Origin of the sequence: Trichocoleus sp. FACHB-90 (assembly GCF_014695505.1) — a bacterium.
GTDB classification, from domain to species: domain Bacteria; phylum Cyanobacteriota; class Cyanobacteriia; order Cyanobacteriales; family FACHB-T130; genus Funiculus; species Funiculus sociatus.
In genome coordinates this window covers 1-55,983 of record NZ_JACJOK010000090.1, presented here as the reverse complement: position 1 = coordinate 55,983, position 55,983 = coordinate 1, and the positions used below count along the sequence as shown (strand labels likewise).

General features: G+C 45.8%; 61 protein-coding genes and 2 pseudogenes (1 of these 63 only partly in view). 36 read left to right on the top strand and 27 right to left on the bottom strand.

Features of this window, described 5'->3' with window-relative positions; all coding sequences use genetic code 11:
- The 3 genes in view from H6F74_RS26855 to H6F74_RS26845 are tightly spaced (at most 12 nt apart) and all read left to right on the top strand, a layout consistent with a single transcriptional unit that may run on beyond the window.
- Positions 1–1,913, top strand: partial view of a DEAD/DEAH box helicase gene (locus tag H6F74_RS26855; protein WP_190445168.1) — the final stretch only. 3,967 nt of this gene lie to the left of the window's left edge; 1,913 of the gene's 5,880 nt are visible here — the last part of the coding sequence; the start codon falls outside the window, past its left edge; it ends in the stop codon at positions 1,911–1,913.
- Complete coding sequence (locus H6F74_RS26850) at positions 1,843–3,108, top strand: PD-(D/E)XK nuclease family protein (RefSeq protein WP_190445167.1); 1,266 nt, start codon at positions 1,843–1,845, stop codon at positions 3,106–3,108. The genes H6F74_RS26855 and H6F74_RS26850 overlap by 71 nt, the downstream gene beginning before the upstream one ends.
- A 12-nt stretch (positions 3,109–3,120) precedes the next feature.
- On the top strand, positions 3,121–4,146 hold the full coding sequence (locus H6F74_RS26845; protein ID WP_190445166.1) for a DNA cytosine methyltransferase: 1,026 nt from the start codon (positions 3,121–3,123) through the stop codon (positions 4,144–4,146).
- 285 nt (positions 4,147–4,431) lie between these two features.
- Here the strand turns inward: H6F74_RS26845 and H6F74_RS26840 are convergent, their stop codons facing one another.
- From H6F74_RS26840 to H6F74_RS26825, 4 genes are all read right to left on the bottom strand, one after another.
- Positions 4,432–4,587, bottom strand: coding sequence for a hypothetical protein (locus H6F74_RS26840; RefSeq protein ID WP_190445165.1), 156 nt, complete (start codon positions 4,585–4,587; stop codon positions 4,432–4,434).
- A gap of 52 nt (positions 4,588–4,639) precedes the next feature.
- Positions 4,640–4,801: a hypothetical protein gene (locus H6F74_RS26835; RefSeq protein WP_190445164.1), complete on the bottom strand. Its 162-nt coding sequence runs from the start codon at positions 4,799–4,801 to the stop codon at positions 4,640–4,642.
- A 277-nt stretch (positions 4,802–5,078) separates the two neighbouring features.
- Complete coding sequence (locus H6F74_RS26830; RefSeq protein ID WP_190445163.1) at positions 5,079–5,453, bottom strand: hypothetical protein; 375 nt, start codon at positions 5,451–5,453, stop codon at positions 5,079–5,081.
- Positions 5,437–5,841: a hypothetical protein gene (locus H6F74_RS26825; RefSeq protein WP_206756359.1), complete on the bottom strand. Its 405-nt coding sequence runs from the start codon at positions 5,839–5,841 to the stop codon at positions 5,437–5,439. The genes H6F74_RS26830 and H6F74_RS26825 overlap by 17 nt, the downstream gene beginning before the upstream one ends.
- A gap of 232 nt (positions 5,842–6,073) precedes the next feature.
- On the opposite strand from H6F74_RS26825, the gene H6F74_RS30275 reads away from it, so the two are divergent.
- The gene (locus H6F74_RS30275) at positions 6,074–6,259 is read left to right on the top strand and encodes a transposase family protein (RefSeq protein WP_242022532.1); all 186 of its coding nucleotides are present in this window, start codon (positions 6,074–6,076) and stop codon (positions 6,257–6,259) included.
- A gap of 10 nt (positions 6,260–6,269) precedes the next feature.
- On the top strand, positions 6,270–6,536 hold the full coding sequence (locus H6F74_RS30270) for a hypothetical protein (protein WP_242022529.1): 267 nt from the start codon (positions 6,270–6,272) through the stop codon (positions 6,534–6,536).
- A 4-nt stretch (positions 6,537–6,540) separates the two neighbouring features.
- On the opposite strand, the gene H6F74_RS26815 is transcribed toward H6F74_RS30270, so the two are convergent.
- The 3 genes from H6F74_RS26815 to H6F74_RS26805 all read right to left on the bottom strand — a co-directional run bounded on the left by H6F74_RS26815 (position 6,541) and on the right by H6F74_RS26805 (position 12,935).
- Positions 6,541–10,329 (bottom strand): plasmid replication protein, CyRepA1 family, encoded by a 3,789-nt coding sequence (locus tag H6F74_RS26815; RefSeq protein ID WP_190445161.1) that lies wholly within the window; start codon positions 10,327–10,329, stop codon positions 6,541–6,543.
- A 492-nt stretch (positions 10,330–10,821) separates the two neighbouring features.
- Positions 10,822–10,980, bottom strand: coding sequence for a hypothetical protein (locus tag H6F74_RS26810; RefSeq protein ID WP_190445160.1), 159 nt, complete (start codon positions 10,978–10,980; stop codon positions 10,822–10,824).
- A 359-nt stretch (positions 10,981–11,339) separates the two neighbouring features.
- On the bottom strand, positions 11,340–12,935 hold the full coding sequence (locus H6F74_RS26805; RefSeq protein WP_199301658.1) for a helix-turn-helix transcriptional regulator: 1,596 nt from the start codon (positions 12,933–12,935) through the stop codon (positions 11,340–11,342).
- 403 nt (positions 12,936–13,338) lie between these two features.
- Between H6F74_RS26805 and H6F74_RS26800 the strand changes: the two genes are divergently transcribed.
- The 5 genes from H6F74_RS26800 to H6F74_RS26780 all read left to right on the top strand — a co-directional run bounded on the left by H6F74_RS26800 (position 13,339) and on the right by H6F74_RS26780 (position 19,094).
- Positions 13,339–14,061 (top strand): ParA family protein, encoded by a 723-nt coding sequence (locus tag H6F74_RS26800; RefSeq protein WP_190445158.1) that lies wholly within the window; start codon positions 13,339–13,341, stop codon positions 14,059–14,061.
- A gap of 7 nt (positions 14,062–14,068) precedes the next feature.
- On the top strand, positions 14,069–14,506 hold the full coding sequence (locus H6F74_RS26795) for a hypothetical protein (RefSeq protein WP_190445157.1): 438 nt from the start codon (positions 14,069–14,071) through the stop codon (positions 14,504–14,506).
- A gap of 145 nt (positions 14,507–14,651) precedes the next feature.
- Positions 14,652–15,767 carry a hypothetical protein gene (locus H6F74_RS26790; RefSeq protein ID WP_190445156.1) on the top strand — a complete coding sequence of 372 codons (1,116 nt, stop codon included), beginning with the start codon at positions 14,652–14,654 and terminating at the stop codon, positions 15,765–15,767.
- Positions 15,768–16,369: 602 nt separating this feature from the next.
- Entirely contained in the window at positions 16,370–16,552 is a 183-nt protein-coding gene (locus tag H6F74_RS26785) for a hypothetical protein (RefSeq protein ID WP_190429851.1), read from the top strand.
- A 433-nt stretch (positions 16,553–16,985) separates the two neighbouring features.
- Positions 16,986–19,094 (top strand): site-specific integrase, encoded by a 2,109-nt coding sequence (locus H6F74_RS26780; RefSeq protein WP_190445155.1) that lies wholly within the window; start codon positions 16,986–16,988, stop codon positions 19,092–19,094.
- A 358-nt stretch (positions 19,095–19,452) separates the two neighbouring features.
- On the opposite strand, the pseudogene H6F74_RS26775 reads toward H6F74_RS26780, so the two are convergent.
- Positions 19,453–19,581: pseudogene (locus H6F74_RS26775) on the bottom strand (IS5/IS1182 family transposase); the annotation flags it as partial.
- A gap of 92 nt (positions 19,582–19,673) precedes the next feature.
- Here H6F74_RS26775 and H6F74_RS26770 point away from each other — a divergent pair.
- The 6 genes from H6F74_RS26770 to H6F74_RS26745 all read left to right on the top strand — a co-directional run bounded on the left by H6F74_RS26770 (position 19,674) and on the right by H6F74_RS26745 (position 22,467).
- Positions 19,674–19,823, top strand: coding sequence for a hypothetical protein (locus H6F74_RS26770; RefSeq protein ID WP_190445154.1), 150 nt, complete (start codon positions 19,674–19,676; stop codon positions 19,821–19,823).
- On the top strand, positions 19,820–20,062 hold the full coding sequence (locus H6F74_RS26765) for a hypothetical protein (protein WP_190445153.1): 243 nt from the start codon (positions 19,820–19,822) through the stop codon (positions 20,060–20,062). The genes H6F74_RS26770 and H6F74_RS26765 overlap by 4 nt, the downstream gene beginning before the upstream one ends.
- Positions 20,063–20,807: 745 nt before the next feature.
- Positions 20,808–20,951 (top strand): hypothetical protein, encoded by a 144-nt coding sequence (locus tag H6F74_RS26760; protein WP_190445152.1) that lies wholly within the window; start codon positions 20,808–20,810, stop codon positions 20,949–20,951.
- Between the two features lie 117 nt (positions 20,952–21,068).
- Positions 21,069–21,398, top strand: a complete 330-nt coding sequence (locus H6F74_RS26755; RefSeq protein ID WP_190445151.1) for a hypothetical protein — start codon at positions 21,069–21,071, stop codon at positions 21,396–21,398.
- A 34-nt stretch (positions 21,399–21,432) separates the two neighbouring features.
- Positions 21,433–22,056 carry a hypothetical protein gene (locus H6F74_RS26750; protein ID WP_190445150.1) on the top strand — a complete coding sequence of 208 codons (624 nt, stop codon included), beginning with the start codon at positions 21,433–21,435 and terminating at the stop codon, positions 22,054–22,056.
- A 213-nt stretch (positions 22,057–22,269) separates the two neighbouring features.
- The gene (locus tag H6F74_RS26745; protein ID WP_190445149.1) at positions 22,270–22,467 is read left to right on the top strand and encodes a hypothetical protein; all 198 of its coding nucleotides are present in this window, start codon (positions 22,270–22,272) and stop codon (positions 22,465–22,467) included.
- Positions 22,468–22,944: 477 nt separating this feature from the next.
- Here the strand turns inward: H6F74_RS26745 and H6F74_RS29725 are convergent, their stop codons facing one another.
- On the bottom strand, positions 22,945–23,106 hold the full coding sequence (locus H6F74_RS29725) for a hypothetical protein (protein ID WP_206756358.1): 162 nt from the start codon (positions 23,104–23,106) through the stop codon (positions 22,945–22,947).
- Positions 23,107–23,254: 148 nt separating this feature from the next.
- Here H6F74_RS29725 and H6F74_RS30760 point away from each other — a divergent pair, with 148 nt between their 5' ends.
- Entirely contained in the window at positions 23,255–23,389 is a 135-nt protein-coding gene (locus tag H6F74_RS30760) for a hypothetical protein (RefSeq protein WP_277875873.1), read from the top strand.
- A 113-nt stretch (positions 23,390–23,502) separates the two neighbouring features.
- Here H6F74_RS30760 and H6F74_RS26740 read toward each other — a convergent pair whose 3' ends face one another.
- Both H6F74_RS26740 and H6F74_RS26735 read right to left on the bottom strand, forming a co-directional pair.
- A complete protein-coding gene (locus tag H6F74_RS26740) occupies positions 23,503–27,099 on the bottom strand; it encodes an AAA-like domain-containing protein (RefSeq protein WP_190445148.1) in 3,597 nt (1,198 codons plus the stop codon).
- The gene (locus H6F74_RS26735) at positions 27,096–28,436 is read right to left on the bottom strand and encodes an AAA-like domain-containing protein (RefSeq protein WP_190445147.1); all 1,341 of its coding nucleotides are present in this window, start codon (positions 28,434–28,436) and stop codon (positions 27,096–27,098) included. The genes H6F74_RS26740 and H6F74_RS26735 overlap by 4 nt, the downstream gene beginning before the upstream one ends.
- A gap of 276 nt (positions 28,437–28,712) precedes the next feature.
- On the opposite strand from H6F74_RS26735, the gene H6F74_RS26730 reads away from it, so the two are divergent.
- From H6F74_RS26730 to H6F74_RS26720, 3 genes are all read left to right on the top strand, one after another.
- On the top strand, positions 28,713–29,468 hold the full coding sequence (locus H6F74_RS26730) for an N-acetylmuramoyl-L-alanine amidase (protein WP_190445146.1): 756 nt from the start codon (positions 28,713–28,715) through the stop codon (positions 29,466–29,468).
- A gap of 197 nt (positions 29,469–29,665) precedes the next feature.
- The gene (locus H6F74_RS26725; RefSeq protein WP_190445145.1) at positions 29,666–31,219 is read left to right on the top strand and encodes a glucosaminidase domain-containing protein; all 1,554 of its coding nucleotides are present in this window, start codon (positions 29,666–29,668) and stop codon (positions 31,217–31,219) included.
- A 146-nt stretch (positions 31,220–31,365) separates the two neighbouring features.
- Positions 31,366–31,779: a hypothetical protein gene (locus tag H6F74_RS26720; RefSeq protein WP_190445144.1), complete on the top strand. Its 414-nt coding sequence runs from the start codon at positions 31,366–31,368 to the stop codon at positions 31,777–31,779.
- 201 nt (positions 31,780–31,980) lie between these two features.
- Here H6F74_RS26720 and H6F74_RS26715 read toward each other — a convergent pair whose 3' ends face one another.
- Positions 31,981–32,799 (bottom strand): tyrosine-type recombinase/integrase, encoded by an 819-nt coding sequence (locus H6F74_RS26715; RefSeq protein ID WP_190445143.1) that lies wholly within the window; start codon positions 32,797–32,799, stop codon positions 31,981–31,983.
- Here H6F74_RS26715 and H6F74_RS26710 point away from each other — a divergent pair.
- On the top strand, positions 32,792–32,992 hold the full coding sequence (locus H6F74_RS26710; RefSeq protein ID WP_190445142.1) for a hypothetical protein: 201 nt from the start codon (positions 32,792–32,794) through the stop codon (positions 32,990–32,992). The genes H6F74_RS26715 and H6F74_RS26710 overlap by 8 nt on opposite strands.
- Here the strand turns inward: H6F74_RS26710 and H6F74_RS30265 are convergent.
- The 4 genes from H6F74_RS30265 to H6F74_RS26690 all read right to left on the bottom strand — a co-directional run bounded on the left by H6F74_RS30265 (position 32,989) and on the right by H6F74_RS26690 (position 36,553).
- Entirely contained in the window at positions 32,989–34,197 is a 1,209-nt protein-coding gene (locus H6F74_RS30265; RefSeq protein ID WP_190445141.1) for a J domain-containing protein, read from the bottom strand. The genes H6F74_RS26710 and H6F74_RS30265 overlap by 4 nt on opposite strands.
- A 146-nt stretch (positions 34,198–34,343) precedes the next feature.
- Entirely contained in the window at positions 34,344–34,928 is a 585-nt protein-coding gene (locus H6F74_RS26700) for a hypothetical protein (RefSeq protein WP_190445140.1), read from the bottom strand.
- 102 nt (positions 34,929–35,030) lie between these two features.
- Positions 35,031–35,987 (bottom strand): hypothetical protein, encoded by a 957-nt coding sequence (locus H6F74_RS26695; RefSeq protein WP_206756357.1) that lies wholly within the window; start codon positions 35,985–35,987, stop codon positions 35,031–35,033.
- Positions 35,988–36,100: 113 nt separating this feature from the next.
- Positions 36,101–36,553 (bottom strand): hypothetical protein, encoded by a 453-nt coding sequence (locus H6F74_RS26690; protein ID WP_190445138.1) that lies wholly within the window; start codon positions 36,551–36,553, stop codon positions 36,101–36,103.
- A gap of 197 nt (positions 36,554–36,750) precedes the next feature.
- On the opposite strand from H6F74_RS26690, the gene H6F74_RS26685 reads away from it, so the two are divergent.
- The 5 genes from H6F74_RS26685 (at position 36,751) to H6F74_RS26665 (ending at position 39,685) form a co-directional block, all read left to right on the top strand.
- Positions 36,751–37,038, top strand: a complete 288-nt coding sequence (locus tag H6F74_RS26685; RefSeq protein ID WP_190445137.1) for a hypothetical protein — start codon at positions 36,751–36,753, stop codon at positions 37,036–37,038.
- A gap of 8 nt (positions 37,039–37,046) precedes the next feature.
- Complete coding sequence (locus tag H6F74_RS26680; RefSeq protein ID WP_190445136.1) at positions 37,047–37,523, top strand: IS1 family transposase; 477 nt, start codon at positions 37,047–37,049, stop codon at positions 37,521–37,523.
- 287 nt (positions 37,524–37,810) lie between these two features.
- Entirely contained in the window at positions 37,811–38,554 is a 744-nt protein-coding gene (locus H6F74_RS26675; protein ID WP_190445135.1) for a TIGR04255 family protein, read from the top strand.
- Positions 38,554–39,117, top strand: coding sequence for a hypothetical protein (locus H6F74_RS26670; protein ID WP_190445134.1), 564 nt, complete (start codon positions 38,554–38,556; stop codon positions 39,115–39,117). The genes H6F74_RS26675 and H6F74_RS26670 overlap by 1 nt, the downstream gene beginning before the upstream one ends.
- A gap of 76 nt (positions 39,118–39,193) precedes the next feature.
- Complete coding sequence (locus H6F74_RS26665; RefSeq protein WP_190445133.1) at positions 39,194–39,685, top strand: hypothetical protein; 492 nt, start codon at positions 39,194–39,196, stop codon at positions 39,683–39,685.
- Between the two features lie 287 nt (positions 39,686–39,972).
- Here the strand turns inward: H6F74_RS26665 and H6F74_RS26660 are convergent, their stop codons facing one another.
- The 7 genes from H6F74_RS26660 to H6F74_RS26630 all read right to left on the bottom strand — a co-directional run bounded on the left by H6F74_RS26660 (position 39,973) and on the right by H6F74_RS26630 (position 42,282).
- Positions 39,973–40,116 carry a hypothetical protein gene (locus tag H6F74_RS26660; RefSeq protein ID WP_190445132.1) on the bottom strand — a complete coding sequence of 48 codons (144 nt, stop codon included), beginning with the start codon at positions 40,114–40,116 and terminating at the stop codon, positions 39,973–39,975.
- A 17-nt stretch (positions 40,117–40,133) separates the two neighbouring features.
- Complete coding sequence (locus tag H6F74_RS26655) at positions 40,134–40,352, bottom strand: hypothetical protein (protein ID WP_190417024.1); 219 nt, start codon at positions 40,350–40,352, stop codon at positions 40,134–40,136.
- A gap of 25 nt (positions 40,353–40,377) precedes the next feature.
- The gene (locus H6F74_RS26650; protein ID WP_190445131.1) at positions 40,378–40,602 is read right to left on the bottom strand and encodes a hypothetical protein; all 225 of its coding nucleotides are present in this window, start codon (positions 40,600–40,602) and stop codon (positions 40,378–40,380) included.
- A 34-nt stretch (positions 40,603–40,636) separates the two neighbouring features.
- Positions 40,637–40,912 carry a hypothetical protein gene (locus H6F74_RS26645; protein WP_190445130.1) on the bottom strand — a complete coding sequence of 92 codons (276 nt, stop codon included), beginning with the start codon at positions 40,910–40,912 and terminating at the stop codon, positions 40,637–40,639.
- Positions 40,913–40,994: 82 nt separating this feature from the next.
- Positions 40,995–41,315 carry a hypothetical protein gene (locus H6F74_RS26640; RefSeq protein ID WP_190445129.1) on the bottom strand — a complete coding sequence of 107 codons (321 nt, stop codon included), beginning with the start codon at positions 41,313–41,315 and terminating at the stop codon, positions 40,995–40,997.
- Between the two features lie 159 nt (positions 41,316–41,474).
- Entirely contained in the window at positions 41,475–41,990 is a 516-nt protein-coding gene (locus H6F74_RS26635) for a hypothetical protein (RefSeq protein WP_190445128.1), read from the bottom strand.
- Positions 41,991–42,060: 70 nt separating this feature from the next.
- On the bottom strand, positions 42,061–42,282 hold the full coding sequence (locus H6F74_RS26630) for a hypothetical protein (protein ID WP_190445127.1): 222 nt from the start codon (positions 42,280–42,282) through the stop codon (positions 42,061–42,063).
- A 274-nt stretch (positions 42,283–42,556) separates the two neighbouring features.
- On the opposite strand from H6F74_RS26630, the gene H6F74_RS26625 reads away from it, so the two are divergent.
- The 8 genes from H6F74_RS26625 (at position 42,557) to H6F74_RS26595 (ending at position 51,376) form a co-directional block, all read left to right on the top strand.
- Complete coding sequence (locus tag H6F74_RS26625) at positions 42,557–42,799, top strand: hypothetical protein (RefSeq protein ID WP_190445126.1); 243 nt, start codon at positions 42,557–42,559, stop codon at positions 42,797–42,799.
- A gap of 75 nt (positions 42,800–42,874) precedes the next feature.
- Positions 42,875–43,180, top strand: a complete 306-nt coding sequence (locus H6F74_RS26620; RefSeq protein ID WP_190445125.1) for a fertility inhibition FinO-like protein — start codon at positions 42,875–42,877, stop codon at positions 43,178–43,180.
- A 594-nt stretch (positions 43,181–43,774) separates the two neighbouring features.
- Entirely contained in the window at positions 43,775–44,380 is a 606-nt protein-coding gene (locus tag H6F74_RS26615; protein WP_190445124.1) for a hypothetical protein, read from the top strand.
- Between the two features lie 144 nt (positions 44,381–44,524).
- The gene (locus tag H6F74_RS26610) at positions 44,525–45,646 is read left to right on the top strand and encodes a hypothetical protein (protein ID WP_190445123.1); all 1,122 of its coding nucleotides are present in this window, start codon (positions 44,525–44,527) and stop codon (positions 45,644–45,646) included.
- An 85-nt stretch (positions 45,647–45,731) separates the two neighbouring features.
- On the top strand, positions 45,732–45,863 hold the full coding sequence (locus H6F74_RS30755; protein ID WP_277875871.1) for a hypothetical protein: 132 nt from the start codon (positions 45,732–45,734) through the stop codon (positions 45,861–45,863).
- A gap of 129 nt (positions 45,864–45,992) precedes the next feature.
- The gene (locus H6F74_RS26605; protein ID WP_190445122.1) at positions 45,993–46,190 is read left to right on the top strand and encodes a hypothetical protein; all 198 of its coding nucleotides are present in this window, start codon (positions 45,993–45,995) and stop codon (positions 46,188–46,190) included.
- A 111-nt stretch (positions 46,191–46,301) separates the two neighbouring features.
- Positions 46,302–47,858 (top strand): DEAD/DEAH box helicase family protein, encoded by a 1,557-nt coding sequence (locus tag H6F74_RS26600; protein ID WP_190445121.1) that lies wholly within the window; start codon positions 46,302–46,304, stop codon positions 47,856–47,858.
- Positions 47,858–51,376 (top strand): plasmid replication protein, CyRepA1 family, encoded by a 3,519-nt coding sequence (locus H6F74_RS26595; protein WP_190445120.1) that lies wholly within the window; start codon positions 47,858–47,860, stop codon positions 51,374–51,376. The genes H6F74_RS26600 and H6F74_RS26595 overlap by 1 nt, the downstream gene beginning before the upstream one ends.
- A 180-nt stretch (positions 51,377–51,556) precedes the next feature.
- Here the strand turns inward: H6F74_RS26595 and H6F74_RS26590 are convergent, their stop codons facing one another.
- The 4 genes from H6F74_RS26590 to H6F74_RS26575 all read right to left on the bottom strand — a co-directional run bounded on the left by H6F74_RS26590 (position 51,557) and on the right by H6F74_RS26575 (position 55,552).
- A complete protein-coding gene (locus tag H6F74_RS26590; protein ID WP_190445119.1) occupies positions 51,557–51,748 on the bottom strand; it encodes a hypothetical protein in 192 nt (63 codons plus the stop codon).
- 14 nt (positions 51,749–51,762) lie between these two features.
- Positions 51,763–52,131: a hypothetical protein gene (locus tag H6F74_RS26585; RefSeq protein ID WP_190445118.1), complete on the bottom strand. Its 369-nt coding sequence runs from the start codon at positions 52,129–52,131 to the stop codon at positions 51,763–51,765.
- Positions 52,132–52,630: 499 nt separating this feature from the next.
- Complete coding sequence (locus H6F74_RS29535) at positions 52,631–55,072, bottom strand: zinc ribbon domain-containing protein (protein WP_199301656.1); 2,442 nt, start codon at positions 55,070–55,072, stop codon at positions 52,631–52,633.
- A gap of 300 nt (positions 55,073–55,372) precedes the next feature.
- Positions 55,373–55,552 (bottom strand): hypothetical protein, encoded by a 180-nt coding sequence (locus H6F74_RS26575; protein WP_190445117.1) that lies wholly within the window; start codon positions 55,550–55,552, stop codon positions 55,373–55,375.
- On the opposite strand from H6F74_RS26575, the gene H6F74_RS31230 reads away from it, so the two are divergent.
- Together H6F74_RS31230 and H6F74_RS26565 are read left to right on the top strand one after the other, a co-directional pair.
- On the top strand, positions 55,551–55,733 hold the full coding sequence (locus H6F74_RS31230; protein ID WP_190445174.1) for a hypothetical protein: 183 nt from the start codon (positions 55,551–55,553) through the stop codon (positions 55,731–55,733). The genes H6F74_RS26575 and H6F74_RS31230 overlap by 2 nt on opposite strands.
- A pseudogene (locus H6F74_RS26565) lies at positions 55,730–55,983 on the top strand (ParA family protein); the annotation flags it as partial. The gene H6F74_RS31230 and the pseudogene H6F74_RS26565, both read left to right, overlap by 4 nt.

Genomic DNA, 55,983 nt, shown 5'->3' with positions numbered 1-55,983 from the left:
ATGATGAATTCTATTATCAGCACCCGGAAAGGATTACAGGCGATAGACCACCAGTTCCCTTCCTCTCTATGTCTCAGCGAGATATTGCACAGCGGTTGGTGGCGAAGGAATGTTTGCGACAAGCCTTTAGAGAGGCTGGCATACGGTGGTGGGATAGCCCAATACCACCAGATAGTCACGGAGAGTTTGGCACAACAGTAGACTGGATTAACCAAACTGGCGATCGCGTCAACGCAGTGCGTAATTGGCTAGAAACCTCGAATCAGGTAGCTGGTATAGTGAATGACCTACTCGTTGGTGTTGAAGGAATTGACAGTATTGAATTTGTAGATTGGGTTCGCAATACGCTGTTCCAGAGAATCCAAGATTGTGCCACCAATCCAGAATTAACAGGGGAAGGGTTCGCTGAACGTCTTGCTGAGGGCGGAGTATTACCAATGTACGGGATGCCTTCAAGAGTACGTCTGTTGTATCACGGATTGAATTACCGAAACAGAGAGTTTAACTCCATAGATCGAGATTTAGACTTGGCTGTTACCGAATTTGCACCAGGCAGCGAAAAAACTAAAGATAAGAGGATTTACACTTCAATTGGTTTTACTGCACCTTTGCTTTTCACCCAGAATGGAGTAGTACCCGCCAACAACCGTCCATTATCACAACGTAGGTGGATGTTAAGGTGTGGTCGCTGTCAACGTACTGAAACTTTTGATGATAGCCCAGACAATCAGTTGTGTCCCAACTGTGGGGCTGTCGAAGCCGAAGGATTTCGAGTTTTCCGTTTTGCAGTGCCTTCTGCTTTTCGGACAGACCTTGGTCAGGGAGCAGACACAAGAGATGATAGCGAGTTTGTCATTACAGGGACTGGAAGTGTAGCTGCATCCAATTCTCCAGAGCCAGAGATAGTTGATGGAACAAATTCACTCATTTCATTTTCCCCTCTTGGCACTGTCTTTCGGATTAATGACAACGCAGGTCGGTTATTCCGTGGTGCTATAGGAACAGCTTCTCGCCCAAATGGTAGGTTGCAGTTAAATAGTCAGTGGATTGATGAGCGATTTCAAAATAATGATGGGATAAACTTCACCAGGCAGGGAACGACTGAAGAACTTGCTATTGTTTCACCGAAAACTACAGGTGTTTTATGTATCAGACCTGCTGCTATACCAGACGGTCTGCGCCTCGACCCTATCACACATGGGGCAGCGATTAAAGCTGCCTTCTACTCGGCGGCATTTATTTTGCGTCGAGTTGCTGCCGAGCGGTTAGATATCGATCCTGAAGAACTAGACGTAAGTGGTGTACGTCAGGTTGAAATTGATAATGGGCTAAGGGTAGGAGAAATCGTGATCAACGATTATCTTCCCAATGGATCTGGTTTCACCGCTTGGCTTGCCGAACACTGGCAAGATGTGCTTGTTAACGATCTTGTGAATGCCGAACCAGGCTCCAACACATTTGCGGGAGCGCTAATGGGGACGGAGCATCGTCACAGCTGCGACTCTGCCTGTTATGACTGCTTGCGGCAATATCGCAATATGACCTATCACGGATTGCTCGATTGGAGATTAGGGCTTTCTTTACTTAGAGTTCTTGCCACTAATGAATTTCAGTGTGGTTTGGACGGAGATTTTTCAGCCCCAGAGCTAGATGGCTGGTTAGAGACAGCTACTGCCCTACGCAACAATTTTTGCCAATCTTTCGAGGCGTGCATTCCAAGGGAGTTTGGGCCTCTGCCAGGTGTTGAGATTAGCGATCGCAGAGTCATCATCATTCATCCTTTATGGAATCGGGATAACCCTTCTGGATTACTGGCGGCAGCTCGTGCAACGCTAGAGGCAGATGCCCAGATTCGATACTTGGACACCTTCAATATCCTCCGACGACCAAGCTGGCTATATCAGCAGTTATAGAAATAAAGTAATGGTTCAACCTGGCATATTACCTAGAACTCTACCTATTCACCCTTTAAAGCGTATCTCGCCTAGCCGATTTGTATCTCTAGGAGAATGTGCTTTGCGTGAAGTCTGGACAGCAAACAGACAGCCATTGCTACTCCCTGCCTCGCCAGTTGCCAAATTAGGGACTGCCATTCATAAACTATTGGAACTGGCGGGTAAAGGGCAGCTTGGTGAAGGTACTGCTCAAGAGGTGGAGTCTGTATGGACTTTGTTAGTTGAGCAGGTTGAGCGAGAAATGCAAGCATCGTGGCTAGAAAAATCTCTAGTACCACTGAAGAAGGCTATTCCAGACTACGAAGTTAGAAAAATACGGGCTTGTCGCAGAGCTGAAGAAATTGCACAGGCCGCCTCCACTTTTCATGGCAGTGCTGAGAATGGATCAACAGACAGGTTTGAGTTGTGGGTACAGTCAAATGATGGGCTAATTGGCGGGTCAATTGACCATGTAAGGGAAACTGAGGAAGGACTTATTCTGCGTGACTATAAAAGTGGCTATGTCATGCACAAGGATGAACTAACTGGAGAACTGAAAGTTAAGCAGGGATACCAGGTACAGCTTAAGTTGTACGCTGCCTTGTATGAAACTACCTTTGGTCAATGGCCTGTGCGATTAGAAATCATTCCCCTTCAGGGAGAAAATATAACTATTTCTTTCAATCCATCGGAGTGTACAGAGTTACTAAATAAGGTTGTTGCATCCCTATACCAAGTCAACAGAAAAATTGCAGAAATCTCTCAGTTTGATTCAACAGTGGCGAACATAGATTTGCTGGCCTTGCCTACCCCAAATAACTGTCGATTTTGTTCTTTTAGACCTGCTTGCAAAGCCTATCAGCAAATCCGAAATATTTCTGATAGTTGTGGATGGCCTCGTGATGTTTGGGGAAGCGTCATTAAAATTCAAAATTTAGGAAACGGTAAGCTCAATCTTAATCTTGAATTGAGCAATTACCCAAATAAAAGTATAAATATTCGAGGTTTAGACCCAAATCCTGCTCGCCACCCTGCTCTACAAATCATTCAGACAGGTGACCAGGTAGCACTTTATAATCTACTAGGTAATGGTTCTACAGGTGCCTTCTTGGAGAAGTTTTCAACAGTTGTCTATAGATTTTCACCTAGAGAGCAAAACGAATGTGGGTCGTAAGTGGAATTGTACGTGACTAATCAACTAGGTCTTATTAGCTTGTTCTGTGGCCCAGGAGGTATGGATCAAGGCTTTAAAAACGCAGGCTTCACAATTAAACTAGCCTACGATAAAGATGAGGCGTGTGTTTGTACACATCGACACAATCATCCCGAATCTGAAGCCCTCATAGCCGATCTCTCTGCAATAGAAGTATCGAAAATTATAAATGAATGGAAATGTCGTTCTGAATCCTCACCAATCGGCATTATTGGTGGACCTCCATGTCAGTCTTTTTCTATTAGTAACTCCTATCAAAATGAGTTAGATAAAAGACATAATTTGCCAAAGGATTATGCTAGAATTTTAGACAAAATAAACAATTTTTTTAACATTGATTTTTTTGTTTTTGAAAATGTACCCAGCTTAAAAAATAAGAAGCATATTGCCAAGTTTTATAAATTCAATAGCCTTTTTGAAAAGGCTGGATTTAATATATTTGAAGGAGTATTGGATGCTCAGAAGTTTGGAGTAGCACAGGTAAGACCTAGAGTCTTTGTAGTAGGAGTCAATAAGAAAAAATATCCATCCTTTAAATTTGAGTTTCCCGAGAGTATTCATCAACAGATGAAAACCGTTTGGGATGTATTTAATGATTTACCTGAACCAATCTGGTTTTCCCGTGGCTTGAGTGAAGATGATATACCATACCACCCCAATCACTGGTGCATGGTTCCTCGGTCTTCTAAGTTTCAAAATGGCAATCTGAAAACTGGTCAAACCCCAGGTAGAAGCTTCCGTGTCCTTGCTTGGGATAAGCCTAGCTATACTGTTGCATATGGACACATGGAAGTCCATATACACCCTAATTGCCACCGCAGGCTAAGCGTTTTGGAGGCTATGCGACTCCAAGGCTTTCCAGACAGCTACGTTCTCAAAGGTACGCTACAAAGCCAGATACGACTTGTTTCAGAGGCCGTACCCCCTCCAGTAGCAGCAGCTTTGGCCAAAGCTTTAATGGTACAAATGGGCTATGAGAAAAACTTTAGCACCACCTGAAGCTGGACTATAAGCTTGGTGATCACACAAGGGTTTAAACATTGAGATTTTTAAGCCTCTAAACATGTAGACATCTAAATGTTGAAACATCTCTATGAATCGTTCAAGATTTGAGATGCTCCGCAAGGGATTCCTCAACAATCTGCCTCATCTCCTTCTCCTCGCATTTTTTTATATTTTGGGTCTAATTGGAACCAAAACCTAAAAACCCTACTGGATTTCTCAGGAACAGCGGCAGATGAATCTACATCGTTAAAGACTCGCATTCTTACTGTTTGCCACCATCTAAATAGTTAGGGTGAGAAACAAGATTGAGGCGTTAGAAACGATGCGATCACACTCATGCGACAAAAGGCGATCGCATCCAGCAGTTACAGCAGTAAATTGAAGCGTCGCAAGTGATGCAGTCAAAGTTGGGAGGTAAGGAATGAGCGATCGCATTTGAGAAAAGAAGAAATGCGATCACTACTTTCAGGTTTTCTATAACCTCCTTTCACCTCAAATCCATTTTGGCGAAGTGGTCTTGCAGCAACTTGTGCATGAAGCGATAGCGACCTCCAACGCGCTGCAATAAGAGGCGTTCGGTGCAGTAGTAGTTAAGCAGAAGGTCGTAGCGCCAAGGAGCGTAGCGATTCCAAGCAAGGATAAGGCGCAAGGCGAGGTGTTTGCTTAAGGCTTCCCCACCAGATAGCTGAAAACTGAACCAAATTAAAATAACTAGAGACTTGGGACGATTCCCGGAAGGAGTTTGGAATCAACGACGCTGGCAAGAAGATATTTGAGGAGGAGTTTGAGGGGCAATGCTGCCACCAAGGCAATTGCGCTGACAATGACCATATTTTTTACTGAGTTTTTTATACCCTAATTGGGTTCAGTGCGAGTTTGGATATCTGCCTTCAGCCCGTAAATCAGTCCGACAATTAGCCCTCCAATCAGCCCAAAATTAGCCCAAAAATCAGCTTGACCATCACCCCGGCCATTAGCCCGTAAATCAGCTGATATGCCCATTTTTGCTGCCGAGTGATAAGTGCAGTTGGCTGCATCTTTTCGATCAACAGTTCCGTTCTAGATTCGCGATTGAGCATTTTTGCAGCAAAGACAAGCGCTCGTTGGACGGATTCGGGCGTTGGTGGTGACTTTTTGCCGTAGGTTTTGCTGAGGATGCTTCGCTGCTTCTGATTAGGGTCAATAATCAGTTCGCGGGTAATTGTGGCATCCCAATAGGTATTGAGCAAATACTCAATTTTGTACTCAGAGGTGGTGCGCGATCGCCAACCAGAGAGAGAAAACTTACCCTGCTTCTGCACCAAACATCGACAAAAACAATGGCGTTGTCAGCAACTCCTGCAACGCCTCATCCTGCTGCACCGTCTGCCATACATCCTGCAACTCAAACTGAGCAAAATAGTCCTCAATTTGCTCAGCAGTTAATGCCTGTAAATAAATCGCCCCGTACAGGTTCAACGACTGACGCACCACTTTCTCAAACTCTTCCCGCCTACAGCAAATCAGTACACCACAGGGGTGCTGTGCCAATTCCCCCGTCAACCAGGCATTGAGCGCCACGGCACAGTCTTTTTGATGATGAGGTGCCACCTCATCCAACCCATCCAACAGTGGCAACAGTTGATTCTTCTCTAGCCACTGCTGCGCTAAATCCTGACGAATTCCATATTTCGCTTTCAACTCGCTCAACAACCACTCAAAAATCGGCTGTTTCGGATTTTTTCAGTACGACATTCTTGATAATACTCCCAATTGTTCGTCATGCGGTGCATTCAAGCCAATAGACCTCTTGCGTGAATAGGAAAAAGACAGTTAGAAGTGGGTTAAGGAAGATTAGCAATGACCTACGAGCAACTCAAATTCCTTAAACTTAGTGCTTTCAAACGCAGGTGTGGCGTGAGAGCGTGAAACGTTTGAGCAAATGGTAGAAGTGTTGCACCCTCAGTTAGACCGCACCGGCAAACGAGGTGGGCAGGCAAAGTTGAGTGTCGAAGACCAATTACTTCTAGTGTTGGAGTATTGGCGGGAGTATCGTACTCAATTTCACATTGCAACCAGTTGGGAAATCAGAGAATCTGCGGTATGTCGCTTGAGGAAAGAAGGTTGAAACCTTATTAATGCAATCTGGCAAGTTCCGACTGCCTGGTAAAAAGCAACTGTACCAAAATGCTTACACTTGGAGCGTCGTGGTCGTCGATGTAACTGAAAGTCCAATTGAGCGCCCAAAAAAACACCAAGGTTATTACACAGATGTAGACGTAAGCCTTCCCGTAGGGTACACGAGATTTACACAGATGGTTACTCGGAAAGCCCCATCAAATTTGGGGATGAAGATTGATTCATGCAAGATGTCTATTATTGGAGTGGGTTACTCCGTTCCGTAGATCGCTATCCTGCCCCTTCTACCGGCAAAAAGGACTCATCGAGCCAGTTATAGAAATCCGGAGACATCTGCTCTAACCGCCTAAAAGCTTCCTCTGAAAGCCTTTCCAGCAATAGCACAGCTCCCCACCGTCTCTCTGAGCGCCAGGGCTTAAATAGGGATTTGATGGCATCAATGCCTTTCTCAACAGCATCCTGAAGCAATTGAACACAGGTTTTAATCGAGATGTGATATCCGTCTTCTGGCTCAAATTGGCCAAATTCCTCAACCGCTCTCATCGAAACAAAAACTGCATTGTCTGAGGTCTGGACTGCCTGGTCTATATGGCTTTGTGGTAGATCGCCTCGTTCCATATTATTTATATAAAGCGCCGAGCGATCGCTTGCTTCTGTCTCCTCCGCCCGAACATTAGACGCAGCAGACACTTGAGCCGTTAAATCTGCGTATTTCTCATCCAGCGCCCGTAACACCCCATTGCGGTCGCTGTCGTGCCAAAATTCCTCGTTAATCCCATAAAGCCATTCTTCCTGCTTGTGGTCGTATCCCAGTTGCTCAAGTTCCACCCCAAGCCTTTCCAGCAAGCGGCTGACAATTTGCATAGGGGTCTGCCCTTTGCTCTTGGCGTCTCCCGGCTTTCTCAGCTTGATTGTCAGGTTGAGGGCAGTTTTGATTCGGCGTCTGTCTTTAAATGCCCTTTGTGCGATTGCTTGCACCTGGGGATGAGAATTTGACAACACCTCCCCAGTTTCGATTAAGTCTAAAAGTTCCAAATCTCGCAATACCTTCACTTGCAAGCTGTAAGTACGGATGTCTGGCAGGAAGGGTAGAATCTTCGCTAAATGATAAAACCAAGTCTTTTTATCCAACAGAGCCACTTTATCGGGATTGAGACAACTCCAGTAAAGCTTGACAGTACGCAACCATTGACCATGTTCGGCGATTGCTGCTTTGTAAACAAACTCCGGTGTCAGCTCAATTCCTGGTAATCTGTCTTTCAAGACAGCTTTACGAGCCTGAAAGCGTTGCTCCTCAGTAGAGCGGTCAGTCTTAAGAATTCGCTTGGCTTCCTCTAAGGGAATGTCCTTGGCAGTGGCGAGTGCTGTCGCCTCTTCCCACTCTAATTCCTCCTTAATCCCTTTGATGGTATGAGCTGTTTCCTTTGATTGACCGATATTAACCACTTCAACATCATGCCCTTCGGCTTTTAGCCCTGCGATTAACCTCTCTTGAAGATTCGTCAAAGAGCCATTACGCCGCGCTTGCAAAGATGCCCACATATCAAAATGAGAGCAATTAAAGTTATTCCCTTTCAAGAGTGCTGCCGCTGTTTCAAACAATTCAACAGCGTCAACCTCAGCTTCAATTAGTGCCGCTGCCAAATTGACTATCCGAGAGGTGCTTTTGTGGAACTGGTGGCAGGTACGCTTAACTACATTGGGAAGTAGCGATGTACTCACGCCAGAGTCAGAGGCAAACTTCTTACACCATACCAGCCGCGGGATAGGCGCTCGCACTCGTCCCAGCATCTGCCGTGCTTCAGTGTCGGTAATGCGTCCGAAGAACATTCCCACCACTACATCAAAATAGGGAACGTCGATGCTGACACCAGTTCCCATTGTGGGAGTGTAGATTAAGACCTGTGGTTCAAGCGCCTGCAAGCCCTCGTTAGGACGCTTGACAAAATCCTTGATTAATTCATGTTCTGATGTCTTGCGGTCAATCCGCAGCACTTTCACATTAGGGTAAGAATTGAGAATGTCGCGCTCTAATGCTTCCGCTTCTTTTTGGGAATCCACCGCTACAGCAATTTTCTCACCTGCGGACACAGAGTGAATGATTGCGGCTTCGGTGCCTGATTTCATAGCATTCGTAGAGAATCGCACCTTCCAAGATGGAGCGAGTACAGTATTTAAAACTAAATGCACTGGCGTAGTATCTGGAGCAAAGGCTTTGATGTAGTTGAGCGACAAATCGGTTAAATCGGCATCTAAGGCGATAATTTGTCCTCCGGTGGACAGTACGGTTTCGATGATTTTGGCAAACTTTAGTTGAAGTAGTCCCCGCTTCTCTTCACAGGTAGTAGACATCATCAGGTGATTTAAGGATTGCTCGACTTCATCAAGAATTAGAGTTGCTCCTTCCCAGTCAGAGGGATCTAATTTCCACAGGGAGTCAAAGCAAAGCCCCAAGGTGGGATTATGCCCCAAGAGTTCAATAGACAGCGCATAATTGCCAGTTACACCGATGTCGTCAATGTAGTCCGCACCGACTTTCAGGCAACCTTCACGTCCTAAAATCCGCCGATGGTAAATCAACAAGACTTTCTGTTCTCTTCTCTTGGCTGCTTCTACAAGGGGGATTAATGCCCAAGTTTTCCCAGTGTTTTTGGGACTCTTGATGCCACAGATAGAACCTTTGAGGTTGGGTAACTTGTTCCAAATGTCTTTCCCTAAGTAACGCTGGTTGAGGGAAAGTGTCGGTGGATAAGATAGAGCGCTCAGTTGGGCTTGTACGGCTGCTAGGCGCTGCTCGTACTGCTCCTTCCTTTGCTGTTCTCCTTCGGCTGCTTGTGCGGCTTCTAGGGCTTCCTCTGCCGCTTCCCGCTGCACATAGGCGGCGTATTCTTCAGGGTCGGGTTCGCTCTGTGGAGCGTTTTCCAATGGAAGATTGATGCTGGATTGTCTCTGGCATTGGCTTTTAGCTAAAAATTCCTCTGGGGTAATGATAGCGATCGCTCCCAGGTCTTCTAGCTCGTCAATGTCAGGCGATTCTTTGGTCAGCTGACCCCACCAAGCTACCTGTACTTCATAACCCAAAGATTGCACTAACTCAATCGTCAGCTGATATTGCCGCATCACAGCAGGGTTGGCAACGGCTCCCGCGTCTGGGTACAAGTTAACTGTGTGAGTGCTGAGTTCAGCTCTTAGTTTCTCAAGAATTTCTTTTAGCTGTTGATGGCTGGCGGTAAAGTTCCCCCCAGCGGCACCCAAAACCACACAATTGAGCTTTTGGGCGGCGATGTAGGATTTGAGGAAGCCTTCTGCTAACCCGATGCTTTGAGTTGAGCAGGGGGATGAGGTGGTGAGGTAACTTCTGCCCATCTCGCCCGTCGTGGCGGGACGGCAGCAGCTGATGGGTAACTCTCCATTTGGCAGGTGAGAAGTGGCACCGTTTGGACGCTTGGCTGTGCGGCTGGTGGGCCACTTGTACTTGCTATCAGTGGCATCATCAAAGCGGGTTTGGAAGCCGATTAAACGCCCTAATTCATCCCTTACGGGGCATCCAATGCCAGAAGCAGGAATCAGCAGCTTTTTACCCCACAAATCCACCCCAGCGAGTCTCGCATTGATGCCGCTGATTTCTTGCCAAGGTGCAATGCTGAAGAACAACCCCGCGTCAATTTGGGCATCTGTTAGCCCTCGGTCGCGTAACTTTTGCCGATGTTTTGTACTCAGCCCTAGCTGTTGGTGAAGCTTGCGGATTTGGCGATCTCGCTCTTCAACATCAAGCAGAGAAGCAAAGTGTTTGGCTTCTTGTTGCAGTCGTCGCTCTCGTTCGGCTGCTATCTGACGACGGTGGGTTTCCCACTCTTGCTCGTTCCAAGAATCTTGTCCTCGGTCAACAGCCCACATATTGAAGCCCCAGGTGTCTTGCTTGATGAAGCGGTAAAGGGGCGCTGAAACAACATCAGCTCGACAGTGGACGATCTGGGTGTGGGCGTTCTCACGGCAGTCTTTCCGAAGACCGTTACAGATGGGGCAGCTACCGCGCTTAAAGAGTTTAAATTGACTCATGCTGCCACCTCTAAGTGAGGTTGACAGCGGCACACGCGCTTTAATAACTCCAATATTTGTAGTGGCACGAGCTAAACTCCTTACAGTGTGGGGTTTGTAGGAGCCAAAGTCGTGCGGTTTGTGGTGGCGCGTGCGTGTTGCGCTGGCTTTGGATTTCGAGATAAGCTAGATGGTAATTACCCAAAGCCAATTTGTAGCTACAAATGCCAATTTATAGCTACAAGGCATCGAAGACCACTAAAACCGCGTTTCAGCCAGTGCGATAGAGAACGACTATCCGCCAAGATAAAAAGCGTTCCCTAATTGGACTGTTTGAGCGACTTTGCTCCGTTTATTAAGATGACCACAGACCAACAGGTCTGCACGATACCCCTACTCGTTTGAGTGGGGGTGTTGTTGTTTTAGGGTTTTGACTATGGCTGCTTTTTTCGCAACCTCATAAACAATCCTCTAAATAGGTGTGTTTTTACTCTAGGGCAACTAGGCGATCGCCTAATGCTTTTGGGTTAGGGCATCTTCCAGCACATTGCTAGTCAATGTGCTAAGTGCCGCGTCAAGGGTTAGCTGGCTTCTTGGGTTTCCCCAAGTCGTCATCTGCTGCTGTTTAGCCTTGCCATCGGCTGATTTTTGGCGGTTTTTGTGCTTTGCCATCGGTGGTGATTTTTTTCGCGGCGCGGCGCTGTTTTTTCTTTTCCTAATTATGCCAGCCCGGATTCAAGGAGGGCTGTACGCCCATCAGTCTTATCAGACTGATCGGGATGTACTAAAACGCTGAAAGCTTTACAGGGCAATGGTTCCAAAAAAGCCTTGTGGGACGATGGGGCGTTTTGGTGGGACGATGGGGCGTTTTGGTGGGACGATGGGGCATTTTTGTACTAAAGCTGAAAGCTTTGTACTGTAAAGGTTTGAAGCCAATTTTCCTGGGTAATTTTTTCTAATACAAGTTTGTATTAATCTCTAGAAAAAAAAACAGCCCACGAAAGGGCTGGTTTTAGGTTCTGAAACGCTTCCTAGTCTTGCAGAATGTCCAATAGTTTTCGCAGTTTAGTCTCTAGTTCTGGATTTATTGGACGCTCGCCGCGTTCAATCTTAGTTACTAGCGATTGCGACATTCCCAGAAATCCCGCTAGTTTAGCTTGGCTCCATCCTTTGGCCTGCCGCGCTTGTCGCACTTGAGATGGTGTGAGAGGTGATACCTTTTCGAGCTTGAGGGCTGGCTTTAGTTGCTTAGGCTCCGTTTTAGTGGCTAGCAGGGCTGGAATTGGTTCTGGTGGAATAATCGTCAGTTTGGCTTCCCAGAGCCAATCAATGATTTTCTTGTCTTTCCAGCCAGAGGGTTTTTCACATTTGCTATTGGGCCTTAACCATTCTGGGTAGGTGGCATCGTCAAAGATGACTCGCCAACCCAAACTCGTCAACAGGCTCACGGCCTTATTCCAGTCATTCTTTAGGTCGCGAGCTTTATCCCTATTAGAACGAGCTGCATTAATTCGGGATTCCAGCTCTACCGCCTCTAAAAGCTCACCTACTTTATGTCCGTAGGGTTTTATATCCCTAGCCTTGATCCGGCTTAACATAGTCAAATGAATTGCCAGCTTGAGAGCAAGTTCATCGTGGTAGGGGTCAATTTTTAAGATGTTCGTAGCTAGCCAGCCAAACTGACATAATGCCGTACCAGCTCTTGCTCCAACACGGTTTAACCAGCTATCAACCCAAGGACCAGGGCTGACAGTGATATAAACCTCATCAGGCTGCTCTACTTTCCCTGTGAGTAAGTTCTTTTGCCCTATCACATCTGTCTTAACAACCCACAGAGGAGAGACGCTAACACTGGCATTAACTTTATTGCCTTTGGGCTTTCCTTCAACCCACGTACAGCTCATCAGCATTCTTCCTAAATGGAAGGAAATGCTGGCAAGTTGAGCTAGCTTTTCAGAAACGGTTAACCGATGTTTTTTATCCCAGCCTATTTGTTTGATGACTTCGCTTCCTTTCAGAGAAAACTTAGCAAGACAAGGGTTAGGCTGATTAAGTAGATGCGAAGCAAAAACTAACTGAAGTTTTGCTGCATCTATGCCAATTAGATCGATGATTTGCAAGGCGGCTTCAAGCGCTAATATTTCGCCATCATTCCCCCCTGATATATAAACTTCTACACTATTGCTAGGTTTATTTTTGCAAGGAGATTCAAAAACTCCCCAGTTGTCAGGGCTATTTTTCCATTTATCAGTTCGGTAGCAAGATTCTACTCCTACTCTGAAGGGAGATGAGGAAGGAATCTCTTCTAAGGTTGACAGCTTGGGTTCTGTTACGGGTATCGGTTGTTTTTGAATTCCTAGTAGAGCAGTTATATCCTCTACAGGTAAGTCTTTAAAATTAATCTGCTCCAGCAAGGCTTCGGCGGCGAATGTTGCTAGCTTAGTGGTTAAAAACTTTTCTAATTCTGGATAGCTTTTTTTGATTTCATTGGGAAATTCAAATCCTTGCTCGTTTAAACGAGCATAAAGAATTCTAGCTATTTCTAATAAAGCTGGAGATTGCAACTCGCTTTCTTGCTGGAGTTGTTTAGCAGAGTTTTTAATCGGAGTGCGCCTGCTTCTTAACATTTTCATTTAGTATTTACTAAACTGCTGTCGGATAACAAATTATTTGTCGTGTTATCAAATTAATATCGTTAAACTTTTAAATCGATGTAATTCTCATCTTACCTATGTCGTGGCGATAAAGGTTCTCTTGGGACAACGATAGGAAGACTATACTTATGCTGTGTGTCTACGAGCTTGCAATCATTGAAATAGCCTGAGCTGCGGAAGTTTTACCATAGAGCGACACTGCTGTGTTAATGACGACAAATAATCTGTTATTCAACAGATGGGTTAACATTTTTACGAATCATGATTCAGTAATTCTTAAATATTAGCTCTTATCTTAGAATAAAGAATCATGATTCTTTATTCTAAGATTCCTGAATGTCAGTTATGCTAAACCTGTAAAGGGTTAAATTCTAAAATGCTGACAATCGCGATCGCGTCCCAGAAAGGGGGCGTGGGAAAAACCTGTACCTGTGTCAACTTAGGTTCAGGACTACAACAGCACAAAGTTAAAGTCGTGCTGGTAGACATGGATGCCCAAGGCTCTGCTACCTATGCTTTGGGATTAGCGCCCGGAAAACAACCGGGTTTTGACCGCTGGCTAGAAGGGGAAGATGTTGTCCGCACCGATACCGCTGTGCCCTTAATTCCCGGCGGAACGGATACGGCTTACGTGAAATGGGATTCCCCAGAAATTTTACGTAAAGCCATTAGCAAACTGGATTGTGACTTAGTGCTTCTGGATTGTCCCCCCTCCCTCGTCCCCGCTACAGTTGCTGCACTTGTGGTAGCCGATAGAGTTATTGTGCCAGTGCTGGCAGATCCCTTAGTGCTGGTAGGGTTGGCTCAAGTGCTGGACACTTTAAAAGATGTCAATCCAAACGTACCCGTTGATGTTTTGCGTAGCCGATACAAACCAGCGTTGAACATGACAGCGGAAGCAGACTCGGTGCTAGTCAGCGACAACCGATTCAATCTACTGCGAATCTCCATTCCAGAAAACGTTGCGATCGCGGAATCTGCTGGACACGGGCAGCCGATATTTGAATACGCTTCCAAAAGTAAAGGAGCCAGTGCCTTCAAAGCATTAGCTGGTGAAGTGATGAAGGAATGGGGGTTAAAGAAACGTGGCAGGAAGTAAAAAACGCATGGGACAGCGTAACCCAATGCAACTGTTCAACGACTCCCAACAAGAGTCTGTTACTCCCGAACTATCTGATGAAGCTCCTCAAGAAGATTCAGGATTCAAGAAAGCTGATTCGATAATCAAGATTCATGAATCTGGAAAAAATAATCAAGAATCAGTAATCAGGAATCAGGATTCTGGTACATTGAAGCAAGAATCAGAAGATACCAAGACACCTCCCCTGTATCCCTTATCGGTGAGGATACCAGAGCCATTGAACGACGCCTTGGATGATGCCGTCAAACAGACCCGGCGTTCTATGGGGCGTAAGATTCGCAAGGAAGTCTTGGTATCGCTAGCAATAGAGACTATGTTGAAAAAAGTCGAGGGAGCGGGTGGGTGGAGAGCGATCGCATCCGAAGAAGAACTGCGAGAGTTGCTAGGATTGCACAACGAGTGACCCAGCTCCCGAAGCAACCTATCCCACGCTTCTCTAGAGCATGACCAGCGTAAGGAACTAGAAACTCCAAGTAAGAACCCAACTTTATTGGGAACCAGAAATTAACTCATCACCTTGCCAACCAGAACAATTCCCCACCTTAACCATGAAAAAAGACTTTAACGATCCCAAGACCCTAATCGATGACTGCACTCCGGTTCCTAAACAAACATTAGACTTGACAACAGCTTTACAAGGGAAACAGGTTACGGTGCGGGAGTTGAAGTTTGGAAAGGACTTTCAGAAGCTTGTCAAACCACCTCACTTTGATGCGATTCAATTTCTCAACTCAACGATGGGAGTTGAGGAAAACAGATTTAGGATTGAAACCCACCTTTGCGAACATTTTTCCTGCCCAGAATCGGCAAGGAAGGCTTTCGCGTCAATAAATCAACTGAGGCACCTGCGTATTCATTACAGGAAGGATAATGGTGTCGATCACCTATCGTGCCAAAGGGGAAAGCCCAACAACAAGGATAGCGATCGCGCCAGCGCAAACAAGAACGTAGATCGCGTCGGATGCAAAGAGAAAAATTCTAACGGTAATTCCAAAGATAGGGAAGAGGAAAACTACATAACAGCAGCCAAGTACCTACCAGACCTACTACGAAAGAACGGCGACATTCTGGTTAAGTCCGATCAACAAGAGATATTTGCCCAATTCAAGAAAACATACAAAACCCAAGCTCTATGGATTGAGGATTACCTCCTACTAAGGCCAGGCACTCCAACCGAGTCAGGGTCAAAACCTCCAACTGAAAGGCAGTATAGACCCGGCAAGATATCTGCGAAGCTTCATGAGCTTATCAAGGATATGTGGGCAGAGGCAATAATTAACCAAAATTCACTATGCAAATGGATATTGGCTTTCGATTGCCCATCTCAAGCCTGGTTGACTTTGGAAGCTATCTTACTACTTGAGGATTTGGAGGAACACACCCCAAAAAATGGGTTTCAGCTATATAAAGCGGAGCAGGCTACTCTGAAGCGGCTTAGAGAATACGAAGGGATTAAAGTTAGTTTGCTCTACTCCGACAACGAAGACGAAAATTTTTTATATCTTAAGGACGCCTTCTCCGTTACTCTCATCCAATTACTGGAATCTGGAGTCGAGCTAGCCGAATACCAAGCCTATTTGAACGCCAAAACAGGAGAAGCCAATGCCGCCCGTAAAGGCGAAAAAGGCAAGCGTTCAAACAAAGGGTTTGGGACGTCAAAATAATTGGCTCTTCCGTACCTGATATGCTAATCCGCCTCCGGCGATGCCCCAAATTTCTGCACAGCAAGAGTTTGGGGCATTATTTTCAATTATTTTTAGCGGTAGAGGCGCTAAGAAGCCTCAAAGGTTTCTATTCCAGACTTTTGGGCCCTTTAAACTAATAGTTTGGCAGACCGAGTAATGAAGAACCAAATAATTTAATGAATGCTGGTTCTATCATTAAACTTCATATTGTAACGGTAAATTTACACAAAACTCGAAAATTGTACGCTTCTAACACGAGCAAAAAATACTCTGATAGTCTGATCCAGTAACTAAAAAGAAGAGCCAATACCTAGCTTTTAAGCCAAACGAATAAGCCTCGCTACTAGAAATTCAACGCAACTGGACTGGCAAAGTTCAGCAGAGTTTAATACCTAGTTGCAGGGATACTCATTGATTTTCGCTCCTAGCTCACTTGATTTGGGTATAGGGTAGAAAACTTTGGCTCTTTAAAACCTTGTTGAAGTGTACAGATAATCATGTCCAAGCCAAAAAAAATCAAAAGAAAAGGTAGACCCCGCTTAGAACACGAGAAAAAAGCAAGTTCTAAAGGAAGGAAATCAATGCGAGGTCAGCCTGAAGCCTATGACGAACTCAAAAAAATTGTTTCTTTGAGTCTTACCCCAACCGCTTTGACAGGATTAGATGAATTCAGTGCTTGTTTAAATATTTCTCGCAGTGAATTGGTTGAGCGAATCGGTCGGGGTCTGCTGACGATCTCTGAACTGACAACGAAGACCGAGTGAAACTTACGTTTCTACTTGGACTAGAGGCCTGGAGCTACTAAGTAAGAGCTAAATGACTCGCCCTTCCCCGATGAGTAAAAGGTTGCTTCAATCCTTAGCCTTTAATAAACCTAGAAAGGCGGAGGATTAGGATTTATTTAATACCTAAAATTTATTAGGTATTCGCTAATTATTTATTAATAAATCCTGGGGCTTTGAAGCTAGAAATAATACTCTAGAAGGGTTGAGCATTTATATAGCTAATTGCCGCACGCACCGATGAAATCGTTAGCTTCGATAGCGAGTAGTGCTGTCTATAATAAATAAACGAGTAAAGGAGGCTGGAGATGAAAAGATGAGCAAAACTTAAATCATTGGCACCGTAATTCGAGAGCTTTTAAATAATAGCTCAATGGCAATTTAATTTTTTTGTGTACCGTCAGAGGCATTTATTATGCAGGACTCTCTCACTTGCTGGTCAGTATTGGAGATGTATGAAGAACAAGTTCGAGCGATATATCCAGAGTCGAAAGCTAAACGAGTTATTAATGAATTTCGTTGCGCTACCTTACGGTTTTGGTTATCACAATTAGGCTTTAGTAGGGCAACATCAGGTCGAAAGATGACAAAAGCCGAGATTGAAGCAGCTAAGGAGTTTTTAAAAACCTTAAGAGTTGAAGTGTTGCTCAGCGCCCGTCAAACAATACAGCAGGCTTTCCAGAGCCAAAAAGCGTCTATTGCCAGCCAAAACACTTACGGAAATCGATTTAACCAATTTTTGAGTTGGAGCGAACAACAACCGTGGTGGCCAGCTAGAGGTTCGCGGCGGGCGATAGTGAAACAGCAATCCTGCCCATCCATGAAAAATCCCTATGGCCATACCTCCAACACTCCCTTGACCGAGCGGAGGACAGTGCATCAGGAATACACGCTCAAGCCTCAAGACACGCCTGCTCCTTTACAAAAAGAATTGGATGACTTTTATCAATATTTAACTGACCCAGAGTGCCCGTTCCGTGTGATTGACCCAATTAGCGAATTATCCGCATTAGAATACACCAAGAATATACGTCTAATGCTTGGCTGGTTTTGTTACCACCGCACACCGCCAATTGGGTTAGAGCAACTGCGTTTGTCACATTTGATTTCTGTGGTTAGGCAAGAAGACTTAGAACATCTCAATAGCAAAGAACAGGCAAAACTATGGAAACAGCATAGGCAAACCCTTGAAACTTGGCTGTGCAGTTATTTTCGTTTCTTGAGAGAAGTCCTCCACTCGAAAAGTCCTTCTACCAAACGCAATAAGTTAGGGGCGCTTTTAGCACTGGCTAAGTTTCTCTACACCAGTGAGGTGGAGGAAAACGCGGATTACAAGCAGATTCCTCTGTTCAAAGCGCTTAACAACCACTTAAGTTCAGCGAGAAAGGACATCAGCGAGTGGGTGAAAAATCGGCAGTCTGTTTCAGATTTTGAGAAGAAGTGGCCGGATACGGCAGAAGGCGAGACAGCGCTGGAAGTTGTGAGAACCAAAATTGTAGAACCGTTGCGTCTGGAGTGCCGACCCAGAAACAGCCGAGGTCGATTTCGGGGAGGCTTTGCCATTGCTAACAGCTATCAAGATTACTTAAAGTGGTCGCTGCTTGCTGACATCCCCGCCAGGCGGCAACAAGAATACCGTACTTTAAGAATTGCGCTGATTTGTCCTGTTAAGCGTCCAGAATCCGTACCGCCTGACGGCTTGTATCAGCCCCTGCCGCCTGCACAAGTGCGTGAAAAACATTGGGACGGCAAAATTAAGGACAATTATCTTTACTTTACCTATGTCCACGAGAAAAAGCCTTATCCTCAAGGGGTCTGGGTGCTGGACATTCAACAGTACAAAACCCGCTCGACTCACGGCGGACAATCGATAGTAATTCCCAACCGCCAGTTGGCTGACGGCAGTTGCTTCTATGATTACCTAGAACAGTATTTGTACGGCAGTTGGCTCTGTGATGGTTATAAAAATCAACAGGTCTATGATTGGTGGCAGCCAGAGTTAAAGGGACAACGGGGACGCTGGGTGACAAGTGGGCGAGCTGAATTCAATCCGTTGGATACCTTCTATCTGTCAACGGATGCCAATTCGCCCAAGTGGCCTTGGGGCTATGTGTTTGTCCTCCCCATACTTGGCATCGGAGCATCAGCTTCGCAGTTTGGTTGCTCGTTTGAAAGTACCTCTCATCGTTTTATTGGTAAGCGGATTTCACCCCATATGATGCGGTATTTCTGGGCGACTTGGGCGTATCAAGTCGGACTTGATGACGCCCAAACTCGGTCGTTAGCTTATGCGATGGGACATAAGGTGGAGACATTACGGAAATTGTATGAGCGCTGTACTCCGGAAGAGAAGCGCCGACCGATTGAGGAGGTGATTGAGGAGCTGTTGTTTAAGCAGCCGCCATCACCTGAGTTGAAGCAGGAAGCAAACACCCAGCCCGAAACTTTGCTTGCCCAGTTGCAGAAGTTAAGTCCTCTGGAACGAGAACAGCTCATGGCGATGCTGGATATGCTGGATAAGTAATGGGGCTGCTATCTTGACCGATGGTGGGTATTCTAGGGGCCAGGTTTGAGGGTTTGGAGCGTCTTCCAGCTCCGACTTTTCTTGGCTATTGTTGGGCGTGGCTGCAATAGAAGTAAGTACCCTGGTTAGCGGGATTGAATGCGATCGCTATGTGCTTGGGAAGCTTTAAATCCAATTAAGTTACTTGCACAACTTCGTTATCACCAGCTCTCCACCGGCGTGCGATCGCCCCAACCCTCTTTTAAAAAAGGGGGAAATGGAATTCATAGTCCCCCTTTTTAAGGAGGATTTAGGGGGATAAATCAAGGTTCTGCAACGCTAGAGGATGTTTGGAAATACACAGAGAGTACAAAAAGTCTCAGGCAAGCCTGCGTAGCATCAGCCGGATTATGGTGATATAAATGGACACTTCCTCAGAAGCAAGGATTCGCTCATAATCGACATTTAAGCGACGACACCAATGCAGCCAAGCGTAAGTGCGTTCAACGGTCTAACGCGCCCTCTTGACTTTGGTGCTCCGAAGTCAAGCTTCACCCGGTAGGGAGCCGGAAGTCGAGAGGGCGATCGCTATCTAATCCTGTGGAATACACGGTACACACTATACAAGGATTACAAAGATTAAGCTGGCTGCGATCGCAGTTTATCTTTTCAAGACTGATCCGGCTGCTCTTGAAGGGTGCGATCGCGCTCGCTTCAAGAGCAACGCCGCAAGGTAGAAGCGTTGCTTGAAGGGTGCGATCTACGCGATCTGCGGGATGACTTATGCCTTTGAAGCAATAGACCTCATGGGAAAGTCGCAGGAGGGATGGCAAAAGGAGGTTAGAGTCGGGAAAAGAGTCTATGACGATGTAGAAACGGATCGGACGCTAGGGCGATCGCCAGTTGAGAAATGTATGTATGACGACTTGAAGGAAAATCCTTCCTCAACTTCAATAGAGGGTTCTGGTTTTATTGAAATTGATTCCTGAATCCCTATAACCGTTAGACACGCTAAAGAACGTTAACACTCACCAATCCGCTTGCTAACGGTTAGGGAACTGCATCCAGCGACACGAGAATTACAAGCTGACCCGCTTTTAAAGATGCGATCGCGTCTTTAAAGTCAAACTTCACAAGTTTAAGCGATCGCGCATTACCTGAGGTTCTCTCTCACAAGCGTTGATGAATGCGATCGCCTCTTCCCAATCAAACTTTTCTAGTTCAATGAAGTGAGATCGTGTCTAACGGTTAGAGACGAGAGCAACTCTATTGGTATTTGATATGGTGTTGCCGAATAACAGTTTATTTGTTGTCTTAACAAAATGTTGTCGTTGAGCGTTTCTATCGCTACCAAAGCCTAGATATATTTGGATAAAGAAAAGCTGGAGTTAAGACAATTATGGCTTTAAAGAGGAATTCCTACCAAAGTATTAATTGGCGCAAAACCCCTATTGTAAAAGATTTGAAAGTTTTTTGGATGAACGACCCTAATGTGTTAATAGCGACAAATAATTTGTTATCTGACATCAGTTTTGATGAGCTAGTCAAATTTTAGATGCAATCGCTCAAAAGTCAGCCTAACTCAGTCATTCTAAGGCTTGAACTCAGTCAGCAGTCCTGTTTCATTAAATTATCGCCGCTGATACCAGTTACTAAGGCGAGTTACAGGAGTTGAAAAAGATTTTTGATGCCCTGTAAAACTTAAAAAACTCCCTATTCAGGAGAACAAATTGTATGAAACGGTTTTTTGCACTTACATCTGCTGCTCTCGTTTTCAGTGCTTCTGCTCTCAGTGCTTCTGCCGCGCTTATAGCAGGATCGATTGTAATCAACAATCAACCTGCACAAGCATACCCCGCCCGTTTTGAGGGTGAATAATTTTAGGATTTATGCATTTTGTTTATGAGAGCAGGCTTTGCTCACCACTCATAAACAAAATGCACTCAGGTAGAGGACTTGTAAAAGTTCTGTCGTATCAATTTTGAGGTAGTTACAATGTCACTTTTCAAGGTTCACTCCCTTCTAGTTGCCGTCACACTCATTTCTGCTGCCGCTCCTGCTTCTGCAATTACCCGTCTTGGCAATGCTGAAGCTTCTCAAGTTGCATCGTGTGTTTGTCAAGGGAAAGTTTTCCCTGATAGGCTCTGTCCAATGATTCACTGCACTGATGCATCTGCTTCAGTTGCCTCAGCAGCCACAATTGATAGTTTTGGAAGCGACAAAGCTTCCAAGGCTAAGGACAGCCTTATTCGCTCGATATTTGAGATTGCTTCCATAGGAAACGATCGTCAGATTTGTGATAAAGGCACTGGTAAGTGCAAGTAATAAAAGAAGTTCCGTAATTTGATTGGAGTTCAGGATGTCTAGATTGATAGGTACATTAGAACAGGCTTTGAGTTATCAGCACGAGGGAGTGGTCGCTCGTTTTATGGATGAATTTGCTGTATCTAGAGAAGAGGCAGAGAAAATTTTTCTTGAAACAAAGCGCTGGTTGTGGCTGAACTCAAAGCATCTTGACGACCTAAATCAAGACTTGCCTAATGTTCCGCGGTCGCTAGGCATCCGAATCTCCATCACCATAATTGATGAGATGTGGCATACATTCATCTTATTCACTGATGACTACGCTAATTTTTGTGAAAAATTTTTAGGGCAGTTTATACCACATTTACCTCTTTTTGAACGAGAGGAGGAAAAGACGCAGATTGAAAGGGATCAGGAGTTCATTCAATATCTCTCTTATCTCTACGATTACATAGGAGAAGAATCTTTAACTCTATGGTTTAAGAAGTACCCTCTAGAGTACTCACTTGATCAGATTGATACTCTCCGCATTCATGCAGCTAGAAAACGTATGTGTGAGAGGTCAAAACAAGCATATAGGAGACAACATAGATTTTTTAAACTCGGTCTAACTCAGCTTCTATCTTATATAATCCGTTTTCCGAAAAGAACTCAATGGAGTAAGAGTTCTAATACCTGATAACTGGGCCAATTACATTTGTTCGATACTTCTAATCACTTGATGGCAAGTCATTGCTTTGATGGGTTAGAAAATTAGTCCTGCTTGCTTCTGTACAAGTTTTTACAAAAATTCAGAGTTAAAACAGGGAAACTCAGCCATTCTCAGTCTTGAAGTCAGTGATGCTTCGGGTTTGATAAGAACATACAGAAATTTGAGACAGGAGAAAAAATCATGGCACAAGTTTCTAGCAAGATTTGTTTGCTTTCGGGTTTGGCTATTGCTGTAGTTAACCTTAAGCAGCAAATTGCAACATCTTCTCAAAGAAACGAAGACTCAAAATACAGTACAGAGATTTTGGCACATCATCGTGCAATTGAACATGTACGGGAGGTTCAGGCAAACTATCAGCTTCGAGGTTGGATGCGCTAGGTTGCTGGGCATCTAGTTGGAAATGGATGAGACATATCAGAAGCCTCTTCCAATAAAGGTTGATTTTTTAAATTTGAAAACTCAAGGAGAATGAAATGTATTCTTATAATCAGCAAACCCTACAGATTCTAATGTGGTTTAGCCTTGGAGTCGCTGGCGTAACCAATCCTGCGAGTTTCATGGAATAGCTCCCTAAAAGTATAGCTCTAGTGTTGCTTTAAAGATTTCATCTTGCCGGATTCAACAGAGCTTATCAATGCCTCTCCATCTGCCTCACGAGAGAATAAGGGTTTCGGGTGCGATCGATGATTTTTGCTTATGCCTGCGCTTTTATCACCGTCATCAAGTAAAGTCTGTAACCCTGAATTTGTAACTAATAGTAGAGTCGGCACATCTGGCCGAATCACCCATGTTTGGCCAGATGTGCCCTTTTACTTTTAGAGTGGCATGAGAAAATTAAGGGCATTGCTGAAGCTTCTAGCAGGAAGGAACTGATCCGGCTGCGATGAAGGGTGCGATCGCACTCGCTTTAAGAGCAACGCCGCAAGGTAGAAGCGAAGCTTTCAGGGCGCGCTCTCCGGGGTGACGTATGCCTTTGAAACAATAGACTTCTTGCAAAAGTCGCAGGTGGGATGGCAAAAGTAGGTTAGAGTCGGAAAAACTATGTAATTTTTTTGGGCCTTTTTCCCGAAGCTGGCAAATATAGATGAATACTTAATTTATACTCAAAATATCAGTTGATATGGAAAAGAAACTTGTCATAAGAACGATAACGTTGGCAAGATTAATGACATTGCCAACATTGATGGTAATTACAGGTCTAAGCTTTGCTACACAGGTGTTGCCATCTGCGTTACTGACTGAAGGTACTGTACTGGTAGGAGATAAGTGCAAAAAAGGTTGTGGTACCCCGCCTGTGTGAAGTTTTCTCACCTATAAGTTTTTAGGGAGCATGCTGCTACGGTTGAGTTAACTGGAATTGCTACCATCAAACCCTCATTCCAATTACCTTAAAAACTTTAACAGCTACAGTTATTAGTTAATCCCTCTGATAACTGTAGCTGATACTGATAACTCAAGAGGCAAAAACTGATATTTTTTCGTATTCATCCCATCACAAAAATGAGATTCGCTTCTCGTTCTCAAACGAGTGTTGGTCTTCAAATAATCATGCAGCCAACTACAACCGTACACTAAAAGCTGCTCCAAATTTAAACTTTGCAATTCTAAACCATCAAGAGTCCAAATTTTGATAGTTTTATCGAAACTGGTACTAGCAATGGTCTTACTATCGGGGCTAAAACTTACGCTGCCAACACCATGACTATGCCCCTTTAAGGTTTTAAGTTCCTTGCCATCCAGATTCCAAAGTTTAATTGTTTTGTCATCACTAGCACTAGCAATAGTTTTTCCGTCGGGACTAAAACTTACGCTAAAGACTCTACCAGTATGCCCCTCTAAAGTCTTAAGCTCTCCGCCGTCAAGATTCCAGAGTTTGATTGTTTTGTCACTACCAGCACTAGCAATAGTCTGACCATCGGGGCTAAAACTCACGCTTAGGACTCCATCGCTATGACCTTTTAGGGTTTTAAGTTCCTTGCCATCCAAGCTCCAGAGTTTGATTGTTTTGTCATCACTAGCACTGGCAACAATCTTGCCATTAGGGCTAAAACTGACACTGTTGACTGTGGCGCTATGCCTCTTTAAAGTCTTAAGCTCTCTGCCATCAAGATTCCAGAGTTTGATAGTTTTGTCATCACTAGCACTAGCAATAGTCTGACCATCGGGGCTAAAACTTACGCTTTCCACTGCATCGCTATGACCTTTTAGGGTTTTAAGTTCCTTGCCATCAAGATTCCAGAGTTTGATAGTTTTGTCCTCGCTAGCACTAGCAATAGTCTGACCATCGGGGCTAAAACTTACCCAATAAACCTTATCAAGATGCTGGCCTAGGGTTTTTAGCAGACGACCATTACTACCCCAAAGTTTGATAGTTTTGTCAACACTGGCACTAGCAAGTGTTTTGCCATCGGCGCTGAAACTCACACTATAGACCCTATCGCGATGGCTCTTTAGGGTTGTGAGCAAAGTATGATGAGTACTCCATAACTTAATAGTATTGTCAACACTGGCACTAGCAAGTGTTTTGCCATCGGGGCTAAAACTTACGCTTAGAACCCCACTACTATGCCCTTTTAAGGTTGTAAGTTCGCTACCATTGTTACTCCACAGCTTGATTGTACTGTCCCCACTACTTGAAGCCAGGGTCTTGCCATCGGGGCTAAAATTTACACTATAAACTCCAGAGCTAAGTTCTTCTAGGGTTTTGCTAAAGCTGCCATCGCTACTCCATAGCTTGATTGTTTTGTCCAAACTAGAACTGGCAATGGTTTTGCCGTCAGGGCTAAAACTTACACTTAAGACCATATCGCTATGACCCTTTAGGGTTTTAAGCTCTCTGCCGTCTTTACTCCACAGCTTGATTGTTTTGTCAGCGCTGGCACTGGCAATAGTCTGACCATCAGGGCTGAAACTCACCCTTAAAACCTCGCCTTGATGCCCTTTTAGCGTTGTGAGTAAAGTGCCTTTTTCAAGGCTCCAAACTTTAATGGTGTTGTCAGCGCTAGCTGAGGCAAGCAGTCGCCCATTCGGGCTAAAACTTACACTATAGACTGGTTCACTGTGACCCGATAAAGTTTTGAATAAAGTGCCTTTTTCAAGGCTCCAAAGTTTGATGGTGTTGTCACCACTAGCTGAGGCAAGCAGTCTTCCATTAGGGCTAAAACTTACCTCAAATACATCAGCACTATGCCCCTTTAGAGTTTTAACTAAAGTGCCATCAAGGTTCCAAATTTTAACACTTTGGTCGCCACTAGCGCTAGCAATAGTCTTGCCATCGGGACTAAAACTTACACTGTAGACTATAGCGCTATGGCCCTCTAAACGATTGCGTTCTTGCATTTCAGAGAGTACTTGTGTGAGTTGTTTCTCCACTGTATTTTTTATATCAAATGGAGCCTCAATTTCGAGTAATTGACGACCTGCTTTTACACTATTTACCAATGCTCCAAGCTGATCGTTTGAGTTAATATTAACTGTAGACAAAGCATTTAGTTCAGCGATTTCTGCTAAATTTCTTTGCTTCTCTGCTTTCCTTACCCGGATGTCTGCCCATCCCACTACCATGACCGCTACAACAAATATAATTGATAGTATGCTAAGTCCAGAGCGAATTATTCGCTGAGCTTTCTGTTGTGCCTTAATTAATGTCTGATTAGCTTCACTTAATGTTAAATTAGCCTCACTTAATATTTGGCTAGCCTCTTGTTCTACATCTAAAGCAATCTGAATATTTTGCTTATCGAAATCAAGGCTTGCTGCTAAGAACTGATAATCCAAATCACTTAAACTCTTACCAATTGCCCATGCTTGGGTATTTCGTAAGTCTTGCCCACGCAGAAGCTGTGAAGTATCTTGACGAGACGATTCTTCCCAAGCAATGATAGGTTCTGCATAAGGTCGCACAAAAGCTAGCTCTTTCTCAACCCACTTTTCATCAAAAACGGATTCATAAATGCGATTATAAATTCTTAAAAGTCTGTCCTGCTTAACTACTAACCCAGACAGCCGCAATTCCATTTGTTCAAGACTGTTATCGCTCTCAATTTCCCCTAAAAGCAAAATTTGCTGATACAGGCCCAACAATCGAGAGCTTCGCCTTTCATTACTAAGTAGGCGCTCGCGTATTGTCTGTAAATGCTGTTGCTTGTCCTGCGCCCACCAATTCTCTATTATCCGCTCTCGTACAATTGCCGTTACCCATTCTTCTTCATCTTGAGGATGAATGGGTAACGAATATGTACTAATTAGTTGGCACAACCATTGCGTTAGGAACGGTTGCCCACCCGTCCATCTTAATATCTCTTTTATCACTGCTTTGGGATTACTAACTACCCCAACCAATCCTTCCTTTAAAGGCTCGGTTTGATTTAGTTGAAAGCCAGCCAGCTCAATTGCTCGACTATCAATATTAAAAGGTGTGTAATTTGTATTTGCAATTAAATCCGTAGGTGTTGCCACTCCCAGCAGAGCGAAAGTGAGGCGACTATATTTTATATTATCAGCACGTTTGTTATAACAGCTACGAACAAAAGCGAAAAAATCGTCTTTAAACTCCAAGTTCAGAACATTATCAATTTCATCGACGAAAATAACAATATTTTGATTAAGATTTTTTAGTAGTTCTTCTGAAATAAACTTACTCAATCGCATTGATGGAGGAATATGTTGATACTTGTACCACCAATCTCCTATATTAATATCCAAATTAAACCCACTTACTAAAAGGCTAAGGAACCCACCAAAAAATTCATCTGGTGTTACCTCATAGCTACAAATGTCTCTCATTTCAATTGCACAACAAGCAAACCCTTCTTTTTGTAAGGTTTGCATTGTTCTTACTCGCAGACTGGACTTACCCATCTGTCGGGAATTTAATACATAACAGAAAGAACCAGCCTTTAACCCTTCATACAGTTCATAGTCTGCCTGTCGTACTACATAAGTAGAAGCAGACTCTGGTAAGCTTCCCCCTACTTGATAAGAGTTGCCGGAGTTGTGTGTTGCACTCATAAATTATCGTGGAAGCGATCGCGAAAATACTGGCGGTATAACTCGTAACGGGGAATTGCATTATTGCTTGAAAGCTTCACCAGTCCCAAGTCATTTAACTTTACTGCCATACTTTGATTCAACTGGGAGTTAAATTCTACCGGGGAGTCTGCTAGGACTATCTTTTGAAAAGCACAAGCCAGTTCAGGGTTAGATTGCAGATTTCTCCAATGTCTTTCTAAGTGGCGACTATAGACTCCCCGTGCTGTATAAGATGTTTGCAGCAATTCTTCAAGGGTTGTATATTGTTGTGCTATCTGTTTGAGGGCTTCCCCCACTAAGTAGGGATGTCCTCCCACCATAGCCATTAACTGTATAACTCTGGCTGTATCCCAGTCCAATCCATACCGTTGTGCTAAAGAAAGCACTTGCTCTTGGTTGAAGTCTGTTAATGTCATCTCACATCCAGCATTAAACGGGGACTGATTGATATCAACCTCAGTGTAGATTTCCGAATGTAACACGACTAGCCGAAGTTGCCGCCAGAGTTGGCGAGTCTTAGCGTCCTCATGCCACGTTCGCAGCATACCTAAAAACTCGCTAGCAATTTCTCGTATTGAGAAAATTCGGTCTACCTCATCTAAAGCTAAAGCTAAGGGAATTTCGCCTGGTAACAAATACTTTTCAAAGTAGCTTCGACATTTAATCTTGCTATTCCCAATACTCTTGCGCCAGTGTTCTTCCACACTTGTAGTCAATTCCAATCTGTCAGCGAAGATTGTACAAAACCACTGCAAGAATTTATCCAGATTAGTGAAATCTTCTTGGGTTGCGTCCCGTAGGTTTAAAACTACTGTTCGGTACCCCTTTTGTTCGACGTAATGTATGAGCCTTGACATCAGCTCTGTTTTTCCTGTCTGCCAAGGGGCTTTAATTCGCAGCAGACATCCCGGCTTCAAAATCTCCGAATAACAGCGCTCTTCAATGGGTGGGCGTTCTACATAAAAGGCAAAATCCATCCCTTGGGCTTCCACAGCAGACAGACGCCCAAACGGCTCTTTTGTCTCAAAAATTTTGTATTCTTCCAGTTCACCTAAATCGCTTACATGGAGCGATCTCAAAAACTCGGCTCCTTCCACTTCACTGGGCTTCTCTCGGCTGTTCTGAAAGCTTGATACATCATCAACTTCTTCCAAGGCTCCATAATTTCTCCTGGACTCCATCTGAGTCTCCTTACCCAAAACTAATGGAGTTTCCAGGTCAAATTCAGCAATTTCCCCGCAGTTTAAGGACAATTTCTGACAGATATCTTCAAAAATCGCCCGATCTACTGGTTTACCCGTCAGAAAGTTGACCACTGTGGAGCGAGCTAAACCTAGATCCTCCGCTAGAGCCTGTTGGCTAAGAAAGCTGTTCCTTCTGACCGCTAGCTTAACTATCCCTATACAGTCCTGTCGAACCTTGAGCGATCGCGGCATATCGATACTTATGAGCTACTTAGATTCTATATGGATGCCATAGCTCATGGATGCAATAGCTCAAAAGTCAGCCTTACTCAGTCAATCTCAGCCTTGAACTCAGTTAGCCAAGAGTTTTGATGAAAGTATCGAACTCATAGCAGTAAGGAAAAACCCATGAAATTTGGTATTGATATCGGACATAATTGCCCACCGGATACAGGTGCAGTCGGACTTCAAAAAGAAGATGATTTAACGAGAGCCGTTGGCAGATTATTGATGCAAAAATTAGCAGCCGCAGGTCACACAGTCGTTAACTGTACGCCAACAACAGCTAGCAGTGAGACTGACTCTTTAAGGCAGCGAGTCAACAAAGCTAATGATAATCGTGTTGATGTCTTTGTCTCGATTCATTTTAATAAATTCAATAGCCAAGCCAATGGAACTGAAGTCTTTGCGATTAGTCGAGTCAGCCAGTCCATAGCTGAATCAGTCCTTAAAGAGATTGTCCAGCTTGGCTTCAAAAACCGAGGCGTAAAAAATACTCCATTCTTCGTTTTAAAACATACCTCAATGCCCGCCATTTTAGTTGAGTGTTGTTTTTGTGACTCGTCAAAAGATATGAATATCTTTGGGGCTGAGGAAATGGCTGAAGCAATCAAGCATGGGTTAATTGGGGAATCAGATGATAATTCGCTCCCTCAGCCTGGACTTTTGCGAATTAGCAAGTCAACTATCTTAAAACCTTCTACCGAACAAGCCCTTGATTTACCACCAGAAACACTAGCTAACATTGCTCCTGGTGATTATCCTGTCTTAGATTTTCGGTATGAAGAAAAACACTACTGGGTTAAGTGGGTTGATAAAAGTCAGGCTAATCGAGATGAACATTTTGTTTTTGAGAACCACGGGAAAGTTGTAGACAAGCCGTAAATTAATCATTGAATTAGGGCTGACCACCCAACAACGATAAACCATGTTTCTGAAGTTTAGTAATCGTTGTAATAACTTATTAACGTTAAAAAAACCTGGTTTATGCGTTAGTCCTATGAATCATCAGACAACACACGCAAAAGTATCTCTGGTTAGCAGAGAAGTTAAACTAAGTAATTTTTATCAAGGACAAAATCATGGCATTACTAGACGAGTTAGTGAAAAACTATGCGGCTAAAGATTTGGAAACAATCTTTAACCAGGTTGGCATTCCCTCTGCAAAAGTTCACCCAATAAATCGGCAACCTTTAAAAGAAGTGACGCTGGCTCAATGGTTGCTGGAATCGGGCAGAGCAACCAGCGACCTCGCTATCAAGGCCTTCAATTTCGCTGGCTTGAAATGGCGGCATCCTGATATGGATGGGTTTGCCACCGCTATTAAAATTAAAGTTCCTTCTGAACCTCAAGAAGTTGAGTTCTGTCAATTCAAGGATGTTGATGCCTACATTATGGGCTACTGGAAGTTTTTAACCCGCTCTCCCTACGCAGGCTTAGAAGAGCATACTCATACGCCAGAGACTTTCATTGGATTTTTGCAACGTAAAGGGTATGCTGCCGACCCTGGGTATATCAACAAAGTTATAGGCTTACTCCCAGAAGCGCAGCAGTTACTGGCCCGTGCCAGCGGGATTACAATTACGCTCCCACCTGTACAACTCCAGGCAACCCGTGCGCCTCAAGAAGTTGAGGTAGGGCAGAATTTCAGGGTTGAAGGTGTTGCCTCCATAACTGATAGTGGCAAAGTTTTGCTGCTTAAGATAGACGATAAATTCCCATCCAAAGGTGCAGCTATTGGTCAGGATGGTAAATGGCAAATTGATTTCGTGTTTCACCAAGCGGGCGCTCGCAAAATGCAAATAGCTGTCGGCAGCGAAACTACAGAAATCTCCATTAAAGCTGTTACTTCTGCCAGTGACCAAGATGACGAAGAAACGCCAAACCCTACAGGAAAGGTGGCGATAAAGTTAACTAAAAGCGTGGGAGTTGGCGTAGTTAACAACAATAAAGACGAAGTTAAAGCTGTCAAACAGCGATTGCGTGACTTAGGTTATACCTGGGTGGGTAATCCTGATAGTGTAACCATAGATACGGGTACGGTTAAAGCAATTAAGCTGTTCCAATCTATTATTGCGGGTCGCAGCACGGTTGCAGGTGATGGACGAATTGATGTGGGTGGCCCTACTCATCAATGGTTACAAGCTGCGAATGCACCGCGTTGGGTAGCAATGCCGTTTAGCGATCCATCAATTGGTTTTGTCAATTTTGAGCGCGATCAAACTAATGATGAACACGATTTTGGTACAGATTGGTTAAAAAATACCATCTTGGAGGTTGCCAAGGATTATCAAGCCAGTTATCGAAACGCTAATCCGGGTGCTGCCCCATTTGCCATCAACGACATTAGTCTCCCTCATGGAGGCGATACGCCTGACCATGCCGGACATGAAACTGGCTTAATGTGCGATGTCTTTTTGCCCAGAAAGGACGGGAAATTTGGCGGCATTCACTGGTGGGATAGTAGTTATGACCGAGGCGCTACGCGAGCGCTGATTACATCCATGCGTAAGCACAAGCTAATACGGGCTGTTTTTTTCAACGATCCACAGCTAATTGAGAAAAGGTTGTGTACTCGCGTGCCAGGTCACGACCATCACCTTCACTTTGAAATTAACCCGCCCGTGAGAACCTAATTCTAAGTTTCTCGTTGGAAAAGGAGGGAGCGCTCTCATCGCTTCTTAAGAGCAAGTAGAGCAATGAGGCTCGCTTTCTTCAATTTTTCAAAATGTTTGAGGGTGCATCTTATCTCATTACAGATAACAAGTAGGAGTCAACTTGTATGCAAGTTCATTCATTAACTGAAGATAAAAGAAGAAACGATTTGGAAGTTGAAATTAAGCAAGTCAGCCAAGAATTAACTCGACTCAGACAGATAAATAGAAACTGGGATGCCAGTTTAACAATTACCACTATTGTTCTTACTCTGGTGATTACTCTTCTCAATACTTTAGATAGAGTGAACGAGCAAGATCAGAAAATAGTAACAGGTATTGTTGGGGGAGTTATTGTAGCCATTCAATCGATTGGCAATGCTTTTCCTGTGAAACAAAGAGCTGGAAGCTACCGGATTCTTGAAGCACAGGCTAACAATTTGTTAAGCGATGTCAGATTTGTCGAAGATTTACAAGAATTGCAAACTCTTGAATCTCAGTTCTATCAATTGAGGAATGAAGTGGCAAAAGCAGACAGCTAATAGTCAGCTCTTCAATTGAGTTAGTTGGCATCCCCCTGTCGAATTTAGATTGATTAGGACTTATTAATATTCCATCGCTGGTTCGCACCAGTGATGGAATATTATTTTATGAATTATAGAAATTTGCTCGCGCTCCTGATTTATGGAATAAGGGGAAGGGATGATGTTTCTCATCTTGCAATAATGGGCGCGATCGCATCTTCACCCTGGCAGGTACAAACTCGAACTCTCCTCCGGACGGGCATGGAGATAGCGCCCGGTGACTGCAACGGAAGAATGCCCTAGCGTTGCAGCCACCAGATGCACCTTCGCTCCCCGCTCCAGGGCATGAGACGCATGGGCATGGCGCAACCAGTGGGGACTCACTTGACCCTGAATTCCGGCCCGTTTCGCCGCTGCCTGTACAATCTGATGCACCCGTTCCCTGGTTAAGTGGCTTTCATGATTCCCCTTGCGACTGCGGAACATCGGGTCATCTGCTGCCGCATTTCCCCGCAGCTGCATCAATTCCATCCACAATGACTTAGGCAATAAGACGCTTCTAGTCTTAGAACCTTTCCCCAGCACCGTCACCTGTCCGCTTTCGCCCCGACGTTGCAAATCCTTCCACTTCAACTGACATAACTCCGTTACCCGCAATCCTCCTAGATACAGCAGCCGCAGAATCAGACGATTGCGGGGATGCGTTTCCAAAACAATCATTGACTGCACTTCAAACTCTGACAGCAGCCGTTCGTTCAGAGTATCCGGGGCTTCCGGCAACTCCACCAACGCACCCACATTCTTGGGCAGCACATCGCTTTTATGGGCAAACGAAATCAAAGACCGAATTGCCGCCATGATGGTGCGTTGAGTTGAAGTTGCTAACCCCTTTTCTTCTAGCGAAGTAGCAAACCCTTGCACTTCTGCCAGCGTCACCAAATGCAACGGCTTCCCCACATACGCTAAGAAGCGCTTAGCATAGAGACGATAATACTCAGCCGTGCGCGGACTCTTGCCGTGCAGCCATAGATTGAGCATCTGCTCCGATGCCGTAGTTACGGTTTGCGTCTCTACTAACGTTATGGCTCACCCCCTACCCAAATCATACGCTGCGATCGCACACTCAGGCACGCCCGGATTTGACATTAGTCTGGTTATGTTGCACTGGAGCAGAAAATTTAACCCAGACCATGAAGACTGGGTGACGATGAGACGAACGGGCGATCGCTAGACTTTATACCTGTAACTGGTAAAACTTGCTTTCGCCTCTGCGTAGGCTTTATTGAGTGCTGTTATCCGAGCTTTGGCGATCGCGCTGCTGTTAACATCCGTGTGCCAAATCTTGGCGGCTGTCCGGTACGCGCTTTTGACTTCTTCTAAAGTGGCGTTGGGCGATATTTGCAAAACTTCCCACCATGCCCCTGTCAAAGGTGGGGCAAAGATGGATTCGATCAGAGTCCAGTCGCAGCCGTAGCAGACTCGGTAAATTCCTTCTAAGGCATCTCGTCCCATCTGGGCAAGAACTGTTTGGTGCCACTGCCTAAAGGCATCACGATAGCGCTGCTTCACGGCAGGTTCGCAGTCACCAAGTGCGCCTTTGGTCAGGAATACATCAAAGCCGATAAACATTTCCCCCTCTCTCGGCCTTGGATCGTGGAACGGATCTTTCCCCTCTGCTAAACGCTCAAGCACTTGCCGGGTAGCCTCTGAGGGTTCTGGCAGTTCTAGAAGCTGAGTTAGTTCTTTGGCAATTTCCCGCGACTCTGGGTTTTGTCGCCACTGCCAGTAATTCACTTCAGGCTTACCTAGTTGTTCGGCGTAGTTTCTCAGCCAATATTCGTGGCGATCAATCGGCGGGTAAATCCCTACCTCTAAAGCCTTCAATATCCCCCAACGCTTCTCCCAGAAAGCGTTAACGATTCCCCACCCCAGATCGGACGCTTCGACCACCCATCGCACAGCTTCTAGAGGTGTGGCAGCAGTAGCAGGTTGATCTAGGTAGATTAAGCGGTATTCATGCAATCTCTTAATGGCTTTGGAAAGGTCTTCAGGGGATGCCAGCGCCCAAGTGTTATCAACTTGAAACAGGCATTGATTCACCTGATCCGCCAAGGAGAAGAAGCGTTCTAAGTTCTTGCGCCACTCCTTCTCCCACTGGGTGTTACCTTCCTTCTTCCACCACTTCTTGTACTGCTGCTCAATGCCGCAGTACGTCTCGAAGTCTGGTTCATTGCCGCCAAGATCCAGCAGTTCAGGAATTAAAGAAGCTGGGATCTGCCAATACTGGGATAAACCCGTTACAGGTTTATTGGGCTGTCTAGCTTTATAGAATTTTTCGATAAGTCCTTGAACTTCCGACTTCACCGGGTCTGGCACCCGCATCACGGAGGTAGTGTAATCCTCTTTTTTTGTCCTGCCGCCAGTGGGTTTATTCATTGTGGTTGAAAGCTTTAGCATACCTACATTATACCTGTTACAGGTTTAACAATCTATTTTAAATAGAGAAAGCGATCTCTATTCGTGGGCGACTGTGACTGGGTATTAAAACCTCTGGATTTAGAAGCTTTATACCCGTTACAGGTTTATTGGGGAGTTTTTACAGAGTTTTCAGAGAGAATCCGATCGCCTTCCCTGTCCCGCGCTACGCTTCCGGACAAGTAGAAGATCCAGGGGCTATCCTCGCCAAATTCCAGCCGGTAGTATTTGAGTGCCCAGACTTCAGCGAACTGGCGATTAGGAGCGATTGCTAGTAGGTGCGCCCGATACTTTTCCTTCTCCTGTAGCGATGCCCTGGCAAACAGCGCTCCAAGAAACCATTCACTTTTGGGGCGGATGTAGGCACGGGCGAAGCGCTCAATGACAGTTGAATAAGCCAACCCCAAGTTTTGCTTGTACGCCTTCCGCCATTGCTGCCTAAATTCCTTCTCCCATTTGGGCAGACATTCTCTGTAGTATTCCGACCAACGACTGCTCCCTAGTTCGGTTTTGTCGTCGGTCGCCCTCTGTTGTAAGAAGTCATAAGCCCTGTCCACTTGGACAAATGCCGCGCTGGAGCCGCCGAGGTCGGGATGGGTGCGTTTTACTGCTTGACGGTAGGCGGCTTTCAACTCGTGCAAAGTGAATGGTGTAGCCAGTTCCAGCGTTTTAAGCGCTTGTTCGATGTTCATTGGATTGGGTTACAGGTAATAGGGAATGGATTGGTCATAATTTGTTTATGACCAATCCATTCCGAGGGGTATGGATTTGCTTCATACCCCTCGGAATGCAGACTAGAAGCCGTGCGCTGCTAGAACTTCGTTGTGCGACCTGTGCAGCGTTGCCTGCTGTTTCTCGTACCGAGCAAGCAAGTCCGCAGCAGCATCCTCCCGGCATTTGAATGGGTGTTGAAGACTGCGGTCTTTATGTATCCAACCTCCCAGCGTCAAACTCTCCCTGATTTTGCCGATGCAGACACTACCCTCGTAAACCAAAAATTCGGGGGTTAGTGCGGAGGATTCAGGAGTCTCCGAGAAGGTAAAACCAGGTTGTACAGCACGATGCGATTCAAAATCCTGCAACCAACTATCGACCGCAATCCAGAATTGTTTACCTGTCCTTTCTAGGTTGACCGCACTCATGAAGTCCTCAGTACGGTTACGAAGGGCAGCTTTGACAAAGTGAGGTGTTAGCGCTGCGACTGAGATGTGCTGGTAGCCGAGAGTTGTCCTGAACCGTTCCTTGACTTTATGGATGTAGCTTTGGCTGGGTTGGTCGATTTCGATAGGTGCCGAGGCAGGTGTAACCCAGGAAATTTTCTCGCCTGTCGCTGGATTCTCGATCTCAACGAGACTCCCAGGTGGGATGCGATCGCGCTCAGCATCATCGGTTGGGATGTCGCCGCCGTCTGTATCATCTGCTGGGCTATCGTTATCGCCGCCAAAATCGTCAAAGGTTTCTGGGCTATCGTTGCCGCTGCCATCATTGGGTTCTGGTTCTGGCTGTGGCTCGTTATTCCCCCCTTCGCCGTCGTTGCTGAACAATCCCAAGACTGCGGACTTTAGCAGCGCGATCGCGTCCGGTGCCAGCTCCGCAACCTTGGCGACGGCATCCTGTAAGGACTGAATTGCTCCATCTGCGACGGTTTCAGCTTGGCTCAGTTGGTCGATGCGAGATTGACGGGCGGCAATAACTGCCTGAAGGTTGGCGATCTCAGATTCTAGGTTTTGGATGTCAGATTGAAATAGCATGAGGGTAATTACCTTTGTTGGGGTGATTGGGGCGATCGCGTTGTTTCTGACGCAGGCGATCGCCTTTTGATTTGACGCGAGGCTTTTTGGGACTTCCTCCAGGTCGCTGCGGTCTAGGCGGCTGTGGCTACTCGTTCTAGTTGGAATACCATTGCTCCTTTTGTGAGGTGTCGTCCCTGTCCTCTGACATTTCTCCACGCGATGCCGTACTGGGTGCAGAGTTTGCGGAGTGTACCTGAATCAAGGGCGTTGAGGTTAATTTCAACTTTTGGCTGTTCTGTGACGGCGGATTCGGGTTGTTCTGGCGCAGCTGGTAGTAGAAGCAAGGGCGCGATCGCTTTGGGCTGCTGTGGTGCTGCGATAGGCGCTTTATCTGCTGGCAGCATCCAGGGGTCGGGAACTTCCGCCGCCTCTTCTGTCTGTATCCGTGACTCCGGCGTATATTCTGGCTGTTGTGGAGCGCGTACTCTTGCCAGCGCTGCCTCCCGTCGCTCGTTGGATGCAACGAAGGTTAGAAAGAGTCCGTAACCTATACCGAGCGCGATGTCCTTAATTTGATTCAACATTGTCTTGTCTCCTATTCTGTAGCGGTGTTTTCAGGGATTGGCGTGTAGCGTTTGCCTCTCTCCTATCTATACATTAATATAGACAATCTATCTCAAGATGTCAATACAATCTAGACAAATATAGATAAAGATTCTGTGAAGTATAGATTGGCTAGATTAAAGCTATAGTGTATATACATCAGCTATAGGATATAGACATGAGCGACACTAAGACCCAGCTAGCAACCTTCCGGATAGAACCTGACCTTTGGGAGGAGTTTAAATCGCAGGCACGGCGCAACGGTAAAACCGCATCAGATGCGCTTACCGATTTTGTACAAAACTATGTGGAGGCTGGGGATGCACCTACAGCAGCGTTCCCAGCACAACTAGACAATCTAGAATCGCGTATAGATGAGAAAGTTACTGAAGCGATCGCGCCTATCCGCCAAGAACTAGCTGAGTTGAGGGCAGAGCTGCGGGGAAAGTTGAGGAGGGCGGCTTAAGTGACGAGGTGGAACGACTCAAAAGCGAGAATGAAGCACTCAGGCAAAGTACAGGAACGCAGGCAGTCATTGAACGGAATGCCAAAATTCAGGACTTGGAAGAGTGCAATCAAGAACTGCGGGTTAAGCTTACCGAGGTTAGGAAGGAGTTAGTTGATGTTAAGGCAGAGAAGGAAGATATCCAGCGCAGGCTAGACGCGGCTCGGCTCAAACTTTTCAACCTGGAATCTGAAACCCAAGCGGCTTCTGAAAGCGAGATTTCAGACCAAGAAGCGATCGCCTTCTCTACCACAATTCCGCTCCAGGTTGAAGCAAGTGATCCGGGTGAAGTAACGGACAAGCGCCACTGCCCCAAATGTGGAAAAGTTGAGGGAATTCGGAATAAGGGCATCCGTAAAAACAAGGACGGCACCCGAAAGCAGAAATGGCTTTGCACCAGTTGTAACGAGGGTTGGTCAGTAGCGATCGCTCCCTCGTCCTTGTAAAACAGTTTGTTGCAAGGATGGTCAAGAGGTACTCTGTTGCTTAAGTCATAAGATATTAGTCAGGTATCTTCACATTCAAAACCTTCGCCTCCCTCTCGTCTAATCTTTAGCCTGGTTCTGTTTTCACAAAGGTTCTGGTACTTGTCGAGGCGGCAATTAGTTAGCTGATGACCGGATTGTTAGTGGCGATTCTGGTGAAAAGAACAATCTGAGGTTAGGGGAGACGATCCCCACTTCCAATACAAAAAGACGTTGTTTTGATGGGTACAGAAGACTAGGATAATGATATGCAGCCACTAAGTCCCTACACAAAACCGTCAATTACCGAAGCTATTATCGAGCTACAGGCTAAGATTTCTTCTGAGGTAGCATTATCAACCTTGGAAGATATCCAGCGTAGCGTAGAGTCGGAATATCCGCTTTGCGAACAAATGATGAGCCTGGAAGCAGGAGTCCAGCAAGGCGAGGGTGACAGTTTAGAGGCTACAGCCAGTCAATCTTGCATTGGTTATCGCTTCTGGAGCAAAGATCGCAAGCAGATGTTTCAAGCTCGCTTAGACGGGTTTAGTTTCCATCGACTTGCCCCATACGAGGGATGGGAGACGTTCCGGGATGAGGCTCGACGCCTTTGGAATATTTATCAGGGATCTGTTAATCCTAAAATTATCAGTCGAGTAGCAGTCCGATACATTAATAAGTTGGACTTGCCGCTTCCTGTGAATGACTTCAAAGATTATTTAAGGACAGTACCAGAAATTTCTCCAGACCTTCCCCAGGGGCTGAGTGATTACTTTATGCAAGTAAAAATCCCTCAGAAGGACTTGAATGGGATGCTTGTACTAAATGAGGCAATAATTCCAGTACAAAGAGATGATGTAGTCTCTGTAGTTCTAGACATTAATTTGTCTGCTTATGTTGAATTATCGGCGAATGAAGATGAATATTGGAAATTTTTAGAGCAGTTGCGTGTTCGTAAGAACGAAATATTTGAAGCTTGTATAACTGACAACACTAGGAGGCTGCTTAAATAATGGCTACATATTCTCCACTAAATCCTAATGCAGTTTCGCCTCACTCTTTTTGGCAAGACTTAATGCCTTCAGAACCTTTTGGCATTGAGGGACAAGCACTTGTTAAAAAACTAATTAAAGTAAATCCAAAAGTTACTCAAGATGAGCCTATTAAGCGGCTACTACAATCTTTAGAGTGGAACATTCAAAAACATCAGGAGGAACGTCAGGAGGAGCTTCAGCACTATCTTGATTCACTGCGATTGGAAGCAAGAGCCACAGAAGAGGCTGAGTTTACAGTGTCGGTTATTAATACTGCTTGGCAAGTTTGGGAAAAACTGAGAAAGCATTTTCTCAAGCAAAGCCTCTGTTTGGAAGTGCCAGATGCTTGCCCTGGAAAAAGTGATAATTTTATGTACACCTGGTCTAGAGGCGAACATTATTTTGAGTGCGAAATTTTTGGTAACTCAGAAGTAGAGTTTTTCTACCGCAACAGGAATAGTAGCGAACTCTGGGGAGAAGATACTACTCTTGAGAAGGAGTTCTCTACCGACATTTTTGCCAAAGCCTCAATTTTCACCTGAATTTTTACCTGGTAGATTACTGGACAGTTTGATTATTAGTAGCTCCAATCTATATCCAGTTCCGAATAACTGTCTCGTGCTTCGATTAGCTCGTCCGCCAAAAGATTATTTGGGGAAAGGGACTATTTCGGCAATCCAGATGACGGATGAGTTTCTGTTATCTACAGGTGACAAAAACTCAACTCCCCCTCATCTAAGTGTCTGGGTTGAATCCTGTACAACGCCAGCGCAAGCATACAGATTTCTTCAAGAAAACTCGCCCAACTCAGAGCGAAAGCTAGTGCTTAGATTGAGAGTCGATGAAATCCGTATGCTTGCAGTTATGGTTAACAATGTAGAATATAAAACTTTGTTAGATGTTTTGTGGGTACATTTATTTGAAGACTCGATCAGGAATATCAAGGATCAGCGCCCAGGAGCAGAAGGTCATGCTGGTATTACTGGGCTAGATGAAAAATCCGCACCGAAGGGACTAACTAACGGGGAAGCAAAGAACTTACGCAAATCTTTGCGTTCACAGCTAGCGGAGCTTGCTTCCAAGGATCACCATCTTTTGTCTCTTCCCTAAGGCAATCGCAACTCGAAGCGCACCAAGAGACGATTATCTGATTTATACAGAATCACACAAGGAACCAGCAACGGACTACCTACCCTTAGATGCTCAATAACTTGCGTTTAATTTGGCGGTTCAGGTTCATGAACCAGTTCTAAAACCATCTTATAAGTCAAGTTAGGGGTGTGAACCGCGAACTGAACTGGTTCATGAACCGTTGCCTAAAGCTCCGAAAGCTTCGCCAGTTGGTTGGTTCAGCGGTTCAGAGTGGCGGTTCAACGGTTCAGCGACAGTTTAAGTGTTCAATGTTCGACACACCCCCTGGCTGGGGGTGTGTTCAATGTTAGACACCGGAAGTTACCGGAGGTTAGCGCAATCCGGTAAGGTTCGGTAACTTCCGGATATAAGCCAAAAAATAACCCGCATCGATCGATGCGGGTACGCATTTCAATTGTTTCCTCCGTCAAAACGTCGGGTCGAATAAAAATGGGGGCGGGGCTACCTTGCCTTGCTGACTGAACCAATTATCGAGAAGCCAACAATATCCCAGCACCATTTCAGGGAGGTCAATCGGATCGGCATAACTGCAATAACGCTCGACTGTGCGATGGTCGCGGCACAGGAAGAACGCTAGTTTACTGATGCTTAGGTTGTATTTTGCCCGTAGGTCACGTGGGTGCATAATATCTTCTCCCTTCTATTTGCATTTAATGCTCTGTTGACGCGCTAATCGTGTAAGGGCGACGGCACCCCTGCCATGCGATTTTGATTTTTCCTTGCAGGCGTGTAGCAGCTTTTTCCAGTTGTTCTACCGACTGGTCGAGGAACTTGTCAGCTTCTTGTCGGCTGGGAGCGTAAATGATGGCACTGTTTCGCCCCACGCCGTATTCCCAGCCCAAGTTGTTGACAACCTCAATTACATCCGTTGTCATGTCGTATTCCTGCGCTTACGTTTTGTTATTACTTCTATTGCTGCCCCATAAGCTGCCTGAGTTCTGGAGGCAGTAGCTCAGGTTTTTTGGGAACAGCACCCTGGCGCAACAGTTTCTCGGTGCGTTCCCAGGTTAGTTGCAGGCGATCGCTGTCAGGGTTGCGACGGCTCTTGGAAGTGGGGCGGAACTGGTAAGAACGCATGGCACGCTCGGTAATGCCAAGGTGGTAAGCGGTGGTAGTATCATCCCATTCAAAAGCCTCTTTTACGGTCACTGGGTGTAGTTCTAGGCATTCTGGAGCAAGTAACATTAGGTTGTCTCCTGTTTGGTAATAAGGGGGGAGCGCGATCGCGCCCATGATTCAATTCCTTTATTGCTCGATCACTGCTCGGTCACTGCTCGGTGTAGCCATTTGTACGGCTCAGACCTGATGGGTTAGCGAGATACCGAACGAGGAAGTGCGGATGTTTCAGTGTTGTGGAGATAGCCGCTAACTCCTTTGCCTTCTGCGCTGCCAACATCTGAGTGCTTCTTCCTGGCTGACGGCGACGACGAGAATTTTTGCCAGCTCGATACTGCCGCAGAGTTTCAACTTCTACTCCAACCGCATCAGCGATCGCGTCAATCTTCAAGCCAAAAGCTTCCAAGGCGAGGGGGTGCAGGACTTCGGCACGCTGTACAGCTTCGATTAATTGTTTTGTTGATGTCATCATGAAAAGATGCTCCATTGCTTTGGTTCTGTGAGCCAGTAACCAGCGGCGTTAGTTTCTGAGGCTTTGACCGCTGGTTACTAACTTGTCGCGTTGTCGCTTAATTTCTGTCGCGTAACGCTGTCATGCTTGTCGCGTCGTCGCGTCGTGCGAAACTTTTAATTAGCTGGACGCGGAATACAACTCGTCTTCGTGGGCAAATTGCTGGATTTTTTCGCCAGACCCTCCTTCGTATTCGATTAAAAAAACCCAACCCCATTCATTACCGATGTCGGGAACATGATGCGGATTGCCGCCAAAAATAAAACCGATGACGGTAGCAGTGCGCTCGTAGAATCTGACTTGCTGCCAGAGGCTGAAAAGAGGTTTGCGGTGATAGATTCGGCTTTCTTGTGCGAAGGTTTGGGTTAGTATTCCGTTTTCTTCGTACTCAATGAGGTACATCCACTGGCCTATCGGAATTAGCTCGATTATTTGCGGTTGAAACATAATGCCGATAATCCGGGCTTCGTCCGTAAAGGTGTCTTCCTCGCTCTGCCAGTGGTAAAGAACCTCTTGCATCAGTCCATACTTCGGTGCTTTAACACCTTCGGGTATTGGGTGTTTCGGCAATCTAGTATCAACAATTTCTTTCCCTGAAGGGATTAGCAATCGTTTTGGCGTGTTATCTGCGTACATCTTTTTTGAAACCTAGTTGTATTGGTCAAAAAGATGCACAACTCTGATGATCGATCCCGTTACCTTGGACTTATTCGGTCTGTAGAACTACAAACTCATCTGGCAGAACTGGAGCAGCAGCTAGCTCGTTCTGATGTGGGTTAGACAGCCACCACGTAATGAAATGTTTTCCGTAGCGGGTCAGCATGAGGCTAACAACTTCACTGGTGGAACTTGCACTGGTAACTTGTTTTATTTCGTCAACAATTGGCTTGACTTCTGCTGACAAAACTATACGGGTTTGTGTTGACATTTTTACTTCACTGCCATTCCGTAGAATCTGGTTAACTGCGAAAAGTTAGGGGCAACCATTGTTTTGATTCCTTGTGTAATGAGCCGAAAATTTGGTGTGTTGAGCATGAAGCACTCATATTCAGACGCAAGGGCGATCGCTGCTTACAACCGCACTCGGTGCCTTTAGTGCCGTGATGCGTCTATGCTCAGCAAGCTAACACGAATTCATGCAATAATGCAAGTATGGCTTTAGGAATTCTTGCAAATTTGTTATATCAAAGGCGTGTGAGACAATGAATTCAGGAAATCTAGAAGAACTGAAACCCTTGGTAACTAAACGTGACGACGCCAACTATTCGCAAGTAAGTGGGTACATCCCAAAAGACTTGGCGCTTCGCCTTAAAATCGCCTGCGCTACTCAAGAAATTACTCAGAGTGAAGCACTGGAGAATGCAATAGCTTATTGGCTTGACGAGGGGGAAAGGGTTGCTGCTGAGAAGGCTAAAAGCAAACGCAAGTCAAGCCAGGAGAAATGATGGAAGGCGATCGCGCCTCAAAGGACTGGCAGCTAAAGTATACGCATCACATTTATATAGGAGTTATCACTGTTTATGGCAACTCAGGGAAAGCTTGAATTAACCATAAAGATTTCGGAGTTTCCATCCGACGTGAAGACTGTTGAGAATGGTTGGAAGTCTTTCGAGATTGACTGCGATGGGCGGATTGTCAGCGTAACTGTAAAGCCCAAAGTTTTTAAGAAGCTAGAACAGGCGCAAACTGACTATCCGATGTGGGTTGCGGCGATCGCTGGGAAGATGGGCGAAGCTACAGGGCAAGGCTTTGTGTTGAGCGAGCCAGCCATCCAAGTTTTTGAAAAGAAGCCAAAGGAGCCGAAAGAAGCAGCAGTGGCAGAATGAGGAGCGATAGCACCTACCAAGAAATCAACCAACTTTGCCACGATGTCGGGGTTTCCGCCGTACTTGCAGCCATGCAGGGCTACTGCCAAAACCGTGCTGATTGGCAACGTCGGAAGGCGAACCTTTCGAGTATTGGCTAGATGTTATTGAGGCGATCGCGCAGATTCTAGAGGGGTCGGATGGCGATGATGAGGAGCGATCGTAATGATTATTGGATGAGGAGCGATCGTAATGATTGTTGAGGCTTACATACTAAAACCTATGGCTAATTCAACGAGAGGTTTCCTTTTAGGTGCTGACTTCAGAGTTGAATAATCTTTTCCACAATCCTGTGGAAAAAAGTGTATAAATTTGTGGAAAAGATGTGAAAAAAATGGGGAAAAAGTAAGGTATTAAGAGGCAAGGTATAGCATTTCTGAATCGCGTTAAAAAGAGCGAAACCTTTACCGGACAAGCCTCCCAGTCTTCATTTTTTCACTGCATCAAAACGAGAAATGGAATAAGTGAAACCACCATAAATATTTAAAAGCATTTGAAAAAAGTTGTCAAATTGCCATGTAGTAGTATGCGAAAAGTACCTTAGAGGATATTCAGATGGATTTACAACAAGAGCTACAAGCACTTGAAAAAGAAATCAATCAATTAGAGGAAGCACTTAGCCTCATTGAAAACCCCTTGAAAGGCGAGGCGCACCCTAATGACAACTCGTTCCTAAGCCTTCTTAAGACCGAGCTTGTCCTTACCACTGAGCCGGAAGAGCGCGGACAAAAACTAGCGATTGCTAAACGATCGCTAGAAAATCTTAAAAGGCAGTATGCACAGAGGAAAGAAGAATTTACAGCGTCGCTAGAGCAGGAATGCAAACCCATTGCCGATGAGATGCAAGAAGCAGCTGAGGGAGTCCTAGCAGCACAAGAGGCATACCACCAAGCGCTTGCTAACTTTAGAAACCTAGCCAAAAAGCACACACCCACCTGGGAAAAACTTCATCCTGGTAGCAAGTTACTAGAGGATCTTCGCAGTCAGTACGAGCGGGGGATTTTTAGATTTAAGGATGGAAAAGGAGTAATCGTAGGTCAGCGAAAACTTGACGAAGAAGCTCGTAGCGAGATGATGTCCCAGATGTACAAAGATATGCCTAGGGGAGCAAATTCTGTGAGTCAACCACAAATATTGAATGGCTGGAGTAACCGCATTTAAGGATAGTAAGCGGCAAATACTATCTCATCTGCACCTTGCTTAGAGCCGCTAAGTAAATTATTTTATTGTTTGAGGGTGCCTACTAGGATAACGACACGACAAGGAATGGCACTCATACAGCTATAACTAATGAGGATCGAGGCGATGGGTATTAATTGGGAAGATCCAAATTTTTTGATTGGGTCTGAGGGAAATGATGCAGAGACGATTTTATCTGAAATTGAAACAAGTAGCGCTTCATTAGTTGCAACTAATATTCAAAAGAAGATTGCAGCAGCACAACGTTTCGGAAATATTACTTTTGATTTAAGCAGTGGTGAAGAACGCTACATTATAATTGAGAACACACAAGAGCAAAACACAAAATCTTCTATCAGTATTCACAACTTTAATAAAAGAAATTTTAATTGGATTCTGAACGACGATCCCAATGAATGGCGCTTCATTCCTAATTCAGCGATTTATTGTCCTAGTGAGAATCCAATTTTTTGGGGGATGTGGGAATTTACAAGAGAAATGAGCTTCTGGCCTCCAGCTCTAGCTCCCCATCTTGAAAATTGTAATAGTGCCAAGCAATTGATCGATATGGTGAACGGGCATTACACCATGCTCATGCTATGGCTGAGATATAGCCTACCAATGATAAAAAATAGTTCTAAGAGAGATAAGTTACGAGAACTTCTATACACAACAGATTTAATATATGGTCTTCCTTATGCTGATTTATCACTAGCAAGGTACGAGTTTGCCCGTCAGGTTTATCCGTGGTCAGAGCTTGCACAAAGAGCAGGAAGCTCCGAACATCTATGGTTTTGCATGGAATACTCTAATTGTTTGCACAAGGCTTTTATCACAGGCAATTTATCTAAGGATCAGCATAGAACGAACCAAACTAATAACATAAGACGACTAAGGCAAGCTTCAAAAAAGGGAACCTATGACGAGATAGTAACAATTGATGACTTACAGGAAGAAGGGAAGGACTGGAGACTGTTTATTGAGGATTTAATACTGCAAGACATTGTTAAGGTCATTTGGGAAAATGAGGGCGACACTAAAACTTTAGAGCATTACTACAAACGTTATTTAGACGCCATGTCTCACTACAACGGAATAGTCGGACATAAGAAAGAGCATGTGATTTTGTCACTTACATCCGACCAGCAGCTTATAGCAACTCGAAAGGGGCAGAAGCTCAATACCAAATCAACTCAGCCCCGCTCTAGAGGACGCCCTCCTGGCAGTCGCAATGTAAAGAAATATTAAATAATAGCCTTTTGCTGGAATAGCGAAAAAGCACCTAAATCGCTATGTTTTCATAGTCTTAGCAGTCAAAAAACGACTTAAAAGTATGAGCTTTCTAAATCTCATGGTTAATCTCAGTACCAGTTCCCCGCCGCCTAAACGCGATCGCCTTGCCCCTCGCAGGCAACGACGGCAGAAGGCGCGTGATGCTGCCAAAGCGAGCAAACCTGCTGCATAAGAAAATCTAGCGACCTTCAGCTATTGACCCGGTAAAAGCTTGTAGCCCCCAATCCAGATCGCCTGCCTTTTGTCACTAGACACATTACGTATTTTCTACTTTACAAGCTTTTTAACAAAGGAAAAATAGATGAGGGTTGCCCCAATCACCACAAAGGGACAACCCATCAATGAACTCTATAAGTATCAATTCTACCCTAAATGCCGGGGACAATCTAGGCATTTCCAGTCTTCCAGCGCGATCGCCTCACTCTCCATCCAAGGGATCGCAGTGCCAAGACAGCGCCAAGACATCAAGACAGCAGCAACTTCAGGAAGCGATCGCTGAACAACGCCTCACAGATTGCTTAGAACAAATAGAGAACTTAGGCTTTCTGGGTGAAGAAACACAACTTTTCTGCCTGAATCTTGCACACCAATTACATCGGAGGTGCAGGGTATGACACAGCAAACTTCCCTACACCTTGTAGAACTCAAGCCGCCAGAACTGCGGGATTATCAACTGCAAGTCAAGCAGAACCTTTACAGCCTGATCCGCAGCGGCAAGAGAAAGATTTTAACTTTCGCTCCTACCGGGGCTGGGAAAACCATTCTTGCCGCGCAGATTGTTGCAGATGCAGCGAGTCGCGGGAAGCGAGTCTGGTTCGTTGTTGACCTAGACATTTTGATTGCCCAGACCTGGGACAAGTTTAAGAAGTTTGATTTAGAGTGCGGCTTTGTCAAAGCTGGATGGTCAGAGAAACCAGAAGCGTTGGTACAAATTATCAGCGCTCAAACTCTGGCACGGCGTGGACTGGAAAACCAAATCCCGCCAGATGTTGTGTTGCTCGATGAATGCCACAAGACAGGATGGGCTAATATCGTCCGTCAGATGATGAGTGAATGGTGTTCCAGCGCTTTATATATCGGTCTGACAGCAACGCCTTGGCGACTTTCCAAGCATCAGGGAATGGGCGATATCTTTGAGGCTCTAGTGACAGCTCCCATGCCTTGCGAACTGATGGACATGGGCTTCCTGGTGAAACCTGCCTATTACGGAATTCCAGGGGCAGACCTCAAAGGAGTTCGCACAGTTGGTGGAGATTTTTCCGAATCTGATTTAGCGATCGCCTGCGACACATCTCAGGTTGTCGAACGCATCGTCAAGGAATGGCTCAGGCTCTGCCAAGGACGTAGAACGATCGTCTTTGCCGTTAACATCCCCCATTCAAAGCACACCCGTGACGCTTTCCTTCGTGCCGGGATATCAGCGGAACACGTTGACGGCACGATGACCAGCAAGCAGAGGCAACCAATCTACGATCGACTAGCGACGGGTAAGACGTTGGTTGTAACCAGCTGCCAAGCACTACAGGAAGGCTTCGACGTGCCTAGCGTGTCAGCTGTCTTACTGTGCCGTCCAACCAAATCGAAGGCGCTGTACTTCCAGCAAATCGGTAGAGGATTGCGGATTCATCCAGAGTCTGAAAAGACGGATTGCGTCGTACTAGACCAAGCTGGTAACGTTAAGCGCTTTGGGTTTGTAGAAGACCTGCGACACATCAGCTTGACACAGGGCGGCGATGCAGAAAAAGGGGAGGTTCCCGTCAAAGACTGCCCTGACTGCGAGGCACTGCTGCACATTAGTGTGATGCGTTGTCCAAGCTGTGGATATGAATTTCCAGCTCCTGAGAAGGTAGCACCAACCCAGAAACTAGAACGGTTACTGCGGAAGGAAGACAAACCCAAATTTCACTTCTTCCGAGAGCAAATTAAGGTAGGATTTCAGCGCCATTACGCTCCAGAGTGGGCAAGCTGCCGATTCAAGGAAGAATACCAGTTTTACCCTCCGGATGACTGGCGACGGGCAGCAATCTTTGGGGATAACCCCACTGATGACAATAGATTGACTTACTGGAATCACCTGGTAGCGATCGCTCGAAACAAGGGAAAAACTAGAACTTGGGCTGAGCGTCAGTGGCGGTTTGAGTTTGGTTTTGAAGGAGGTGAAGCATAATGGCCTCCTTTAAACCCCTCAAACAAGATTGTCCAATCTGCAACGGCGCTCGTCGAGATTGCCGACGTAACACAACTAACGACCTAATTCATTGCCGAGATTCCGAAGCGTCACCTGTTGACTACCGACTTGTTGGGGAAGACGCTCACGGCTTTTTCATGTGGGCCGAATCCAATGGGGAAACTCATCCCGATTGGCAAGCCCAGCAGGAAAGGAAGGAAGAGAAGCGACGGCAGCGGGAAGAAGAACAGGCACGGCGCAATCAACAGCAGCTATCTATTGAGGAGCGCGATCGCCTCACCCGTCATCTTCTCAAACAACTTTACTTACACGACGACCAGCGCCAGAATCTCAGGGACAGGGGGTTAAGCGATGCCCAAATCGACTCTGGGATGTTCCGCACCATTAAACCTGGGCAGGGCGTGGAAGGAAGTCCTAGATTATTTGGACTGGACTTCCAAGGACATTACATTGCTGTTGCATCGCGGTCTATCCTTTGCCCGATTTGGGATACCAAGAACCGAATCATCGGCTGGCAGAACCGTCTGGATGACCCGCAAGATCAGGGGAAGTATCGATGGCCCAGCTTCAAAGAAAAGACCGTTCACCTTCAAAACGGGGAGTTGCCCATCACCTGCGCCCGTCCAATTAGTAAAGAGGGCATCGACTGCACTAGCATCAATTTGAGTGAGGGAAACCTCAAACCTTTCATCGCCGCACAGAAATTAAACCAACTATTTGTTGGCGCGTCTGGTGCTAATTTTGCCAGTTCACAAGAGCAGTTTAAGCAATACCTTGAGGAGTTATCGGCAGAGCTTGAAACCAAATTAGTTACCTTATGTCCAGACGGTGGAGCAGCGCAAAACCCCCATGTAATGGGACAGTACCAGAAAACCTGGGAGCTGTGCCGCGCTTGGGGATATCAGGTCAGAGTCGCATGGTGGGGTCAAATAACCAAGGACTCACCAGATATTGACGAGTTGGAAGATGCGAGCGCGATCGCTTTCATTACCCCAGAAGAACTTTGGGGCATTTTTCTTCAAGAACAACAACAGAAGCAGGAAGAGAAAGAAGCAGAACAACGCGCAATTGAAGAAGCAAACTGGGTTAAACTTACTGCCCTTACCCGTGTGCCGTGGCGAGTTGTCAACACTCCGAATTTAAACTTGGATGACCTTCCAGGGGGCGCTGTTTACGTGGTGAAAAGTGCGAAGGGGACATCAAAAACTGAATCCCTAAAGCCCATAACACCTCAGCACGATAATGCTTATGCTTTATTTTGTCGTATAGCTCTTGGGCGCTCAGAGTGTGAACGGATCGGGATTACCTGGCATACAGACTTAACTCGCGGAGGTAGTGCAGGTGGATTAAAAGCTGGTTTCTGCGTAGATTCTGCCCATTTGTTCAACCCTAAAAACCTTAAAAATAACGGGCTGTTGATTGCTGATGAAGCGCTACAACTGCTAACACATTTGTTCGGTGATACCTGTAACAAGGGGGGGAAGCGTCCGTTGCTTTTGGCGGCACTCGAAGCAATGATCGGGGCTACTATCGCTGGTGGCGGAAAGGTGCTGGCATTGGATGCCGATGCCAGCGATTTAGTTTGCGATTACCTCGAACAGTTGGCACCTGAAGGAACACCCCTAAGAGTCATTCGTAACGATTATGAACCTGAAGGCTACCCGGTTTCATTCTTGGATTCGGATACGCCAGACGCTGTTGTTGACGAATTACTCATCGCACTAGAATCGGGTGAACCCAGTTTTGTAATTGATGATTGTAAGAATGGAGTGCGCGGCTGTAAGTCCATCGCTGAATACGTGCGGCGGGTACATCCTGAATGGGCAAATCAGATCGTTGAAATCAACTCGGACACCACCGGCGATCCTGCCATTATTGACTATTTGAACAATATTAATCAGGCAAGTAAAGACACATTATTGTTGTGCTGTAGTCCGTCTGTTACTAGCGGTATCTCCATTGTAAATAACCGCTTTCAAAAAGTATTTGGTGTCTTTAACGGCATTCTGACCGATGCTGACGCGGCTCAGGCATTAGGGAGAGTCAGACCCAAAGATGTCGAGCGAATAGTTTGGGCATCCGAGGAAGGGCTGATTATGGTAGGAGATGGCTCAATCTTCCCTGAAGATTTAAAAGCCCATTACCAGCGCAACTATGAAGCCAATTGCAAACACATTCTAGGATTCGGGGTAGGATACAACCCGATTACCGATGAATGGGACTCCCCGCACTTTGACCTATACTGCAAGCTCTCGGCTTACCGCAACGCCTCAATGAAAGACCTACGGCGGCGGCTAGAGGAACGGTTAAGGGCAGAGAACAACGATGTAACTATTGTTGCTGCTATGTGCGGCGACGATACCAAGGCAGGGCTGAAAGAGTCTTGGCAGCGGATTGAGCTGGCACGCGCCCAAGCCGTAGCTAATGCCACCATCCTGAACGATGAGCGGTTAAAAGCTTTGGAAGAATCCAACAAGCCTTTAACACCCCAGGAGAAGCTGGACATTGAAAAAACCTGGTTGCTTAAAAACTATGGTCAACCTCTGATTGATGCCATTCAGCATGAGTTGGAAGACGGAACTGTCCTCACGGGTTATCAGGCAATGTGCCTTAAAGATGACCGAGGGCGTTACAAAGCCAAACTGGACAATTTTTATTTACTAGCTTCTGATGAATCGGTGGCGATCGCTAAAGACGTGAAAGCAGCCCAACGGCAACAAGAACATGGTCGGGGTGTTTGTCCACAGGATTTAAGAATCCATACCCGTCGCCGCCAATGCCGCCAGTATTTGGGGCTAGACAAGTTTTTAAAACTGGATGAGGAATGGACACCCCAAGACTTTTGGACAATGGCTCAGAAGGCTAGGGATAATGCTCCTCACGTCAAAGATGCCCTTAACCTGAGCATACCCGCCGACCCTAAGCAGTCAACGGGTAGCTGGGTGTTTGAATTGCTAATGGAACAAGTGGGACTTGAAATCTCAAAGCGCTTGGCACCCAGAGTAAAAGGGCAAAAGCGATTTAAGTACCGCCAGATTGAAGCAACTAGCTGGCACTACGCCCAACTTTATGTCCAGCACCAGATTTCTGAAGTTGTGGCGCAGGATGAGGAGGTACAGGTTAGCCAATCTACTGCTGACTGGATCACCCCCCCTTCTACTTATATATACGAGACTACGGGGGGGGTGATCCAGTCAGAAATGGCTGAAACCATTACCACCCCTGATACACAACCATTGGCTACCCCTGAACAACTGTCACAACCACTGGCACAAGATGCAGATAATCAGGTGACATTGGCACCTGATGAGGTGAACGCGACGGATGATGCTGAATCATTAGTAGGGCGCGTTCTGCGGTCTATTAGGGGGTTCGATCAGGGCGCGACTGATTGGGTAGCTACTCACTCTGGGAACTTCCTAAAAACGGCCTCCGGATGGTTTGTGGCCCTTTCAGAGATTGGAACTTGGTACGAGTGGGTGGACGTGATCCCATAGTGCTGGATACGCGATCGCGTTTGCTCTCAGTCGCTAGTAAGAAAGCGATTCTTACTAGCCCAATCAACAGCGATCGCTGACCTCCAACGAGAACTTTGAACGAATGCACCTGTAGAGCTTTCCTGGTAAGGGTTTTAGCCTCTTTAAAACGACAAAACATTGGCAACCCCATGAACGTCGTTAAAGTGAGGTCGTTGAGCGATCGCCGACCACAAACGGGGACTTTGAACGAATACGCCTGAAACCTTTGTCAGGAAAAGGTTTCAGCCCTTTAAAAACGATAAAACTTTGATCAACCCATGAACGACGTTGAAAAGGTGGCGTTGAACGATCGATTGGGGCGGCTTCAAAGGCGCGATCGCCAGTAGTCAAAAATTAGCCTCAATCTAGTCGTAAACCTGTTCGATGGATTGGGTAACTTGTTTGCCACCTGGCATCACAACGGTTAATCGCTGGCGATCGAAATCCAAGACATAAGAGTGACCTTGATTTTTTGCGATGTAAACTTCGTTTTCCACGGATGCCAGGGGGAGGGTGATGCTGCTGCTGCCATTCGTAGCATTGCCTACATAGTAAGTAGGTTGGTTGTTTTGGGAGCAGATGTACAGGTGGAAATGCCGGCTTCTTGCCATGCGGTAAATTTGGGAGTCACTAGGGCAAATGTTTCCGTCGATCGGTTGAGCGGTTGCCTTGGTGACTCCTAGTAGCGTAGAGAATAGGAGGAGCAGAGCTAGACCAGATTTAGGGATAAACATGGGCAAAGAACCAACGGGTACAGTTTAGTGTTCCCGATTGTCCAAAGACAATCCCACCTTAACAACCACCCCTAGCTGTCCCAGGAATCGATTTCAGGCGAACGAATACTAGATGCGATCGCGAGCATATCCCCCTTGCAACCCTTAGCTGTCCCAGGAATCGATTTCAGGGTAAACCGCAAGTAAACCGACTGGAGGGGCGCCTTGCAACCCTTGGCTGTCGCTGAAATCGATTTCAGGTCTACTTTTTGCGACACAACCCAGAAGCTTGTCTTGCAACCCTTAGCCGTCTCAGGAATCGATTTCAGGCGGGATAAGGCGCAGTGAGTTTATGATCCACAATCTTGCAACCCTTAGCCGTCTCAGGAATCGATTTCAGGGTGAACGTCCAGCGCTCCCCGTACTCAGCTTGCGTCTTGCAACCCTTAGCTGTCCCAGGAATCGATTTCAGTCCCAGTCTTTGGGTCGCATTCCAGTTTGTACTTACCTCTTGCAACCCTTAGCTGTCCCAGGAATCGATTTCAGGGGCAGTCCCCCACAGGTCAAGCGATAACTGAATAGCAGACTCCGATTGCGCGGATTTAGTCCTTGCGCGGATTTTAGATTCAGCCTTTTTCCTTGTGGGTGGTTCGCGATTATTGCCAACCTCAGACGGAGTAAGAGTTTTTGGCTTAGCGTGAATCTTCTGACTCGTGATAGGCTTACGCTTTTCTTTGTGAGAGCTAGTTTGGGGTTGTTCTTCGGCGGTGTTGCTTGAAAACACCTCCACATTCGCGCACTGAGTTGTTTCTGAATCAGCTTCTATTGCCCCAGTCTTGAGGGTTGAGGGTTGGCTACTGGTGTCACCAATCCCAGATGTAGCAGGGGGAAATTCTTCGCAGTCCCCTGAACCAGCACTTACCTGCATCAGACCTAAGCTTTTAGAATAGATCCCAATTCCCGACTCGCATCGGGATGTACGGACAGTTTTAGGGGCGTGCAAATCAGAGCCATCCTCGTCATTGCGATCGCTTACGCGATGCCCTTTGGCTGTTTCCTCCGCAGGTTCAAAACTGCTAGCGGGTCTGCTCCCACTAGCATGCCGACCAATCGGCGTCCCCACACGCTCTGGTAAACCAGAGCGGATTTTCCGTCCTGCTGGGGCAGTCCGTGGGTTCTTTCGCTTCCGCGCTGCTGGCGAAATGCGAAGTATGTAATTGCGTCCCGGCACTAAATTACTCGGTTCGCTTATATCCCGTTCAAGGCAGGTGTTCAAGAAGTTAACTGCCCCTACTTGGTCTCTGTCTCCTTTCCATCCGCATCCCCCCTTATTGGGTCGGCAGTGGTAGCGGCGACCGCTCGGTTTATTGAGCGTGCCACATTGAGGACATTTCTGAGAGGTGAATCGCTCGCTGGCTTTCTTAACCTCGATACCGCCAGCTTCAACGAGCTTATCCGCCAAATATTTCGTCTGCGTAGGCCACTCCCACAGGCTGTTGCGCTTTACCTGCTTCATCCGACGATTTCCCTTTTTTCTGCCTTTGGGAATGTTGTCAAGTTCACCAACGTAGATGGTGCCAATTTTGTTTTCAACTGCCCAATCCACAGCAGCTCTAGTGACGCAATGGTTGGCATAGTCCAATGCGCGACGCGATCGTGCAGAGAGTTTGCGGGATGCTTCGAGTATTTTAAATTGCCGACGAGATCGCTTCCTAAGAGGAATTCCTGGTTGTTTCTGCCCAATCGCTTCTAAGTCTCGCCCTTGACCGTCTTTGCCGTCCCGTCGTCTTTGAGCAACCAAGCTCCGAACGTATTTCTCTCCAAACCCCGGCTTGATGCGGTTCTTTTCTAGCGCTTTGTCTTGCTCATCCTTACTAAGGTACTGACGAGCCTGCCCTCGTAAAGTGCGACTGCGTAAACGCCCAATTTCTCTTAGGCGGCGATCGCGGACTCGTTTAACCGCGCAGATGTTATTACCAGAAATCGTAGCCGTTTCGCCCTTCTGGTTAGCAATGACGATGGCTCGCTTCTGCCCAAAATCGATGGCACCAATTCCCGTTAGTTCGGGATTCTTTTCAACATTGTTTTCATGGGTCAGATGCAGCCAGTATTCACCGTTCAAGGAGCGGGTAATTTTCGCATCTTGGAACTGTTGACCCTTTAACTTTTTCAATGCCGGGAAGGCGATAGTAATTCCCTGGTGTCGTTTGTTCTGGGATACCGAGCCGAGTCTTAGTCCTTCTCCCTCCCAGCGGATTTCATCCTTATTAAAGGCAATAGGAACGTAATTCCGTTCTTTATAAGGTGGCTTGGCATTTGGATCACCGCGCCTGAGATTACTAAAAAAACTTTTGAAGTTCCCATCAAAGTTACGTGTAATAACCCCGACCGTTTTAGCACTGAGGGTTACTGTATGCGGTTTTCCATCATACTCAAAACTCAGGCTATACTCAGCATCTTTCTTCTGCTGAGTTGTAGCTTCTACGACTTCGGTTAAACCTTTGCACTTCCCTTTGGGAATTATGCGATCAGTATAGGTGCGAGGCCAGAGACAACTTTTACCAGAGTAAAGGGCTTGAAGAATCTCCCATGCGAGTCCTTTATTCCAACGCTGTTCGGCAGTCTCCCCGTGTGGCTTAATTAGTGGCTTAGCCTTATTGAGTTCCCCTTTTTTAGGCTTTTGAGTGATTGGCACCATACAAGGGACAATCGCGTGTTGAACACCATTACCCTCTCGTGGGGCATCAATCCATTTTTTACTTTCGCTATCCCAGGTTTGAAGAGTACAGCTATCACCTTGAGCAGGAACTACCTCACACGCCAGACCTTTATGTTCTCTAATATATCGAGCGTGAGCAACCAAAATATTGGTTAAATCCCGTGCAGCCCAGGACATCAGCACCAGTTGTTTTTTTAGTGCCTTGCTTGGAGTGAACTTCAGTTTGAGTGCGCGGATAGTCATGATGATACCGATCGCCTCTACTGGGAAAACGCTGAATAAGATGATGCGTGATGTCCTGAATCATAGAAATTTTGAAAGGCTACCGTAAATCGCAAATCCACTAGACTTGAATGTGAAGCTAAGCCGATGGGGTGTGGAGTTTACAGAAGCATCTGAATAATCAATTCAGTGCGATCGCTCTTGTCGTCGGAAGCGAAGTAACCATCAATTGCCACCCAATAGCATCACTAGGCATCAATCACCAGCGATAAATTTCTGATTTACGACTTACTAACGATTACCGACGATGGACTTACCCCCTTAGCCAGACAGGGTAACTTTTGGCGCTGGCTTGGGCGATCGCTTCGTTGGCGAATGAAGCTGTGGGTAGCGAGCGCGCAAAGGCTTGTATTCCGGCTGACCAACGTAAATGTCAGTAGATGGTTGCAGGAACGCTGGTTTTTCCCCTGATTGACCCCATACGGCGACATCTGTAGGCATTCTGTGGCGTGATCGAGGACAATGGCAGTTATTTGCTCCTTATGGTCTTAATGATTTGTGTAATGGCATAACCCAGCTACAACGAGCGCATCTATACAACGCTGGTGCTGCTCGTAAAACGAAAAAAGTTAACCTTAGCAGAGCCTTATCAGTTAATCGTTTCTTTATCCTTAAATTATGAATGAGCAAACACTTAGTCAAGCGCTGCTGAACCTCCCTGAAAATGCACAAGAATCTATAGTCGATCAAATTTTCGGATCAGAATTTTTGAAGGCGCTTGGTTTTGAAATAATGGAACGTGTTCCCCAGTACAATACCGGGGATGGTGGGCCAGTTGATTATGCTCTTCGTCGTAATACCAATGAAGATATTTTCTTAGCTACTCAAGCCAACCCTTATCTTCTGCTTGAACTAAAGGGTAGAGACGTTAA

What these genes read in the sequence shown, in the direction of transcription:
- H6F74_RS26805 (WP_199301658.1), bottom strand. Translation starts at nt 12,935, where the DNA reads ATGTTAAGAAGCAGGCGCACTCCGATTAAAAACTCTGCTAAACAACTC.
- H6F74_RS26625 (WP_190445126.1), top strand. Translation starts at nt 42,557, where the DNA reads ATGAATTCAGGAAATCTAGAAGAACTGAAACCCTTGGTAACTAAACGT.
- H6F74_RS26670 (WP_190445134.1), top strand. Translation starts at nt 38,554, where the DNA reads ATGGCTACATATTCTCCACTAAATCCTAATGCAGTTTCGCCTCACTCT.
- H6F74_RS26815 (WP_190445161.1), bottom strand. Translation starts at nt 10,329, where the DNA reads ATGAGTCAATTTAAACTCTTTAAGCGCGGTAGCTGCCCCATCTGTAAC.
- H6F74_RS26840 (WP_190445165.1), bottom strand. Translation starts at nt 4,587, where the DNA reads ATGCGATCGCTCATTCCTTACCTCCCAACTTTGACTGCATCACTTGCG.
- H6F74_RS26725 (WP_190445145.1), top strand. Translation starts at nt 29,666, where the DNA reads ATGGCATTACTAGACGAGTTAGTGAAAAACTATGCGGCTAAAGATTTG.
- H6F74_RS26780 (WP_190445155.1), top strand. Translation starts at nt 16,986, where the DNA reads ATGCAGGACTCTCTCACTTGCTGGTCAGTATTGGAGATGTATGAAGAA.
- H6F74_RS30265 (WP_190445141.1), bottom strand. Translation starts at nt 34,197, where the DNA reads ATGAATAAACCCACTGGCGGCAGGACAAAAAAAGAGGATTACACTACC.
- H6F74_RS26790 (WP_190445156.1), top strand. Translation starts at nt 14,652, where the DNA reads ATGAAAAAAGACTTTAACGATCCCAAGACCCTAATCGATGACTGCACT.
- H6F74_RS26810 (WP_190445160.1), bottom strand. Translation starts at nt 10,980, where the DNA reads ATGGCAAAGCACAAAAACCGCCAAAAATCAGCCGATGGCAAGGCTAAA.
- H6F74_RS26755 (WP_190445151.1), top strand. Translation starts at nt 21,069, where the DNA reads ATGTCACTTTTCAAGGTTCACTCCCTTCTAGTTGCCGTCACACTCATT.
- H6F74_RS26685 (WP_190445137.1), top strand. Translation starts at nt 36,751, where the DNA reads ATGAGCGACACTAAGACCCAGCTAGCAACCTTCCGGATAGAACCTGAC.
- H6F74_RS26595 (WP_190445120.1), top strand. Translation starts at nt 47,858, where the DNA reads ATGGCCTCCTTTAAACCCCTCAAACAAGATTGTCCAATCTGCAACGGC.
- H6F74_RS30275 (WP_242022532.1), top strand. Translation starts at nt 6,074, where the DNA reads ATGGTAGAAGTGTTGCACCCTCAGTTAGACCGCACCGGCAAACGAGGT.
- H6F74_RS26750 (WP_190445150.1), top strand. Translation starts at nt 21,433, where the DNA reads ATGTCTAGATTGATAGGTACATTAGAACAGGCTTTGAGTTATCAGCAC.
- H6F74_RS26730 (WP_190445146.1), top strand. Translation starts at nt 28,713, where the DNA reads ATGAAATTTGGTATTGATATCGGACATAATTGCCCACCGGATACAGGT.
- H6F74_RS26695 (WP_206756357.1), bottom strand. Translation starts at nt 35,987, where the DNA reads ATGCTATTTCAATCTGACATCCAAAACCTAGAATCTGAGATCGCCAAC.
- H6F74_RS26620 (WP_190445125.1), top strand. Translation starts at nt 42,875, where the DNA reads ATGGCAACTCAGGGAAAGCTTGAATTAACCATAAAGATTTCGGAGTTT.
- H6F74_RS26850 (WP_190445167.1), top strand. Translation starts at nt 1,843, where the DNA reads ATGCCCAGATTCGATACTTGGACACCTTCAATATCCTCCGACGACCAA.
- H6F74_RS26655 (WP_190417024.1), bottom strand. Translation starts at nt 40,352, where the DNA reads ATGCACCCACGTGACCTACGGGCAAAATACAACCTAAGCATCAGTAAA.
- H6F74_RS26740 (WP_190445148.1), bottom strand. Translation starts at nt 27,099, where the DNA reads ATGAGTGCAACACACAACTCCGGCAACTCTTATCAAGTAGGGGGAAGC.
- H6F74_RS26615 (WP_190445124.1), top strand. Translation starts at nt 43,775, where the DNA reads ATGGATTTACAACAAGAGCTACAAGCACTTGAAAAAGAAATCAATCAA.
- H6F74_RS30760 (WP_277875873.1), top strand. Translation starts at nt 23,255, where the DNA reads ATGACATTGCCAACATTGATGGTAATTACAGGTCTAAGCTTTGCTACA.
- H6F74_RS26575 (WP_190445117.1), bottom strand. Translation starts at nt 55,552, where the DNA reads ATGCCTACAGATGTCGCCGTATGGGGTCAATCAGGGGAAAAACCAGCG.
- H6F74_RS26645 (WP_190445130.1), bottom strand. Translation starts at nt 40,912, where the DNA reads ATGTTACTTGCTCCAGAATGCCTAGAACTACACCCAGTGACCGTAAAA.
- H6F74_RS26745 (WP_190445149.1), top strand. Translation starts at nt 22,270, where the DNA reads ATGGCACAAGTTTCTAGCAAGATTTGTTTGCTTTCGGGTTTGGCTATT.
- H6F74_RS26760 (WP_190445152.1), top strand. Translation starts at nt 20,808, where the DNA reads ATGAAACGGTTTTTTGCACTTACATCTGCTGCTCTCGTTTTCAGTGCT.
- H6F74_RS30755 (WP_277875871.1), top strand. Translation starts at nt 45,732, where the DNA reads ATGAGCTTTCTAAATCTCATGGTTAATCTCAGTACCAGTTCCCCGCCG.
- H6F74_RS26675 (WP_190445135.1), top strand. Translation starts at nt 37,811, where the DNA reads ATGCAGCCACTAAGTCCCTACACAAAACCGTCAATTACCGAAGCTATT.
- H6F74_RS26650 (WP_190445131.1), bottom strand. Translation starts at nt 40,602, where the DNA reads ATGACAACGGATGTAATTGAGGTTGTCAACAACTTGGGCTGGGAATAC.
- H6F74_RS26795 (WP_190445157.1), top strand. Translation starts at nt 14,069, where the DNA reads ATGGGACAGCGTAACCCAATGCAACTGTTCAACGACTCCCAACAAGAG.
- H6F74_RS26585 (WP_190445118.1), bottom strand. Translation starts at nt 52,131, where the DNA reads ATGTTTATCCCTAAATCTGGTCTAGCTCTGCTCCTCCTATTCTCTACG.
- H6F74_RS30270 (WP_242022529.1), top strand. Translation starts at nt 6,270, where the DNA reads ATGCAATCTGGCAAGTTCCGACTGCCTGGTAAAAAGCAACTGTACCAA.
- H6F74_RS29535 (WP_199301656.1), bottom strand. Translation starts at nt 55,072, where the DNA reads ATGACTATCCGCGCACTCAAACTGAAGTTCACTCCAAGCAAGGCACTA.
- H6F74_RS26635 (WP_190445128.1), bottom strand. Translation starts at nt 41,990, where the DNA reads ATGTACGCAGATAACACGCCAAAACGATTGCTAATCCCTTCAGGGAAA.
- H6F74_RS26660 (WP_190445132.1), bottom strand. Translation starts at nt 40,116, where the DNA reads ATGCGTACCCGCATCGATCGATGCGGGTTATTTTTTGGCTTATATCCG.
- H6F74_RS26690 (WP_190445138.1), bottom strand. Translation starts at nt 36,553, where the DNA reads ATGTTGAATCAAATTAAGGACATCGCGCTCGGTATAGGTTACGGACTC.
- H6F74_RS26640 (WP_190445129.1), bottom strand. Translation starts at nt 41,315, where the DNA reads ATGATGACATCAACAAAACAATTAATCGAAGCTGTACAGCGTGCCGAA.
- H6F74_RS26630 (WP_190445127.1), bottom strand. Translation starts at nt 42,282, where the DNA reads ATGTCAACACAAACCCGTATAGTTTTGTCAGCAGAAGTCAAGCCAATT.
- H6F74_RS26700 (WP_190445140.1), bottom strand. Translation starts at nt 34,928, where the DNA reads ATGAACATCGAACAAGCGCTTAAAACGCTGGAACTGGCTACACCATTC.
- H6F74_RS26800 (WP_190445158.1), top strand. Translation starts at nt 13,339, where the DNA reads ATGCTGACAATCGCGATCGCGTCCCAGAAAGGGGGCGTGGGAAAAACC.
- H6F74_RS26720 (WP_190445144.1), top strand. Translation starts at nt 31,366, where the DNA reads ATGCAAGTTCATTCATTAACTGAAGATAAAAGAAGAAACGATTTGGAA.
- H6F74_RS26605 (WP_190445122.1), top strand. Translation starts at nt 45,993, where the DNA reads ATGAGGGTTGCCCCAATCACCACAAAGGGACAACCCATCAATGAACTC.
- H6F74_RS26610 (WP_190445123.1), top strand. Translation starts at nt 44,525, where the DNA reads ATGGGTATTAATTGGGAAGATCCAAATTTTTTGATTGGGTCTGAGGGA.
- H6F74_RS26785 (WP_190429851.1), top strand. Translation starts at nt 16,370, where the DNA reads ATGCGAGGTCAGCCTGAAGCCTATGACGAACTCAAAAAAATTGTTTCT.
- H6F74_RS26715 (WP_190445143.1), bottom strand. Translation starts at nt 32,799, where the DNA reads ATGCTCAATCTATGGCTGCACGGCAAGAGTCCGCGCACGGCTGAGTAT.
- H6F74_RS26600 (WP_190445121.1), top strand. Translation starts at nt 46,302, where the DNA reads ATGACACAGCAAACTTCCCTACACCTTGTAGAACTCAAGCCGCCAGAA.